Consider the following 42,869-nt stretch of genomic DNA (forward strand, 5'->3'; position numbering starts at 1 on the left):
CGGGCCCTCAGCATGCCGCAGAACAGCGGCAATCACGCGGATCGCGCTTATCGAGAAGTGACTATGAAACCGTACTCAAATGAAAGACCGAGGCTGACGATCGTGGTCGCTGCGACGCCGACCTCGTCCGCCGGCCGCTACCGTTGCGGCACGAGTCAGGGAGGTCTATCAGTGCTCACGGTCGTCAGAACCGCGGACACACCGGCAGCCGAGCGGCGCGAACGGTGGCGGTCCATCGTCTGCGACACCCTCGGCCCGCTGGACATGCGGATCGACCCGGATGTGCCGTTGCACGGTGAGATCACGACCGGCCAGCTGGGCGACGTGGGCGTGGCGAATGTCCGTACCAGCACGCCCCATGGTGTCCACCGAACGCCCGGCCTGATTCGCAAGGGTGACGCGGACCTGTACCGTGTGGTACTGCCGATCAGCGGCCACCCGCGCCTGACCCAGGACGGCCGGGAGACGGTCCTCGCCCCCGACACGTTCGGCGTCTACGACTTCAGCCGCCCGTACGATCTGGTCTACACCGACGCGGTGGAGCTGGCAGTGATCGGGTTTCCGCGCGGGCTGCTCCCGGTCCGGCCGGGCATGGTTGCCGGGCTCACCGCGACGGCGGTGCCCGCAACCGGGGTCGGCGGACTGCTCGCCCCGATGTTGGGTCGCATCGCCCGGGAAGTCGGCCAGTACGATCCGACCACTGCGGCACGGCTGGCACCGATCCTGCTCGACCTGCTGGGCACCGCGCTCGCCGAGTACACCGGGTATCCCGACCCGGTCGAGTCGTCACAGCAGGCACTGCTGTTCCAGGTGAAGGCCTTCATCGAGCAGCACCTGGGGAACAGCGACCTCACGCCCGCGGTGATCGCCGCAGCACACCACGTCTCGCTGCGCCAACTGCACCGGCTGTTCGCTCCGGAGCAGACCTCGGTCGGTGCCTGGATCCGCCAGCGGCGCCTCGACCGTTGCCGCAAGGACCTCGCCGATCCGGCACAGAGCGGCGTGGCGGTCAGCGCCGTCGCGGCCCGGTGGGGTCTATCCGACGCAGCGCACTTCAGCCGGCTGTTCCGGGCCGCCTTCGGCGTGCCACCCAGCGACTACCGGCGCATGTCGCTCAACCCTGTCGCCGCCAGTCAAACTCTCGGCGCGGTGCTCGCTGCCGCACCGGCAACCGGCAGGTGCGCTCCTCGCTCCGCCGCGCCGAACCGCGGTTCGGTGGACACGTCGACATGAGGAAGGTGCCCGTCGACCACTACCGGACCGTCGGCCTGCGGGTGGTTCACGTCCATGCGGGTATCGGGGCCAGCAGGTAGTCGGCCCGGAGCCGGCGGCAGGACGCCGCACACAGGCGGTCGAAGGCGTTCGTGCCGCCGGCTCATTCGTACCCGTGGGTGACGCTCCGCCGCCCCGGGCCAAGCCGGCCGGCTCCGAACGTGGTGACGCTTTCGCTTCACCGGCGACGTCGTTCAGGCCGCCGCCGCAGCCGCGTCCTGCTCGTTGACCGGTGCGTAGGTCAGGACCACGACGCCGGACTGGAAGGTGGCGGTATCCAGCAGCCGGAACGACGCCATCCCGTCACCGCCGGCGAACAGGCGCGTGCCGTCCCCGATCACGACCGGGTAAGTCACCAGGCGGATCTCGTCAATCAACCCGTGTGGCAGCAGCCGGGTGACGAGCGCGTTGCTGCCGAAGACGAGCAGATCCCCGTTCAGGTCGGTCTTCACCTTCCCGATCCGGGCGGCCGGGTCGTCGGCGATGACGGTCGTGTTGTTCCAGGTGGGCTCGTCCAGGGTGGTGGACACCACGTACTTGGGCATCGTGTTCATCTTGTCGGCGTAGCCCGCTTCGTCGGTCATGTTCGGCCAGGACGCGGCGAACCCTTCGTACGTGACGCGGCCGAGCAGCAACGCCTCGGCGTCGTGCAACTGGCGCAGGCCCTGCTCCATCGAGTCGGCACTTGCGAACTGGACCGCCCAGCGATCCGGTCGCTCAATGACACCGTCCAGTGTCGTGAACATCGAGACGACGAGCTTACCCATAACGGTCCTCCGAGACAGTTGGCGCGTGTAGCGGGGTGACGGCACAAAGTTTGCTCGCCGACGCCGGTCGAGTCATGGACGTGCGCGCCAACGACTTGACCGACCGCGCCACATCGCGACCGTCCTCGGGGCCGGCAGTCGACCTGGCACCACTCCCCTACCGGACGAACGACCTCGGCCCCGTCCGCGGAGGCCGGCGGTCCTTGTCCAGACGTCGCCATGCGACAAGGAAGACCTCAGCGACAACATCGCCGACGTCAGACGCGGCGAGCCGCCGAGCGACGTACCGCCACACGTCACCGTGATGACGCTCGTACAGCTCGGTGAACCGCTCCTTCGCAGCGTTCATCGCACCTCCGCGGCTCGGCCAGATTTCCGACTGCGGCGGCTGGCGCCACGTAGGCCGTATCCAGGTCAAACGCAAGCGGGAGGCGACCAAGCTCGGTGAGGCCGGGATGGTCGATCGGTCGTCACGGCCGCAATCCGGCAGCCGTCTGAATGCTCGTGGACCGCGCCGTCCCGCAGACGGGTGCGGCTCAGCGCCCGGGCTGGAAGCGGGACAGCAGTTGGCCGGGGTCGCGCAGGACGTCACCGACCGCGAACCCGCCGATGGACGTTCCGTCGAGCAGTTGCGCCCGCGCGTCATCGGCCCGCAGCTCGGCGGCGCGGATCGTCTGCGTCACCAGTTCGCCGAGCGTGAGGTTGTCGACGGTCCGTTTCGCCCGCCTGTCGATCCAGATCTCCAGCAGCTCCTTCGCCCCGGACACCCGGACGGTGACCTCGCCGTCCGGGGAGGTGGCCTCGTACTCGGCGTGCGGCGCCCGTTCGGCGAACTCGGCGGCCCGGGTCATCGCCGCCACCATGTCGCCGCAGATGCGGCGCAACGATTCGATGTCCATCACCGGATCCGCTCGACGGCGAGTCGCAACTGGTCGAGCGCCTCGCTCAGGTCCATGGGCGGCGGGATGTCCGCGTCGCCGGAGATCCCGGCCAGGCGCTGGGTCAGCCGCTCGCCCATGCTGGTACGGGCTGCGGCGATCGCCTCCTGGCAGGCTGCGCCGAGCTCCGTGGCGTCGAGCGCGGCCATCGCCTGCGGGCTGATGTAGACGTGTTCGACCCGGTAGTCGCCGGTGACGCGGGCGGCGACCAGCCCCAGGCTGTCGCAGCCCTCGGCCGACTCGTCGGTCAGCGCCGCGATCTCGGCGGCGAAGCCGTCAACCGTCTCGGTGACGCGCCGCATCGACTCCCCGGTGTAGCCCTGCCGCTGAGCCTCCCGCGCCGAGCCGCCGATCGTCCCCATCCAATCCGTCACTGCTGCTTCTCCCACTCCTGCGGCTTCGAGATCACGATCCGAACCGGTTCGGGCAGGGTGAGGCTGCCCGCGTCGATCTGCCCGTCCTTCTCGCCGAGCTTGTTGGCCAGCGCGTCGTACGCGTCGCTCACGGTCTTGGAAGTCGACCAGAGCACCGCGACGAACGAAACGAACAGGCCGATCAGGCCGGCGACGAAGGCGGCCCAGGCCGCGAATATCGCCATCTTCACCGCGGGCGAGGCCGGGCCGGAGGCGTTCGCCGCCATGGCCGCGACCGCCGCGCTGGCGGCGGCGACAAGGTAGGAGGCGATGACGCCCGTCACGCCGGCGCCCATCTGGAAGCAGGCGGAGTCCATCAACGCGCAGGTCTCGGAGAGTCTCTTCAGGATCGGCTGCAACTCGCCCGTCACGAACCCGTTGAACTCGTTGGCCGCGCTGTCCTGCCAGCGGCTCTTCGCCTCGGCAATCCTGCTCTCCAGGTCACCGTGCATGCGGTCGTAGGCGTTCTTGAGCTCGCCCCACGAGCCCGAACTGCGGAACCACGCTTCGGGATCGACCACGTTGGGCAGGACCAACGCGTGTCCGACGGTGAACGTCGCCGCCGACGCGGCGATCGCATCCGGAAGGAAGGACGCGGCCAACACTCCGTTGACGCCGAACAGCACGGCCTGCCAGGCCTTGCTGTCGTCAGCGTCGTCGTCCAGCAGTTGTGTGCCCTCTTGCACGGGCCCCTCCCCTGTCAAGTACTCGTGGTCCGAATCTCAAGCCCCGCCGAACTCTTAACCGTCGCGGTAGCTGAATCCGCTGCCCTGCTGCTCTTCCATCTCCTCGTAGTGGGCAGCGACCCGGGTCAGCGCGACGCCGATGGTGTCGAAGATCTTTCCCATGGCGACGGTGACGTCCTCGACGCCGGAGCGCACCTGCTCGTAGTCCGTCGGCGCGCCCACCGCGTACGCCGGGAACACCTCGGAGGGAAGGGCCAGCCCGAGCAGCACCTGCCTGGTGTCCCGGTCCAGTTGGTCGGAGTGCTTGGTGAACGCCTCACCCAGCCCCCGCAGGGATGTGATGTGTATCGATGGCATGCCGCGCTTCCTTGATCATCGCCTGCCGGGGCAGCTTGGTAGTGATCTTCTCTGGGCCGGACGGGTGCCAGGATAGGGACGCGTGGTCGTCGCGAGCGCTGGTCCGGCCTGTCCGAATGTGGCCATGGCCGCAGCCGGACAGCTCGGCAGACCCCTCCGCCGAGGCCGACCGCGCTGCATACGCCCTGACATCCGTCCACCGACGGCGAGGCGAGTTGGCCCAGGGCCCGCCGTACCGCTACGCGAGCGCGGGTCAGGTCCCACCGCGCAATCTCGGACAGCGGATGGTCCTGCCGCAGGTGGCGGACCACCCTGAGTCCGACCAGACAGCCGCAGCGCTTCGGCAGGCCACCGGCCAACGGGGAGTCCCGCACTCAGGGCGATGCCGGCCTCGACGAACACCTTCGCGACCGTTTCAGCCGCCCGGTCCTCCGGCACGGTGTCGTGGATGAAACGCACCGAGACGTCGTCGATCCCGCGGAAGTTGGAGATGCCGACTCTGAGTTGCCGTTCCAGCATCGCGCCCAGGCGGTGCTCGGAGTAGGAGCTGGCGGGCTCGCCGGAATCACCAACCGTCCTCGTCCCGGTCGCGCCGCAGATTCTGGTCCTGGCACCGAAGGTGGCCGCTCGGTGATCACGGTCAGCCCGGGCGCGTCCTTGGACCTTGTTCATTCGTGACGATGCATCTTGCGTATTGATTGATGCACTCCGATACTGACGAAAGCGTGTCAGGAGGACAACATCGACTGACCAGCCGATGCGTCACCTAACGGCGTCTCACAGGGCCAACACCCATCTGGTCCTATCACCTCCGAGGAGGAGACAGTGAGCCTCAAACCCTCGCCATCCCGCCGCCACATCCTCCGATCCAAGCTGCTCGCCGTAAGCGTCGGTCTGCTCGCCACCGCCGCCTTCGCGCCGGCGACGGCCGCAGCGGCCTCCCCCCAGGACTACAGCGCCAGTCAGCTCGCCACCGTGAACGACGCGGTGCAACGATCGGGCGTCGAAGGCATCGCCTGGCATGTGGACGAGGCGTCCGGCCGCGTCGTCGTGACCGCCGACAGCACCGTCTCCCGTGCCGAGATCGCGAAGATCAAGCAGAGCGCCGGAGACAAGGCTGGTGCGATCCGGATCGAGCGCGCCCCAGGCGTCTTCACCCCCCTGCTGTCCGCCGGTAACGCCATCTACGGCGGCGGGTACCGCTGCTCGCTCGGCTTCAACGTCGTCAGCGGCAGCACCTACTACCTCCTGACCGCCGGTCACTGCGGGGACGTGGCCGACACCTGGTACACCAACTCCAGCCAAACCACGCTCATCGGCCCGACCGTCGGCTCCAGCTTCCCGGGCAACGACTACGCGCTGGTGCGCTACGACAACACCTCGCTGACCCACCCCGGCGGGTTCACCGTCGCGGACGCCTTCGTCGGTGAGTCCGTCACGCGCACCGGGTCGACCACCGGCACCCACAGGGGTACGGTCACCGCGTTGAACGTCTCGGTCCGCTACGTCGGCAAGGGCGGCGGCACCGTTAGCGGCATGATCCAGACGACCGTCTGCGCCGAGCCGGGCGACTCCGGCGGCCCGCTCTACGACGGCACCAAGGCACTCGGCATCACCTCTGGCGGCAGCGGTGACTGCCGCTCCGGCGGCACCACCTTCTACCAGCCTGTACGCGAAGCAGCCAACGCGTACGGCGTGACCGTCTACTGATCCACCAGACGAACGGAAGGGCCCCGGCCACGGCCGGGGCCCTTCTCCGATAGGTCGCGTTCGGCACGTCCCCGCCGGCGGATCCGACTCTGGTGGCGAGCACGCCGGCGCGTTTTCGCATGAGGTCCTGCATTCCCCAGAAACAGCCGCCAGCCAGGATCGCCTTCTCAGCCGCGGTCACCGCTTCGCTCCGCCGTCCGGGTGCTCAAACACTTTGCGGTACTCGCCATAGCCTTCATGCTCGAGGTCGTCGCGCCGAATGAACCGAAGTGCGGCTGAGTTCATGCAGTAACGCAACCCGCCAGTCTCCGCGGGACCATCGTCAAACACATGGCCGAGGTGGCTCTCCCCGTGTGCCGACCGGACCTCGGTGCGGACCACGCCGAGGCTCGAGTCCTGGACCTCGACCACGTTCCTCGGCTCGATCGGCATGGTAAAAGTCGGCCAGCCGGTACCGCTGTCGTACTTGTCAACAGAAGCGAACAGGGGTTCACCGGACACGACATCGACGTAGATACCCTGCTCCTTGTTGTCCCAATAGGCGTTGTCGAAGGCTGGCTCCGTCCCGCCTTCCTGAGTGACTCGGTACTGCTCCGCCGACAGTCGAGAAATTGCCTCGGGGTTCTTGCGATACTCGTGTGACACCGTTGTTCCTCTCGGATGGGTCGCCGGCAAGAAACGGCCGGGTTCAACTGGCCTCCACACGCGTCGCGAGGGCGTACCCCGTCCTGGGGCTGACTAACGCGGTCGCTCTCGGCGGTCTTCTCCAACTGCGGAGAGTCGGCCTTGACGGAGTGGACCTCCCAGGGCTCGTTGCCAGGGCCACGTACCCAGACCTTGTCCTGGAGGGCGTAGCAGCACCCGGTGTTGCTCTCCTCCAGGGGGGGTGATCAGGTGCTGAACACCTCGACGCCAGGTGGTGATGAAAGGATGGGCTCATCGCCGTACACGGTTCGCTCGCCCCGGCCGACGCCCGTGAGCGTCCCCACCTGCCCCGGCGTCCGGGGCGACGCCCCCACCCGCACGCCGGTATGCACGACGGGGAACATAGGGCATGCTCGAGTGCCTTGATGACATCGAGTGGCGGCGGCTCGGCCACGCCTACGGGGCGGCCGACGACGTGCCCGGCCAGATCCGCGCCCTGCGATCGCCCGATCCGGCTGAACGAGACAACGCCCTCGGCACCCTGTACACCAACATCTTCCACCAGGGCAGCCGGTACCAGGCGAGCGCCTACGCAGTGCCGTTCCTGCTGGAACTGCTCGCCGACCCCGCCACTCCGGACCCGGCGGCAATACTCGCCCTGCTGACCTCCCTGGCGGTCGGCTACGACGAGAACTTCCTGCCGGACGGCTTCCCGGTGACCGACTACCGCCGGGCCGCCGAAGGCGGGCGAGAGCTGCTCGCCGCCAAGCCACCCCCCTGGACCGGCGAGGACGAGGCGAAGAAGGAGTACGTCGAGTACGCGTACGTCCAGTCCCTGACCGCCAAGGAGCAGAACCGGCTGTGGTCCTACATCGAACTGGCGGTGTACGACGCGGTACGGGCCGGGGTGCCGCTGTTCCGTAGCCTGCTGGGCCACCCTGATCCGGGGGTGCGAACCGGGGCGGCGCACGCCCTCGCCTGGTTCCCGGAGGAGGCCACCGGTAGCCTGCCCACGCTTGCCCACGCGATCGCGGCCAGACTGGAGCCCGACCTGGCGGAGGTCGTACCGGAGCCCGCGACGGTGGCCACCATGCTGGTGGCCTCCGGGTTGCTTGGCGCCGCGCCAGACGTCCGGTTGCTGGCCGACCCGCACCCGCTGGTCCGCTGGGCCGCCGCGATCGGGCGGGCCCGGGTTCTGGGTGCGGAGGCCGACGAGGCGACCGTTGACGAGCTGTTGGCCTGGACGGCCGTCCCGCCCGATGACACGGTGAACCCGCCGGCGGACGCGGGGTGGGTGCCGTTCCTCAATGGAGATCTGGGTGGGTACGCCGGACTCGCCCTGCGGCAGCTCGGCCCCCAGCACACGGACCGCGCCCTCGACGCGCTGCTCCGCCGGCTGCCCACCGTCAGCGGCGACCAGTCGTTGACAGTGCTGGGAGTGGCGTTGCGCCTCGCGTTCCCGGATGGGCCGCTGCCGGCGGCGACGCCCGCTGCGGCGTTGGCGCCGCGACAACGACGGCTCGTCGAGGTGCTGAGCCGGTCACCGAATCCCTGGCTGATCGACGGGCAGGACTTCGGCAACGTCGCCATGCTCGTTGACGAGTACGGGCTGCCGGACAGCCGCGAGGCGCTGCTCGCGTACTGCACGGGATCGTCCGGGGTGCCCCGGTGATGCGATTCCAGCGTCCCGACGGGCACACCGTAGTTTCACTTGACGTGGGCCGGGTTCTGGGCGGAGCCCCGTGGCCTTCACGCGGTGGGGCCGACAGCGAGCGGCGAGCCAACCCCACTGGCTCGCGCCCGCTGCGCCGTGCGGGCCGCCCTACCGTCCGGCGGCCGTCAGCTCGTCGACGCCAGGGAAGTCCCCCGACGATCTGCCGTACCGGCTCGTGATGCCGCCGCGTCACGCGCACGTAGACGTTCATGGTCGTGGTCACGCTGGCGTGCCCGGCCATCGTCCGTACCGCCACAAGGCCTGGATGGTCCACCCGGCGTCGCACAGCATTCCGCTGAGACCGCCCTATTCTGGTCGCTCTTACGCCCCTGTTGTGGTGTCGAACCGGATGCCGCTGGAGCCTTCGCCGCGGCCCGGGCCCTTGCGGCGTGCCCGCCACAGGTGACTCCGGCCATCCGCAGACCGACCCAACGTCCACAGTCGGGTCAGTCTCACCCCTGTCCGTGGCACCTCCTCGTCATAGATTTCCAACGGCGTACCAGGTTCGAGGAGTCTTCCGCGCGGTGGGATGGCGGCGCCACCGTCTGGTTCGCGCATGGCGCCCCGCGCCAGCCATCGCCCGGTGACGCTACCGGTCCCGTCGCGGTCGAACCTGGGCAGCAGCGGAACCCAGTTGCGGGGTACCGGCGTCTGCAGCAGGTAACGCCGAGGGCCGTCGCCGTCGGGGCCTTGTCGCCCCGCCCGCCGGGTCACCTCGTTCTCGTGCAGATCCAGCGGGCGGCCGGTGCGGCTCTGGACGGTCTTCTCCACCGCCCAGGCCATGTTCGCCATCTCGTCGCGTAGCAGCAGGACATCCTCCAGCGGACGGGATTCCTGGGTTGTCGGCAGCGCGTCGAGCAGCAGCATGGCATTGCCGGCGTCCGCCGCGCCGTCGTCGCTCGCGAGCTCGAACATTCGCCAATCGGTGCCGGCCCCGTCGCCAAACGGGCTGATCGTTCTCGATACCCCGAACGCGTCGGTCACGGTTACCGACGTCAGTTCACACAGTGCCCCCACGGTCAATGCGTCCAGGGGCACAGTGAACCAGTCGTTGCCGTACACGGTGGCGAACTCGACGAGGACGAGAGTCAGCAGGTCGCTCGGCGCGGCCGCAATCGAGCCGAAGTCCACCCGGCCGTCCTCCAGCTCCCACCACCGGGGCATCGGCATTCCGGGATAGCTGACCGGATTCGGTATGGCTACGCGGGTGAACTCCTCCGGTTCCCGCCCCATCGCAGGTGCGCCCAGGGATGTCGCGGGTGTGGGGATTCGTCGGGAGAAGGAATACCAGTCGAGGTGCCCACCGTCGTGTTCCGGTGCGGCCAGCAGCAGATCGCCGGAGCCCGCAGCGAATGCGTACTCCATGCGCTGCCGGTCCCAGGCGGAGGTGTCCGCCACGGGTTCGCTGAACAGCTCGGCGCACCAGGCGTACCACTGCCGAACGGCGGTGAGGACGGCGACGCGGTCGTTACCGTTGATCGGTGGCTGGTTCGGCAGGGTCGGGTTCGCGCCCAGCGCACCCTGGTAGGCGGCATAGATCCGTCCACCGTCGGGTGCTCGACCGGCGGTGACGGCGAGAAAGCGGCGGCTGCGTGTGTCCAGCGCTGCCGGATCGGCCGGTGGCTGCAGCGGGAAAGCGCGAAGGAACCGGGCGCGGTAGTCGTCGCTCTTGCGCGCGTCGCGTAGGTTCGCGGTGATCAGACGCAGCAGGTGCAGACCCGCCTCAGCGGCCAGCCGCAGGTCGTCGAACGGGGCGGAGGCGGACCCCGTCGGAGGGATGACCCGCTCCCGTTCCACGACGGCTTCCAGGGGCACACCTGTTGGTGTGTCGTCGGGCTGGCCGTTGGCGGGCCGCCAGCGGGCCAGGGGGGTCGAGATGCCCTCCACCCGCACCGCGACCGGAGAGCCGGCGTCGCTACCGCGCAGTTCCCTCATCTGCCATTGCCTACCGAGCAGCCACAGCGCGTCGTACACCTGCGCTTGCAGCCCGAGTTGCAGCCCCTGTTGCAGGTCAGAGGTTCGGGCGTGCGGCTCGAGCCGGGTCCAGGAGGTGATCGAGGCACGGCTCTCGATCAGGATGCGGCTGGGTTGGTTCGGGAGGCTTGGTCCCCATTCGCTGGTGACGATGACGTCGCGGGAACCAGTGGTGAGCAGACCGTGCAGGTCGGGCAGTTCCGCCCGGATCTCGGTGTCGGTCCAGGACAGGATCGTCGGGGCGGTGGCATGTGGCGGCCGAGGATCAGGCGTGGCGTAGACGGCGACCAGGTCGAGGCTGCCGGCGTCGGCAGTTCCGAACGCCCGACCCTGTACGGTGATCGTGGCGCCAGGTGCCGGGATGGACGGAACCACGCCGGTCACCTGGGGCAGTTCGCCGAGCAGGAAGGCCGCCGGTTCGGTACGCCCCCATGCGGTGGTTATCACCAGAGGGCGGTCACCGGCGCCGTCGAGCGCGGTGAGGGCGGGGACCTGCACGGTCACCGCCGTCGGGGTCCACGCCTCGATGAACGCCGGCACGTCCCGGGGGCCCGGCGCCCGAAACAGGACCGCCGAGCCGGCGCCGAGCCGGCCGAAGCGTTCGCCGGTGACGGTGATGGTGGTGTTCTCGAGTCCGCGTGCCGGGTCGACGGTGGTGATCGCCGGTGGAGCCGCCTCCTCGATGACAAACGGCGCTGGAGCGCTGTCGCCCGCGTCAGTGTGTACGACAACCTCGAGCGGTCCGCCGGATCCGAACGACACCAGCGACGGAACGCGGACGACGATGCCGGTGGCGGACCAGCTGTCGACCGTTCCGATCACCGGCGCGGCTGTCTCGTCGGGGACGCGGAACCGTACGGCTGAGGCTTCCGTACGGTCGCCGAAGGCGGTCCCGGCCAAGGTGAGCGGGGTCCCGGCCGGTGCCGACGCCGGGGTGACGGTCTCCAGCCGCGGCGCGTCAGGCATGTTGTGGTCCCTTTCAGGCATCGTGCGGGTGAGCGGATGGGCGGTTGCCGGGGCGCGACGCGTGGTCAGGCCAGCGGCACTCCCCTGCCGGCCAGGAAATCGGTGGCAACGGTGACCCCCTTGCCGTTGTAGGCCAGGTATGTCGCCGGCAGGAACTGGCCCGCCTCCTGCAGCGAATCCAGGTCGACCATCCGCAGCTTCGCCAGGTCGAGGGTGTCCTCGACCGTCGCGCGCAGGGTCTGCAAGGTCCACTCCTCGCCCGGCCGTGGCGGCACAGCGACGACGATCGCCTGCGGTGGCGTGGCGTTGGGCTGGTCGTAGTGCAGCGCCAGACCCGTGGTCTTCGCCCGCGCGGGCAGCACCTCGCTGTACTGCTCGATCATCAGACCGGTCAGCGTCGCGGCCGGGCGCAGCTTGCCGGCGGGTAGCAGCGCCACGAGCGAGACCTGCCCCTTCGGTGGTGTGGTCCCGAACGGCAGGCCCAGCCAGCGGTCTCCCGGCGTGGTGGGAAGCTGGGCAACCGCGAAGGCGAGCGGGTCGACGCCGCCGAGCGCGTCGGCGTAGAGCATCAGGTCACCCAGACGTTGGGCACCGTCACGAACCCTGGCGAGTTGCTGGAACCAGCGGGTGGCGGCGAACGGATCGCCCGCCAGCAGCGTCTCGGTGGTGGGGAACCCGACGTCGACCTGGGCCGGGTCTCCGGCTGGCGGCGCGGTGTAGCGGGGCAGGGCCCGAAAGTCGCTGCCGAAGACCGCACGCAGCCGGGCGAGCGCGTCAGCAACGCGGCCGGCTGTGTCGTCGGGTGTCGGCGTGGGCAGCCCGTCGAGCTGGTTGAGCCGGCGGCGCACCTCCGTGGCGACGACCGCGGCCTGCGTCAGCAGATCCGTCCGGGCCGAGGGCGTGTCACCGGACGCGGACACCGGCACTGCGCCCGGCACGCCCAGTGCGCTGGCCGCCAGCAGCGCCGCCCGCATCGGCTCGCCGGCGGGCACGGCCATGGCGCTGGCCAGGGCGGTCTCCGCGGTGTGCAACGCGGCTACAGCCCCGTCGGCTCGGGCCCGCAGCTCGGCGAGGTCGACGACGGCGGTGCCGGGCCCTTCGGGCAGGGACAGGTCGTCCGGGGTGATGGGACGCGCGCCGGCGATGGTCTCCCGCACCGCCTGCGCCAGCTCCATCAGTTCGAGCAGGCCGACCTTGTGTGGGAGTTCGGGTTCCCGGCTTGCCGTCACCTGGATGCGGGCGTCCGCCGGTACGGTGGTGGGTCTCGTGCGAGCCGCGTGGTAGACGATGCGCTGCTCCAGTTCGGACAGCTGGTGTTGCTCGGCGGCCACGGCCGCGTAGACCAGGTCCAGCGGGGACAGCGCCGGCGTGAGCTGGTCGAGTCGGCGTTCCTGTTCGTCGAGCACGTCGCCGCTGGCCGGATCGAGGTAACGCACGCGGTAGTGGACCCGCTTCGGGTCGCCGAGCAGCCGGCCGGCCCATGCGTCCAGCCGGGGTTCCGCGGCCGCCCGACGGGCGTACCCGGCGTCCGGGGCCCAGCCGGGCGCGGCGGGGAGGTCACCGGGCAACAGCACCGCGAGCCGGTGGGTGGCGGCGGTGCCCGAGTGCGGAGTGTAGATGGCCTCCAGTTCCGGCAGTGCACCATCGGGGTGGGCGGCGGCGCGCAGGGCGGCGGCGGAGCGGTCGGCGTTGCCCCGGCCCAACTGGAATACGCCCTCGGTGAGGAGGATGTCGCCCAGGGCGTCCACGGCGTCGTCAATTTGCGCGAACACCGGCTGCAGGGCATCGCTGGCCGGCCAGCCGGGGGCGGGTACGCGGCCGGCGGCCACCCACCGGCGGTGCAGGTCGAGGCCGTCCGCGACGTTGCGGGTTGCCACGGCCTCCGCGGCCGTCCCGGGCGGAGCGGTGCCGGTGACCGGAAGCGGGGCCAGGGCCCGGAAGTCGTCGATGAACCGGGCCAGGCCGCTCTCCTGCAGCAGCCGTTCGAAGCGGTAGCCGAGCAGGGCGCCGAGTTGCTGGCCGGCGCGGACCCCGTCGAGGAGCGACAGGGCCGTCCGCACCCGTTCGGATGACAGGTCGATCCCGAAGGGGTGACGTAGGCCGCTGCCGTCGGGGTGGGAGCGGTAGCCGCTGGCGAGGATCGCCGCTGCGGTGGCGTGCGCCGGTGAGGGTGTGTGGACGTAGCCGGCGCTGGTGCCGCCGTCGCCGCGGCGGATGTCCTCGACAATGCCGTACGCACCCAGGTGAACTCCCCCGGCGCCCTGGTCGCCCCGGAGGGCGTGCAGCCGGCGCTGCGCGAACGACGTGATCCACGCGTCCAGGCGGTACGCGCACAGGTCGAGGGTTTCCGCAGCGACCTGCTCCAGGACGTGCACGGGCGCGCCGGCGAGCCCTTCGATCGCCGCCTGGACGGTGGCCAGCGGCGGTTGCGGGTTGGCGTCGAGCAGGTCACCTTTCGCGACGCCGGTCGCGGAGGTGGCGGTGAGCCGCTCCCAGACCATCCGGGGACGGGGCGCGGCGAGGTTGTCGTCGATCTCGTCGATGCCGTACATGCTGGGTTCGCCGCCGTGCCATGGCTCGACCGGTTCGAGCTGCGCGGCGGCGAACAGGTAGGCCACCAGCAGGGAGTGACGCAGCAGCAGGTACAGCAGGGGCCGCTCGTCCAGCGGGAACGCGTCCTCGCGCAGGTCCCGCCAGCCGGCCTCGCGGAGCAGGGTGAGCCAGTCGGTGGTCGGCGGCTGGGACCGGTCGCCACCGGATTGCACCAGCGGGAACGGCACCGGGAAGTAGTTCGCGGCGAACACCGTCTGCTCGAGGTTCGGGTGGGCCTCGGGCAGACCGTGCGCGTCGAGGGCGGCGCGGGCCAGCGACGCCTGTTCGGTGCGCCACTGGGTGGACAGGCGGTTGCCGATGAATCGCCACGCGGCGTCGACGAAGGACATGGTCAGTACGCTGCGGCCGCGGAAACTCACCGAGGTGGGCTGCGCCGACAGCACCGTGAGCAGCGGGTTCTCGCTGGACGTTCCGCCGGGGGGCTGGTCGCCGATGCGGGGCACCGACGCCACGGAGGCCCTCCAGACCGGACGCAACGAGTCGCGCAGGAACATCGCGAGGGTGGCGACGGGGGCGGGCTCGTCGCCCGGTGCCCACTGGTCCAGCGGCAGGACCGGCAGCAGACCGTACGGCTGCTCGCCGACGCGCAGCACCGGCTGGGGGCCGGCGCCACGTACCCAGTCGGTGAAGTGCTCGCGCACGGGTTCGACGGCGTCGGGCGGGACGACCGGCGCGAACATGTGCGCCAGGAAGTACCCGAAGGTCGCCGGCCACAGGGCGGTGTTCATGTCGCGTCGGGCGCGGCGCAGGGCGGCGCCGTCGTCAGCGGACGGCGTCGCGGCGAACACCCCGACGTCGTCCACGGCGAGTCCGAGTGTCCACGCGGTGACGGCGGCGTTGCCGGCCTCCGCCACTGGTGTCGGGGTGTCCGGTGGGCGGGTGACGTCACCGGGGCCGGTGCCGGCGTCCGGGGTGAGGTTCGTCGGGGTGCCCTCGTTGAGGAAGCCGAGCCCTCGGGTGTACCGGTGCGCGGCGAGGGTGTCGGCGAGTTCACGGGCGCCCTGCTCGGGGGTGAGTGACGTTTCGGCGCCCACGACGACGAGTCGGGCGATCCGCTCCGGTGGCGGGTCGGGCAGCCGCAGCTTCATCGCCATGCCCCGGGCGTGTGCCTCGTCGAAGTCCACCATCCAGCTCATCCCCGGGTCACGGCTGGGGTCGCCGGCGGTAGCGGTCAGGTCCGGACCGATGGGCAGTTCGAACGGGATCGGCTGGCCGTGCTGCTGCGCGATGACGTTCCCCGCGTCGTCGTAGGCGGTCGCGTACAGCCGCCGGGGCAGGAGTCGGGTACGGGCCGGCCGCCCCCACGGGCTGTCCCGCACCACGACCGTCCCGGCCAGGGTGGCTCGGACGATCCATTCGGCGCGCGGCGCGCCGAACCGGGTCGTCAGGTCCAGCCAGACGTCGTCGCGGTCGCCGCCAGCGTCGCGGTAGCGGCGTCCGAGTTGGGCCTCCTCCGCGGTGAGCCGTTCGTCGTGGCTGTTCACGTGCACCACGTCGGGCAGGACCCGTACCCACAGTTCCCGCCCGTCGGCCATGAACCGGGTCTGTACGCCCAGCGGCAGCAGCGACACCGGCGCGGCGGACAGCCGCAGGGTGTCCTCCAGCGTCACGCTCATCGCGGCGCTCGTGCCGTTGCCGGTGCGTACCCGCACCTGTTTCGGCCCCGGGGCTCCGGTGGCGTTGGGGAACGCGAACCGGATCTGCCCGTCGGCCCAGGTGATGATCCGTGCCGACACCGTCGAACCGCTGTCGGTGCTGACGAGCACGGCCGCCGCGGTGTCGGTGCCGGAGCCGAATCCGGTTCCGGTGGCGACGAGGTGGTCGCCGGGCAGTGCCTGGGCGGGGTCGGTGGGGCGGGCCGGCGCGCTGATCCGGGTGAGCGCCGGCGGTGGCGGAGGTGTGGGTTTCGTTGCCGGCGTCGGCTTCTGCGGCGGCCTGGTCACGGTGTCCTCGGCTTCTGCTGGCGGGCGTCGGCGGGCCGGGTCTCCCAGGAGTTGGCTGCCCCGGTGAGACGCGGCCCGACAGGCTCGATGATCATGGGTTGGGCAGGGCGGTACGTGCGTGGATCGCGACCCGCATCGGCCGCTGGTAGGTGATGGCGGCCATCTGTGCGGCGTCGGCGCCCCAGGTGGCGGTGGGCAGGGCACGACCGGAAAGGACGGGCAGAGTCGTCGGTGTGGTCGACAGCGGCCCGGCCACCGCAGCGTGGGTGACGGTGGAGCCGGCGGGGCTCACGTGGGACCAGTCCAGGTCGGACCAGTTGTTCGGTGTCGTCGGCGACGGGCCGGGTGGTTCGTCGAGCCCGAACCGCGGGGCGGTGGGCTGTTCCTGGAGGACGAAGAACCAGCCGAGGTTGCCGTCGCCGCCGCGTGCGGCATCGACGGTGAGGTCGAAGCCCAGGTAGGTGACGTCGGGGTCGATGGTGCCGCGGAACTGGGGGTAGCGCTGTATCGGGCCCGGGGTGGGTATGGGCCTGCCGTCAGGGCCGGGGACCGGCGCGCCGGTGGCGTCGAGTTTCGGCACCGCCTTGGCGGCGTACACGACGGTGTGTGGGTAGCGCAGCAGCAGCCGACCTCTGATCATCAGCACGAGCATGCCGGGACCGCCGACCGCTGTGGCGTTGTCGCCGAGGTCCGCGGTCCAGCTCTCGATCGGTGATAGTTGCGACGGCGGGTCGCCGGCCTGGTCGGGGTTTCCCCGAACGTCCCAGAACCGGTCGGCGAAGGTTCCGCCCGGGTCGGTGGGCAATCCTCGCCACAGCAGTTCCCGGCTGAGTTCGTGGTTGAGCCCGATCATGTACGCCTCGATGAAGCGGGAGTTGCCGACCAGGACCGCCACGCTGTCGTCGGCGATGCCGTCGATCCCGGGCAGCATCATCTGGCGGTCCACGGCGGCGAGCGGTCCGCTCATCGGCTGTGGGAACCGGGGCGCCGCCGCGCGGGGCCGCAGCGGATCGCCGGTGGCGGGTGCCGCCGGTACGAGGCCGACCACCTCGCGGGCGACGCTCGTGTCCGGCTCCAGTTGTCCGCCCGCGTCCACCAGCGCCGACGCGACCGCGGGGAGGCTGAGCTCGGGACCCGCCGCTGCCAGCGCCTCCACGGTGGTGGGCAGGTGCTGCAGCAGGAACTCCGCGGCGGCCTGGAACCGGTTGTTGATGCCGAGGAGCCGATCCCCACGCCGTCCCGGCTCGTCGATCTGCCACCGGTCGTCCGCCGGCAGCAGCAGCCCGGCCACCCGGTTCGCCGCCTCTGTCGTCAGGAGAGCAGGCCGCCCCTCGACGTCCCCTGCGCCTTCGGCCGGGTCGGCGTCGGGTGGTGGGGGCGGCGGGTAGGGGTCATCGCCGACGTAGAAGCCGCCATCGGCGTCGTCTCCCGCGATCTTCCGCCAGCCACCGGCATGCGGCACGTTCTCGCGCAGGTGCAGCATCCGCGGCCGGTTCTGGCCACCGGCCCGGTCGCCCACCTCGTCGAAGTCGGCGCCGCCCCGCGGTGGGCGGATCGGCACCCGCAGTCGGCCCCGGGACAATCCCGCGGCCAGTTCGGCGGTGGCGTCCCGGGCCGAGCCGGGTAGCCGGCGACCCAGCGGACCCGCCGGACGAACCGCGCGACGAAACGGCGCGGACAGCGCCGCCGGCGGGAAGACGCTGGCCTTCACGCTGGCTCGCAGGGTGTGCCGGGCACCGGGGTCGGGCGGGGACCCGTCGGGCGTGAGGCGGACCCGGCTGTGCACCGGCGCGGTGACCCGCACGGCCGTGTCGGGAGGCAGCCCGTCCAGGTGCTTGTCACGGACCGCCGCAGCCGTCGCCCGGGCCAACTGCGCCTGGCGCAGCAGGCTGTTGGCCCGTTCCAGTTCGCCGGCCTGTTCCCACGCCGAGGCCATCAGCTGTTCCTGATTGTCCTGCACCACCCGGGCCCCTAGGGCCGCTGCCGCCCGCCAACCCGGGTCCAGGTTCAGCTCCCGCAGCCAAGGTCGGCCCGTCTCCGGCAGCACGTCCGGCGTGCCGGCCTGGTACGCGCCGTAGATGGGTGGGCGCAGCACGGTGAGGTCCACCCCGGGCGGCGCCTCGATCAGGTCCTCCAGCCGCTGCGCAACCGGTTCCTGCACGCCAGGCGGCCATTCCCTGGCCGGCAGGTCGGGTGAGGTGAGCGCGCCCTCGAACGGCAACACGGTCGGTACGGCCAACGCCAGGTCGGCGAGGTCGGGGCCGGCGGCGGAGATGTCGACCGGCAATGCGCCGACGTCCGCGCCGAGCGGGCGGGGACGCAACCGCCGTACCAAGGTCTCGAAGTCCCCGACCTCGGCCGTGGTGAACTCCCAATGGTCGTACACCGGCAGTTCGACGTTCCCCGTCGCGTCCTGCCAGCCGCCCGGTGGCGGCCACGCCAACTCGGCGTCGGGGACGACCGGCTGGCCGAGGCCCGCCTGCACACCGGCGCGGTACACCGGCACGAGGCACGCCACGTACGCCGTGTGCGGCTGTAGCCGGCGAGGACACACCAGCCGGGACAGGGTCAACTCGGGTGACCGTCCGTCCAGCGCCTGCTGTGGCGCGGTGGCACCCCCGGCGATCTGGGCGTGGGCCCATGCCCACGACTCGGTCAGGTCCGGTAGCTCGTCGCGGGCGTCGCCTGCGGTCAGGCGCAGCGACGGCAGCGGCCGGCGCGGGTCCACCACGATCTGCGCGACCTCCCGCCGCAGCACCACCAGCGTCAGCCAGGGGCGCAGCCGGTCGCCGCCGGGCTGCGGGCTGAGCAACCACGGCAGCTCCGGAGCGTCGAACTCCACCAACGGGAAGTAGTTGGGCTCGAAGTCGGTGGTTCCCGGCCGTGGTTCCCGGCGGATGATCTGGCTGGTGTCCAGTCCGACCACGTCACCCGGGCCGTACAGGCGCACCGTCCGGCTGATGCCTTCGGTGCCGGATTGTCCTCGCGCGACGGTGAGGGCCACGGGCAGTCGCACCGCCGCGTCATGGGCCGGCGGGGCGTCCTGGGTGGGAATGGCCGCGGCCAGCCCTTTCCGGGACCAGGCGAGAAACCGGTAACTGCCCGCAGGGTCCGTCATGCCAGCTCCAGTTCCTCGGCCCGTACGATCTGCAGCTCGCCCCGGTCGGCCCGGCCGCGCAGCTGCTCCGCGGCAGCGGTGTAGCTGCCGTCCAGCCCGTCCAGCGGGACCGGGGTGAGCGTGTCCCGGTCGACCACCACGTAGGTGGGGTCGGCCACGACCGGTCCCGGCACGGGCGGCGCGAACTTCGCCCGCCCCTGCTCCCGGGATGGCGCCATGCCGGCGGGCCCGTGCTGGGCCATGGCGGCCACCTGCCCGCCACTCGGGGTGTAGTGCTCGTCAAGCCGTTCGGCGGTGGGCTCGTCGACGTCGAGGATGACCGACTGTTCGTAGTCCAGCGGCATGTCCTGGACGTATCCGACGGCGATCGCGGTGTCCGGGGCGAGGCGGACGCCGGAGATCATTCGCTCGTAGCCGGGGCTTGCCAGCTTCTCCGCGTCACTCATCTGCCGGAACTGCGCGGGTGCGAAGTATTCGGTGGCCACGCCGACGATGTCCAGTCCGTCGGCGGCCACGATCGCGAAGCGGTCGTAGTCCTTCGGCGGGACCGAGCCGAACAGGCCCAGGGTCCGCTGCAGCGGCACCAGTTGCTGGGAGACCGTCAGCGTGCCCAACGGATGCGCGGTCAGTTCGCCGTCCCCCGCACCGTCGCGCAGCACCACCAGCCGGCTGCCTTGCGACGGCAACTGTGCGCTCCAGTTGGCGTCGGCGGTGAGGCTGTCGCGCAGGATCGGCCACACCTCCTGCCGCTGCACGGCCGGTACGTCCTGTACGCGGCCGAACTGTGCCCGGAACGGCAGCGAGAAACTCACGAAGAAGATCTTGAACGTGGCCTCGCCCCAGATCACCCACGGCGACGGTCCGGTCAGGTACACGTGGATGTTCAGACCCATCAGGGTGGTCGCGCCGCGCTTGAGCGCGAGCTGCGCGTAGATCTCCGCGAGCAGCCGGAACGGCGCGAACTGGATCAGGGTGTCGAACCCGAGGTTGCCTTCGAGGCTGAACCCACCGACCTCCACAGCCAACTCGAGCCGGGCGCCCACCTGGACCGTGTTGGACGTCAACGCGAAGTACGTCTCCATCCGAAGCCGCGGGTTCTTCCCCGTCGAGAGGGCCAGGGTCAGGCGGCGCAGCGCCGGGAAGCCGGGCGGCGGCGTGTACGCCGGATGGAACCCGCCCAGCGCCATGGCGAAGTCCGGGTTGGCGCCCCAGTTCGCCCGCGCGGCCATGTCACCGGTCAGCGCGAACGGCCCGACCGTCGAGTCGTACAGGGTGGCGTCGACGGACAGCTCACCGCGGTCGAAGTCGACAACACCGACCACGTCGAGGTTGATGGCCACGATCGGGTGATCGGGATCGGGCAGCGCGGCCCGGATCCGGCCGAGAACGATCAGCCGCACCGGCGACGGCAGCTCCAGGATCAGCGCGAGCTCGATGGTGACCAGCGTGACCGGAGCGCCCCACCCGATCAGCGCCATCGGGCCGAACACGTGCTGGCCGGCCGCTGGCGGGAACACCGACTGGAGCGCGCTGACGATCTGGGGGGCGCGCGGTGTCGGGTCGTCCGGGGAGAACAGGATCGCGTCCAGGGTGCGGTTGCGAACCCCGGCGCGCAGGACGTCGACGGCCACGGTGCGGTTGATGCCCAGCAGGCCACCCACCGCGTTGAGGCTGAACCCGAAACCCAACTGGATCGGAGTGAACCCGGACGCCTGGACGATCACCAGCAGCGAGACGCCCCGCGATCCGTCCGGCAGGCGTGTGGTGAGCAGTCCGACCGCGTTGAGGGTGAGCTTCTCGAACTGCAGGTGCAGTCCGCCGGCGTACTGCTCTTTGACCGGGTCGAAGAAGAGGAAGCCGCCGCCGGAGACGGCGGGCGCCTCGATGGCCACCACGATCTCGGTGGGCGGGATGAACACCAGCGCGCCGTCGGCGCCCATGCCGAGGCCGAAGCGGCCGGCCCCCAAGGTCACCGGCCCGAGCCTGGCGACCAGTGTGTCCCGCACCCGGACACCGCCGGCCGGCAGGATCAGTGAGCCGTCGGAACCGATGCCGAACTCGTCGAACTCGACCGTCGGCCAGGTGATCGCGGGCGCACCGAACCGCACGCTCACGACTCCGGAGAACAGGAAGCGTACGACGCCGTCCGCGATCTCGACGCGCAGGGCCCGAAGTCCGAGCCTCGCCACGTCAGCCAACTCGACGGAGACGAGGTCCCGCGGATCGTCGGAGGCGCCGGGCGGCTGGGCCGCGGACAACGCACCGCTCACCTGCCGGCCGGCGGCGAACCCCACATCGACGGCGACCCACTTCTCCTCCCCGGCCTGCTCCAACGGCGTCAGCCGCAGGTCGACGCCGAACCGCGCGGTCCGCACCGTGTTGCGGTCGATGTCGAGCTCGAAGGTACGGAAGCGGTACCGGAAACCGAACAAGGTTCCGGTGACGGGATGCTGCGCGTCGGCGCTGGCGCTCAGCCGGCCCGTGAACCCCTCGGCGTCGATGGCGGCCTCGCTCAGCTCGAGCCGCAGCTCCGCCCCCGGGTCACTGTGCAGGTACTCGTCGGGCAGCGTGACGGAGAGCAGGTCGATCGCCAGTCCGTGGAAATCCGGGCGTTCACTCAGCCAGCCCGGCGGGTCGATCCCCCCGAAGACGGGCCGCACGTCGTGGGCCTCGACCACGATGTCGGTGTCCGCGACGTACGCCGGTGCCAGCGAGGCGCCCTCGAACCGCTCCAGAGTGAAACCGTCGCCGGACACCCGCACATCGGCGGTGATGGTGATCGACGCGGGGTCACCGGTGGCCACGTCACGCAGGATGTCGCCGCGCAGCCGCAGCCCCAGGGTCACCTCCTCGAGCAGGATCGACGGCTCGGCGCCGATGGTCACGGTTGCCCGGACCCCGGTCCAGCCTGCTCCGGCCGAGCCCAGGACCAGGGCGATCGCGTCGGTGCCCGGCGGGGTGAGCGCCAGCTCGCCCTCGAATGCCAGCTCGAACGCCACCACCAGCGCGGTGTCGTCGAACGCGGCGTCGGCGCTGAGGTAGTAGATCCCTTCGAAGGCGTCGGGCGGCAGCATCGAGACCAGCGGGAAGTCCGTGGCGGCGAGCGCCTCGCCGAGCGGGTACAGGGCCCGACCGTCCACCTCTATGGCCATGCTCATTCCGTCCAGTTCGCGGTGGTCCAGATGGCCTGTTCGGCGCCGTGCCACTCGATGCGCCGGCTACCGGCAGGTCCCTGGATGGCACAGTTCCGCTCGCCACCCTGATCGATGATCCGGATGGCGGTGACGACACCGCCGGTGCGTACGTAGCCGAGAAAGACCGGCGAATGTCCGTATTCGTTCATGACGTGAGCGGTGGCGCTGGTCTGGGTGGCCTTGATGCCCTCGAAGTCCGCATCGTCGTACCAGAACTGCAGCACCGCCCCCGGCTCCAGCCCGGTCAGCATGCCGCCAGCGATCCGGTCGAAGTAGGCGTTGTCGCTCTCGCCCGCGTTGCGGGTCGGATCGAGGTGGTAGCTGGCGGCCAGGCCGCTCGCCACCAACGCGCCCGCACCACCGCGTCCGATGTGGGCGGTGGGGAAGTTGCGTTTGGTGCCACCGGCGTGGAACAGATCGATTCGGCTCTGCCACAGGTGGTGGGCCAGCTGACCGCCGTCGAAGATCGTGGTCCGGTGGGTGCTGCCGCCGATGTTCTGCGCCGGCACCGGGTTGGGAAAGAACGCCTGCAGCACCGGGATCATCCGCGTCGCGCCGACACCCGGTTCGCTGTTCGGCAACGGCTGATTGTTCTGCAGAATGCTCGCTCGTGCATGCACCGAAGCGGGCAGAGCGGCCCAGGCGTCGTTGATCAGCCGGATCGTTTCCGCGTTGGTGGCGCTTCGCCCGAAGTTCAGCCGGCCACCACAGATTCGGTTGTCCACGAGCGCCCGAACGGAACGCCGCATCGACATGAACGTGCAGCGATATCCTCCGGGTCGGTCGCGCGGCTCGACCAGCATCGCCTCCCGCATCCGGAGCCGAAGCTGGATATGCGGGGCGGGCGTGGCGGCGAAGTCCACGGCGATCGGTGCGTCCGCCGCCGGCAACCGCCACACGTCCGAGGCGGCCCCGTCGATCCACCGCATGCCGCCCACGATCGAGACGCGGACGTCAGTTACCGGTGCGTCAGCGGGGTAACTCCAGAAGAACACTCCGTGCGCCGGCAGCCGCTGGGTCGCCAGCTCGGTGTCGGCGGCGTCAGCCACGCGTACCCGTTGGGCGGGGAAGCGGACCGAGCAGTCGGCGACCGGTTTCCAGACCCGGGTAAAGCGAACGGCACGATAGACCGGTGTGGTGCCGCCGGTCGCCAGGACCGCATCCGGCACGACCGCGCCCGCGGCGCCGTCGGTGAGCTGCGGCCGCAGCACCCGCAGCACGTGGCGGGCGGGGATGGCACCATTTGCGGCATGGGCGGGGTCGTCGAGGTCGATACCCGGGGTGAGGGCGTTGAACGCACTCGACAAGCCGTCCTTCGGGGCGGGCCGGCTGGCCATCGTGATCCGCAGCGCGACATTCAACTGCGCGTCGACGGGATGCACGGTCGGCATCGCGTTGGCGATCCGGTCGTCGGCTGCGGCCGACGCGCCGGGACGCAGGATCGGCTCGTAGCGTCCCTCGAGGAATCGCGCGACGGCGTGCTGCGCCCAGTTGGCGTGGGTCGGTGGGATGGACGGCGTGCCTCCGACTCGGCCCCGGTGCAGCGCCGTCCGTAGCGTATTGAAGAGGAATTCCTCGGAGATGCGGACCGGCCCGTACCACACGACGGCCGGCAGGATCTCCAGACCGCCACGCACGGCGGGGTCGTTCATCGCGGTGGCGGCTTCGAGATCCACGGCGACCCGGATCGTGCCGACGGTGCGCCACTTGGCGTACTCGGCGGAGGTGAACTGCACGGCGCTGGGCTCCGGCGTGATCCCCGGCGCCGCCGGATCGGGGATGAAGCGCAGGCGCCCCGGAAACAACGGCCGAACTTGCGGCAGTGGTAACCCGGCCGTCAGCCGGAACGCCAACTGCATCGCCTGCGGAAATGGGCCGCCGGCGATCGGGGCCGCGGCGAAGGCGACATCGGAGGCAGTGAGTGACGGGGCGCTGATCCGTCCCTGATCGGCCGCGGAGAACGGGAATAGAAGGAAGCCGCTCCTGATCGGCATGCGAACCCCTTCCGTGCCACGCTGGCGTTAGGTGATCCCGTTCTGAGATCGTTCAGGTGGCTGAGATCCGCTGTCAAGACGACCGATCGTTCCGCAGAGATCCGACGCAACGGTTGTGCTTGCGGAGCCTGAGATGCGGCTCCGTCGCTCCATCGTCGACGTTCGGGCCCGAGCGGTCAGTCCCTCCCTCCGTCGAGCAGCCATCTTGGAGGGACCGCGACTTCCGGCAATCCTGGTCATCCCTCCTGACCAGTACGTGTCTTTCGAGGCGCCGAGAGCCAGGCCCCGCAGCGGTGGCCGCGACAGGTGGCGGGGCCGTGACGGCACACCGCACCAGCCGCCCGAATCCGATGTACACAGACGTGTACCGGCGGCCAGGCAAGGGAGACCGACACGGATCACCGCCCCGGACGACGCCTCTTCCTGACCGCCCACACTCCGCCGGCCACGGCCAGAGCGAAGGGACAGGATGCAGCAGATGGCACTCGCGGACCAACCAGCGCCTGGCCATCCCCGCACGGCAGTGAGTCGCCGTGCGGGCGGACGCCGCCTGCCGGGCCGGTTTCCGGCTGAGCCTACTGCCGGTCGCACCGGATGTGGTCAGGCTCGACGCCGAGGTCGACCAGGCGGTGGGCCAGTTCCGTGACCATGGCCGCCGGTCCGGCGAGGTAGGCGTCGTGTCCGCCCCAGCCGCCGTAGCGGGTCACGACGTCCACCACCGTGCCGGATTCGTATGAGCCGGCGTCACCGTCGGAGACCGCCAGCACCAGGCGGAGCCACGGGAAGCGGTCCGCGGACGAGCGGAGCGATTCGAGATCGTAGAGGTCGTCCCGGGTGCGGGCGCCGAAGAACAGCCAGGTTGTCGGCGGGCTGGCCGTACGGGCCAGCCCGCCCAGCAGCGCCTGGATCGTGGCCAGACCGGTGCCGCCAGCGACCAGCAGCACGCCGTTACCCGAGGCGGTTGCGAGGGTCGTGATGCCGCGCGCCGGGCCGAGCCGAAGCACATCACCCACGGCGGTCTTGTGCACCAGGACGTCGCTGAGCCGGCCGGCGCCTGTCGCCCGCACATGGAACTCCAGCACTCCGTCACCGCCGGGAGGGTTGGCCATGGAGTAGGACCGCCAGGTGCGCGGCAGCCGCCCGGATCCGACCGTGGCGTACTGCCCGGCCCGGTAGTCGTACGCCTCGGCGGTGCGTACCCGCAGGACTGCCAGGTCGGGGCCGCGCAGCTCGTGGTGGACCACGGTGCCCTCGATGTACGGCGGCGCGGAAAGCTCCCCCGTGGCGGCGCTGCTCATCACGCCGGCCAGAAACCGGTACGCCCGTGACCAGGCGTCGTCGTGGTCGGGACGCCAGGCGGCGCCGGCGCGAGCCCGCAGCGTCTCCATCAGCGCCGCACCGAACGGCTGGTAGTGGCTGGCGCGTACGCCGAGCTTGCGGTGCGCCCGGCCAAGCTCCTCGAAGACCGACACGATGATCTCCGGCTGGTCCAGCCCTTCGATGAGCTGCCGCACCGACCAGGCGAGCTGGTCGCGTTGGGCCGCGAGCGAGTCGGGGAACAGCGACCTCAGGTGCGGTCCGTCCCGGAACAGCGCCGCGTACAGGTACGTCAGCGTGTCGGTGAGCGGCTCCAGCAACGCGAGGCTCTCCCGTAGCAGCCGCTGGTCGTCCACTCGTTGCGGCCAGGCCGCCAGCAGCGCCCCGGCGGACGCCTCCCGCTCGTCCGGTGCCGGGCCGTCCCCACGCATCCTTCGGCGCAGCATCATGGAATGGTGCAGGCCGAGCAGGTCGTGGTAGTCGTACGCGTGGTCCTTCTCCCTCATGATCACGCCGGAATGCTAGGCGCGGCCCGCTGGTAAAGCGCCTCTCATCAGGACAAATGTGCGTTCTACCACCGCTTGTAGTAGTCGGGGCGGACGGCCCTTCCACGAACCGTCCGGTCCGTGCTAGGCCCTGTCTTCGTCAACCTGGCGGCGGTCCGTGGGGCCGAGGGCTTGGCGTTACCCTCGTGAACCCCCGGCCTCCTAGAGGGTGGAGGAGACCGGGGGCGCTCGGGTCGGCAGCGGTCAGGCGGTGATGCGGTTCTTCGTCGGCTCGGGAGCGGCGAACACCTCGGTGGCCGGGGTGCGGAAGGCGTGCACCAGGCCGGCGATCGACAGCAGCAGGAGCAGCCCCGCCCCGATGAACGTCACCAGAGCGGCCTGCCCGGCCTTACGGCCGAACTCACTGAAGCCGTACGAGGTGAGCAGCATGCCGCGCAGCGTCTCGCCCTTGAACACGGTCTCCCGCTGGCCGCTGACCTCCGCCAACTGCTTCTGCAGGTCGGCCAGGGCCGGGTCGTTGGTCTGCGTGGCCTGCTCGACCCTGGCCCGCAGCTCGCTCTCCGGCGCGCCGAGGTCGGCGTACGTCTTCCCACCGGCCATGGACTTCAGGTGCAGCCCGATGAACTCGTTGGCGTAGCACTCGGCCTGCTTGCCGGTGGTCATCTTCTGGCCGGCGTACTCGACCAGGCAGTCCGCCTTCTTCTCCTCGTCGGTCAGCTTGTCGGCCGGCTTGAAGGTGATGTGCTGCGCGCCGAGCTGGTCGCGTACGTAGTCGTTGGCGAAGTTCGCGTTCGTGGTGAGGACGAGGCCGGCGATGAGCAGCAGGACGGTCAGGCCCAGCCCGCCCATGCTGAACAGCAGGTCCAGGGTGCGTCGCTTCATGTCGGAACTCCCGTGAGGATGGCAACGTCCGTTGGTGTCGCGTTTCATCCTGGATCACATGGCGGTCCCTTGTCAGGGCCGAACCACCTGTCCGGTCCATGACCTTCGACTCCCCCGCCCCGGGCCGTCCGGCCACCTCAGGACCATTCCTCGGCCGGTCGCCGGCGGGCCGCCGTGCGTCCACGGGGAATCCTCCGGCGTCGGGAACGCCCCGGCCGGCAGGAACACGTCGGACAGGGGGGTGTAGCAGAGCCGCTCGCCCACCTCGGGTACGCTGCCCGGCGGTGCGGTCGGACCCCGACCCATCCCGCCGGAGAGCTCCGGCACCACCTCCGTCCTGCCGTCCGCGGCCGGGGTCAGGAAGATCATTCTCGCCTTCTGGGCCGGCCGGGTCGGCGACCACAGCGTCGAGCATGGCCGCCCTGTCGACACCGACGAGGTCATCCGCACCGAACGGGCCTGGGACGCGTGGAACTCGATGACGCCAGCAGCGAAGCGCTTGCTCCTCACGCGGCGTCATGCCACATAGTCGGTGGCGTGGAGGAGCACCTGACCGTGGGGCGTGTGGCGGAGTTGGCCGGTGTCAGCGTCCGCACACTGCATCACTATGACGAGATCGGCCTGCTGAAGCCGTCCACGCGGACCGCGGCTGGGCACCGGGCCTACTCAGCGGGCGATGTGGAGCGGCTCCGGGAGGTGCTCGCCTACCGGCGGCTCGGCTTCGGGTTGCGGGAGATCGCGGATCTGGTTGACGATCCGGCGACCGACGCAGTCGCGCACCTGTGCCGGCTGCGCGGTCTGCTGATGGACCAGCGCGACCGCGCTGCTGCCATGGTGACGGCCATAGACAGGGAACTGGAGGCACGAGCAATGGGAATCAGGACGACGCCGGAGGAGCAACTGAAAGTGTTCGGCGCACAGTTGTACGACGCCATCGGATCCGCGTACCCAGCGACGCGGCGCACCGAGCCACGGATCGCCGCGCGCATCTGGGATGCGCTGGGGGACGCACGAACGGTGCTGAACGTCGGGGCTGGCACCGGCTCATACGAACCACCCGACCGCGACGTCACGGCGGTGGAACCGTCGGCGGTCATGCGGGCGCAGCGTCCCGTGGGCGCGGCGCCGTGCGTGGCCGCCGCTGCGGAGAGTTTGCCGTTCGAGGACCAGTCTTTTGACGCGGCGATGGCGGTCAGCACCGTTCATCACTGGCCGGACCCGGTCGCCGGGTTGCGTGAGATGCGGCGTGTGGCCCGCCGCGTGGTGGTGTTCACGTACGACGCTGATGACACCGGCTGGCGTCAGCGGTTCTGGCTCACCCGCGACTACCTGCCTGAGTTCGCAGACCTCCTCGTCGGCTGGCCGTCCCTGGCCGATCTGACCCGCGCCATCGGAGGACGCGCGGAGCCGGTGCTCGTCCCGTGGGACTGCGCTGACGGCTTCTTCGAGGCATACTGGCGCCGGCCTGAGGCGTACCTGGACGAACATGTACGCCGCGCGGTTTCGGTATGGACCAGAGTTGGACCGCAGGCTGAGCAACGGGCGGTCAGCATGCTCCGCGAAGACCTTTCCTCAGGCCGGTGGGCCGAGCGCAACCGCGACCTCGTCGCCCTCGACACGGCAGAACTCGGTCTCCGCCTGCTCGTAGCCTGAACCACTGTGCAGTCAGCTTTCTGGCGGCATTGTCGTGCTTGGAGCTGTCGGTCCAGCTCATGAGGCAAAGCGATGCGCAGATCCGGTGCATGCTCATGGCGAACCCCTCCACTCCCAACGGGTGCGCCAGGTGCACCCGGGCGTCGGCCGCGGTCAGCACATCCGCCGCCCAGTACCAGCCGTAGGTGGCTTTCAGAACCTTCTATTGCCCGTGTCACGTCGACAGACATTTCTGTTCCTTAGATGGTTTGCTCATGTCGCAGACACCCCCTGAGGCCATCGCGCACTGAGACACAGCGCGCACGGTCGACACGAGCGGATGTGGCTGTTCGCCGCAGAGAGGCCACGACTACGGTGATGCTGTGGCGGTGTGGGAGCTCTGGCGGCAGGACGACAACGGCAACCGGGTCCGGATGGGCACCTTCGCTGACCGGGTTGAGGCGCTGGCCAAGGTCCTGGCGCTGGAGTCTGGTGTGGTGCACAAGCAGACCTACTGGGTCGACGGGCCACCCGGGCCGGCCTGCCGCACAAACCGCGACCTGTACCAGCGCCTTGTCCGGGAAGGCGAAGGTATGAACGCGACCGCGCGTAGTTTGGACGTGTTCCTGCGTTCGTGGTGGCGGGTTGCCCGGCCACTGTCGGATCGGGTCTCGCTGGACCTGGATACGGTTGCCGCGATGGTCGTGGCGGCGGGCATGGTCGAGCCGGCGCCGCTGCAGGCCTCGTGGCGCTGCGCCTCGTTTCGCTACACGGACGAGCCGACGTCGTATGCCGACTGGGAAGCCATCGTGCTGTCTCAGATCGCGGACCTGGCCGACTTCGCCGATCAGGGACCGCTGGACGAGTACGCCCGGTTCGGCATTGACGCCCCCCGTACGGCAGGATGTGCGCGAGCCACGGACATCCGCTGGTACAACTTTGATCCGCAGGCGTACCTGGAATGCGGGATGGCCGGAGCACTGGGCGGCTGGCACGAAGACGACGGCCTACGGAAACCAGTTCCTGGCCCCGTCGTGCCGTTGGTGAACGATCCGGAGCCGGGCGAGCACACCATCGGCTTCCTCGGCTGGGCCGATCTCGCAGAACTGGCCCGGTGCGGGCAGGAGTACGAATAGCACACCGCGGCCGAACTCAGCCCGACAGACCGCTTGCAACGCTTGCGGCAACGCCACCGGAGCGACATCAAGCCGTACCTCGTGCAGCACCCACCCTCATCCCAACAAGCAGACGCACACGCTCACCTCGGCCAATGCACGTCATCGGCACGCCGCCCCACTATGCCCGGGCACGGCCGACGCGACGACCGCGGCGTGAGCCGATGTCAGCGAGGAATCTCCCATGATTCACGGCTGCGTGTTCCACTCGTTCGGCGCCGGACGGCATCGGGCGAGCGACACGCTTGCGTGAGTCACAGGCAGCACCAGCAATACTCGATGCCCTTGAGGTCAATCGCATCGACAGTCGCGCCGGCGCTGCTGACAACGACCGGCCCGCCACCGAGATCCTCCATCAGCCTGACAGCCGCAGCGTCATCCTTTGCCCGGAAGTAGTCATACAGCACGCCCACGGCAAGCACTCCACCACAGGGATGTGACATCGCTCGAACACCCGGGCCGATGAGCGGACGATGTCGCGTGCGCTGCCGGTGTTCCGGCTGCCGCGGAATACTCGGCTGCGGGTGACGCAGACTCACCCTGAGGCTCCGATCGGCGGGACGATCAGGGCGCGGCCCACTCCGGCCACCGGCCGGGGCACCACCCGCGCCCGACCCGGTTCAGGTCGTACTGACGCCGTCGACCGTCCGGGGGACGCGGAGCGGGTTGGCCTCGCGCAACTCCGGTGGAAGCAACGGATCCGGGACGTTCTGGTAGCAGACCGGGCGCAGCCAGCGCTCGATCGAGGTGCTTCCCACCGAGGTCGAGCCGCTCGTGGAGGCGGGGTACGGTCCGCCGTGGTGCATGGCGGGGGCGACCGTCACCCCAGTGGGCCAGCCGTCGACCACGACCCGTCCCGCGATCTCGCTCAACCCGGCGACCAGGTCCGCCGCCGCGTCGTCCCGCTCGTCGGCGGCCAGGTGCACCGTCGCCGTGAGGTTGCCCGGCAAGGCGTTGAGCACCGTGTCCCGTTCGGCCGTCGAGCCGTAGCGGACCAGCACGGTGACCGGTCCGAAGCACTCCTCGAGCAACTCCCGGTACGCCCCTCCGTCGAGCCGCGACGCCGCGACGGTCAGTACGCCCGGCCGTACGGCCAGCGGCACCGCGTCATCGCCAGCCTCGCCCGCCCCGAGCGGTTCCGCCACCCCTGGTAGCGCCGCGCGGGCGCGTACCCCGGCGAGGAACGCCTCCCGCATGCGCGGGTCGAGCAGTGGCCCGGACGGGACCGCCGCCGCGACGACCGTCTGGACGACGGCGTCACCCGCTGGTCCCTCGGGCAGAAGGACGAGGCCCGGCTTGACGCAGAACTGGCCCATGCCCTGCGTGTACGAGGCCGCCAGCCCCGCTCCGATCTCCTCCGCCCTGGTCTCGGCTGCGCGTTCGGTCACCACCACCGGGTTCAGGCTGCCCAACTCACCGTGGAACGGGATCGGCCGTGGCCGGGAGGATGCGATGTCGAACAAGGCGCGGCCGCCACGCACCGAGCCGGTGAACCCCACGGCCGCGGTGAGTGGATGGCGTACGAGTTCCAGGCCGGCGTCGAAACCGTGGACCAGGCGGAGAACGTCCTCGGGCAGTCCGACCTCGGCCGCCGCCGACCGAAGAATCCGGGCGCAGAGGGCGGAGGTGGCGGGATGGTCCGGGTGTGCCTTGACCACCACCGGGCACCCCGCGGCCAGAGCGCTCGCGGTGTCGCCGCCTGGCACGCTGAACGCCAGGGGGAAGTTGCTCGCCGCGAAGACCCCGACCACGCCCAGCGGCACCTTGTAGCGACGCAGATCGGGGCGAGGTACGGGCTGCGCCGACGGGTCGGCGTGGTCGATGATCACGCCCAGGTAGGTGCCGGCCGAGACCACGTCCGCGAACATGCGCAGCTGGTAGCACGTGCGGGCGAGTTCGCCGCTGAGCCGTACCGGGCCGAGCGCCGACTCCGCGTCGGCGGTCGCGATGATCTCCTCGCCGTTCGTCTCCAGGAGCGCGGCGGCTGCGCGAAGCAGGTCCGTACGCGCGGCGCGGTCCCGCAGTGCCGCACCGGCGGCTGCGGCCGTGCGCACCGCCTGGTCCACATCGTGCGCCGTCGACTCGGCCGCCACGCGCTCGCGCGGCCTGCCGGTACGCGGGTCGACGCTCAACACGTCATTCACCGTCTCGTCCTCCTTCTTCCTTCTCGACGGGCGTCGTGTCCTCAGCCAGGGCAGCGAGCTCTCCCAGGGGCACCGGCACAGCGAGGCTGCGGGTGGCCAGCGGGCGCAGGTCGTCCGTCGTGGTCTCACGCCCGGTCAGCCAGGCCGCGATCCCTGCGGTGGCATGGCCGCACACCCGTCCCTGGCACCAGCCCATCCCAGGCCGGGCCAGCATCTTCAGCGTGCGCGCGTCCTCCGCGCCGAGGTGGTCGTGCGCCCGGCGCAGGTCGCGGTATGAGACCTCCTCGCAGCGGCAGACCAGCGTCGTCTCCGACAGCCACTCGGGCCATGCGCCTGGCACCGGATAGGTGCGGTGCATGGCGGCGGCGAACCTGCGGCCCCGCCGGACGGCCCGTCGCAACCGCCTCATCAGCGCCCGGTCGGTCGGGCAGTCGCGCGCGTCGGCGAGGGCGAGCGCGGCCAGCCGCCCCTCGTGGACGGCCAGCGCCGCGCCGCCCACACCGGTCGCCTCACCAGCGACGTACAGTCCTTCGACGCTGCTGCGCTGACGGTCGTCGACGGCCACGACGAGCGATCCGTCGGTGTCCTTCGCCGTTTCGGCATCGAGCATGAGCGGCAGTTCGAGCGAGGGGGTGAAGCCCCAACCGAGTGCGACGAGGTCGGCGGCGATCTCCTCGTCCGGCCCGGTCGGGCGGCCGTCGCGGTCCACCCGGGCGACTCGGACCGCCTCCGCCCGGTCCTTCCCGAGTACCTCACGGATCACGGCCCTCGTCCGGTACGGGATGCGGTGTCGGGCCATCAGCATCGCGTACTGGAGTGCCTCGACGCCCTTGGCCGGCGCGGACATCGCGCCGAGCGGATCGCGTAGCCAGCCCAGCGTTGCGTTGGCCTCGATGACGGCTGCGACGGTCACTCCGGCACGCGCGAGGCCGGTGGCCACGGGGAGCAGGAACGGGCCGGTGCCGGCGATGACCGCACGCCGCCCCGCCGCCGTTCGATGCCCCTTGAGCAGGGCCTGCGCTCCCCCCACGGTCATCACGCCGGGCAGGTCCCAGCCGGGCACGGGTAGTTGCCGGTCGTATCCTCCTGGGCACAGGATCAGCGTTCGCGCGACGAGCGTGAGGCCCGCGCCGTCCACCGGGGTGACGGTGGACGTGGCGGCCGTCATCCGGAGCGTGAAGGTCCCGCCAGCGTCGCGGGTGACGAGCCAGACCTGGTGGCCGGGGAGGTAGCGGACCTGGCCAGCTGCGCGGAGGGCGTTCAGGCGGTCCCGCAGCCGGGTGAAGACCGGCCAGCCGTGGTGGCCGACGCGATCGTCGGGACGGGCGTGGGCCTCGTCGTAGTGCCGCCAGTACTGCCCACCGGGTTGCGCGGCGGTGTCGATGAGGGTGACCTCGAGCCCGGCCTCGGCGGCTTCTACGGCGGCGGCGAGGCCGGCTGGTCCCGCGCCGACCACGGCGACGTCAGGCACGTGCGGCATCGCTGTCCCCCCGGTCGCCGGCGTCTGGTGTGTCCGGCCCGGCGTCATCGCCGAGGCGCATGCCGTCGGCGGCGGCGACGAGACAGGCGCGCTGGTCGGGAACGCCGTCGACCGTGATGAGACAGTCGAAGCAGATGCCGATGCCGCAGAACAGTCCTCGCGGCGTGCCGCCCCTGCCGGTGGTGCGCCAGCTCGTGATTCCGGCGGAGATCAGCGCGGCGGCGACGCTCTGGCCGGGCTCGGCCGGCACGGCGGCACCGCGGAATGTCATCCGGTGCGTCATCGAAACGCCTCCTCGTCCTGCGCGAAGCGGTCCGGTGCGAACGGGGTGAGATCCAGGTCGGTCCGCTCCCCCACGAGCACCTGGGCGATCAACTTGCCGGTGCCGACGGAGAGACCGATGCCTGCGCCCTCGTGGCCGCAGGCGTGCCAGAGGCCGGGTGCGCGGGTGTCCGGACCGATGACGGGTAGATGGTCCGGGCAGTAGGGACGGAAACCGAGGTAGGTGCGCATCACCCGGATCTGCCGGAGCATCGGGAACAACGCGATGGCCTTGGCCGCGAGCGTGCCGACAGCGGTGACGGACATGGTCCGGTCGAGTCCGACGCGCTCACGCGACGCGCCGATGAGGATCGTGCCGGCGACGGTGCCCTCGACCACGGGCGAGGTTTGCAGTGCCGCGTCGGAGCTGCCCACGTCACCGACGTACTCGGCGGCGTACACCTTGTGGCGGATCGTCCGGGGCGGCATCGGCTGGGTGACCAGGACGAAGCCCCGTCGGGGCAGCACGGGGACACGCACTCCGGCGAGGCCGGCGAGGTCGCCGGCCCACGTGCCGGCGGCGTTGAGCACCGCGCTGGCCGGGATGTCTCCTCCCGAGGTGCGTACGCCCGTCACCCGCGGGCCGTCGCGGAGGAACCCCGTCACCTCGGTGTGCGTACGCACACGCGTGCCGCGCTCGCGGGCCAGCCGGAGCAGGTGGGCCGCCACCAGCATCGGCTGGACCTGGGCATCCTGTGGGTAGTAGGCGCCACCGACGAGCCGCGGCGACAGATGCGGCTCGTAGTCGCGCAACTCGGCTGGCGGGACGTCGCGAACCTCGACACCGCAGCGGCGCTGGTGGACGGTGAGCTCACGCAGTGCGGCACGGCTCTGCTCCGATGCCGCTACGACCAGCCCGCCCTTGGCTTCGAACTCCCACAGATCGCCGTGCTCGGCGAGATCCTCGCGCCAGACCCGCTGCGAGTACAGTGCCAGGTCCAACTCGGGACCGGCCTGTTTGTCGGACACCAGCACGTTCCCCTCGCCGGCGCTGGAGGTGCCGCCGGCGATCGCACCGCGCTCGACGACGACCACCCGCAGGCCCGCCAGTGCCGCGAAGTACGCGCTGGCAGCGCCCACCACGCCCGCCCCGACGACCACCAGGTCCGCGCTCACGCCGTCGTTTCCCCACCGTGGACGGCAACACGCGGCTCGACCGCGCGGTGCCCGAGGGTCCGCTCGCTGCGCTCGGTCATGCCGCCCCGCTTCGCCTCATGGGGCGTCCTTGGCGCTGTCTGCCCACAGACCGCGAACGTGGCCGATGTGGCGGTGCATCAGCAGTTCGGCCCCGGACGGATCGCGGGCTTCGATGAAGTCCAGGAGCTCGTGGTGCTCCGCCGCCGATCGGCCCAGTCTGCCGCTCTCCAACAGTGGGGTCAGGCCGAGCAACCGGGTCCGCGAGCGCAGGTCGGACACGACATCCACCAGGAACCGGTTGCGGCTGTAGCCGAGCAGGGTCAGGTGGAAGACGTGGTCGGCCTCGATGTAGCCGACCAGGTCGCCGCGCTCCGCCGCGTCGACGATGGCCTGCGCGAGTGCCCTCAGCTCGGGGAAGTCCGCCTTCGGGATCACCGCCACGACATTCCGCACGGTCGGCGGCTCGATGAGCAGCCGCACGGCGGCCAGGTTGTCGAGGTCCTCCTCGGACACCTCCGTGATGCGGAAGCCCTTGTTCGGATGAGGAACGGCCAGGCCACTCTTGACCAGGTCGAGCATGGCCTCCCGCACCGGTGTGGGCGACACGCCGAGCTGCGCGCCGAGCGCCGGAGCCGAGTACACCACGCCAGGCTCCAGCTTGCCGGAGATGATCGCCGCACGCAGGGCCTCCCTGATCCGGTCGCGGAGGTTCTCTCTGCGACCGATGTCAGGAAGGTCCGGGACCGGCGCCGGGCTCACAGCAGGAATCCCGCGGGGAACGGGTCGGTGGGGTCGAGGTGGAGCTGTGCCGTCGCGGTGACCCATGCCCTGCCCGTGATCGACGGCAGCACGGCGGGGAGCGACCCGACCGTGGTCTCGCCGAGCAGCCGCCCGGTGAAGCGGGTGCCGATGAACGACTCGTTGACGAAGTCCTCGCCGATGCCCAGCTCGCCCCGCGCCCACAACTGCGCCATCCGGGCGCTCGTGCCGGTGCCGCACGGAGACCGGTCGAACCAGCCGGGGCGGATGGCCATGGCGTGCCGCGACAGCTTGGCGGTGGAGCCGGGGGCCTTCAGGTAGACGTGGTGGCAGCCGCTGATGTCGTCACGCTCGGGGTGCGCCGGCCGGTCCTGCTCGTTCACGGCATCCATGATCGCCAGACCCGCGGCGAGCAGGTCGCCGGCGCGGGCGCGGTCGAAGGGCAGCCCGAGGTCCGCCAGGTCGACGATCGCGTAGAAGTTCCCGCCGAAGGCCATGTCGTACTCGACCGCGCCGACGCCCGGCACCTCGATCTTCCGATCGATCGCGTACGCGAAAGACGGGACGTTCTGGATGGTGACCGACTCCGCCGCGCCGTCGCGCACCGTCACGGAGGCGACGACCAGGCCGGCGGGAGTGTCGAGCCTGACCGTGGTCACCGGCTCGACGAGGGGCACCATCCCGGTCTCGACGAGGACCGTCGCGACGCCGATCGTGCCGTGGCCGCACATCGGCAGCAGTCCGGATACCTCGATGAAGAGCACGCCGTAGTCGGCGTCGGGACGGGTCGGCGGCTGCAGGATCGCGCCGCTCATCGCGGCGTGGCCGCGCGGTTCGTACATCAGCAACGTGCGGACGTCGTCGCTGTTCTCCATGAACCACAGCCTGCGCTCGGCCATGGTCGCCCCGGGGATGGTGCCCATGCCGCCGACAACGACCCGGGTGGGCATCCCCTCGGTGTGCGAGTCGACGACGTGGAACGTGCGGCGGGATCTCATCGGTAGCCCTTGGCGAGCACCGCTTCGGTGTCGGCGGTGATCCTGGCTGCCAGTTCGGACGGCAGCGGCAGGCGTGGCGGACGGCAGGCGCCGCCCTTGCGGCCGGCGACGTCCATCGACAGCTTGATCGACTGGACGAACTCGGTCCTGGAGTCCCAGCGCAGCAGCGCGTGCAGGTCCCGGTAGATCGGCAGGGCCTTGGCGATGTCGGCGGGGTCGCCTGAGGTGACCAGCCGGTAGAGCTCCACGGTGCTCTCCGGGATCGCGTTCGGGTAGCCGGCGATCCAGCCGACGGCTCCGGCGACACCCAGTTCGAGCAGCACGTCGTCGGCGCCGACCAGAACGTCCAGGCCGGGGGCCAGTTCGGTAATCTCGTACGCCCTGCGCACGTCGCCGGTGAACTCCTTCACGCCGACGATCAAGCCCTCCTGGAACAGTTCGGCAAGCAGCGCAGGCGCCAGGTCGACCTTGGTGTCGATCGGGTTGTTGTAGGCGACGACAGGCAGTCCGGCACGCGCGACCTCGCGGTAGTGCTCGACCACTGCCCGGCGGTCGGCGCGGTAGGCGTTGGGCGGCAGCAGCAGGACGGAGGTGGCTCCGGCCTCGGCGGCCTGCTCGGCCCAGCGGCGGGCCTCGAGCGCGCCGTAGGCGGCGACACCGGGCATGACGCCGAATCCGGCGGGGGCGGCCTGTACGGCCGTCTCGACGACGCGCTCCCGCTCCTGCGGGGTCAGCGTCTGGTACTCGCCGAGCGAGCCGTTGGGCGTCACGCCGTCACAGCCTCCAGCGGCGAGGAACCCGACGTGCTCGGCGAACGCGTCGTAGTCGATGGAGAGGTCGTCGTGGAAGGGCAGCGCCGTCGCGACGTGTACGCCGCGCCAGGGCCTTGCGGGGGTGGTCACTGCTGGCTCCTCATCGATCGTATGGGGAAAGCACCCAGTGCAATGTCACATCATCGAGTTGACGGCCATCCACTTCTCCAGGCCGTCGGCCTCCAGCGGCAGCGCGCTGGACAACACCTCCTGACCGTCGGGCGTGACCAGCAGGTCGTCCTCGATACGCACACCGATCCCGCGCAGCTCCGGAGGCACGGTCAGGTCGTGCGGATGGAAGTACAGTCCGGGCTCGACCGTCAGCACCATGCCGGGCGCCATGACCGCACCCTGATAGGCGTCCTCCGCAGCTCGGCCGCAGTCGTGCACGTCCAGCCCCAGGTGATGGCCGACTCCGCACACCAGATAGCGCCGGTGGTGTTGCCCGGTGTCGGACAGCGCCTCGTCCACGGAGACCGGCAACAGTCCCCAGTCCGCCAGGCCCCGCGCGATCACCTCCATCGCCGCGTGATGGAACTCGGTGAACCGGCGGCCCGGACCCACCGCCGCCAACCCGGCCCTGTGGGCCTGTTCCACCAGGTCGTGTACCTGCCGCTGCGCCGGCGAGAACCGCCCGGAGGCGGGAAACGTCCGGGTGACATCGGCGGTGTAGTAGCTGTTGACCTCGACCCCCATGTCGAGCAGGAGCACCTCGTCCGGCAGCACCGGGCCGTCGCAGCGCACCCAGTGCAGGGTGGGCGCGTGCCGGCCGCTACCGACGATCGTGGTGTAGCCGGGGCCGTTACCGTACGCCCGGGCGTACCGGTCGAAGGTGCCCTGCAGCCACCGCTCCCCGGGCCCGGCAATCGCGGTGGGGATCTCGCGGACGACCGCGGCGAAGCCCTCGACGGTGCGGTCCACCGCCTCCCGGAGCTGCCCGATCTCCCACTCGTCCTTGTACATGCGCAACTCGGCGAGGGTCCGCGTGACCTCCTCGTCCCGGGTCACGTCCTCGGTGAGTTCCGCGCGCGGCCGAACCTCGACGTCCAGCGCCCGCGCCCAGTCGGCCAACCCTGGCGCCGCGCCCACCCACAACTCGCCGTAGCGGGCGTCGGCGAAGAACCCGGAGTCACCGGGCTGGGCCGGCGGCGGCAGGTAGAGAGTGGCGTCGCCGCCGCGCAGCACCACGACGGCGTTCTCGACCGAGCAGCCGGTCGTCCAGAAGAAGTCACTGTCCGGACGGAAGTCGTAGCTCGTGTCGTTGCTGCGTACGGGCGCCTCCCCCGCCGCCAGCACGACGGTGCGGCCCGGGAGCGCCTCGGCCAGGCGGGCCCGGTGGGCGGCGGCCGCCTCGGCGGCGCCGGGCACGACCGACGGGGTGCGGTCGGGCACGTCCCAGCCCGTCGTCATGTACTCCGTGAACGCCGCGACGTCGGAAAGCTTCGGCGGCCTGCCATCACGCAACGGAAATTCCCTCCTGCCGGGGAGCGGACGGGTTCCTGTCAGCTCCATCGATACCTCTGACTCCTGCGCCCGCCTCGCGGAGCATCTCGGTCAGCCGGGCGAAGACCCGGTCGTCCTCGCGTACGCCGTCGTGTTCGTACTCGTTGGTGATCCAGGTCCGGACGTTGCCCACCCGGGACGCCGTGTCCATCTGCAGACCCGCGTCCACGTACATGTCGTCGTAGTAGACAGCGGCCACCACCGGAATCTCGTTGGCGGCAAGCCGGTCGAGGTCATAGAGCGGCGGCCACTCATCCCGGACCGCCAACGCTTCCACGGCGCCGCGGAACGGACGCAGCTCGGCGATCTCCTGGAACATCCATGGGTAGATCATCTCGCCGGTGAACAGCAGCGGCCTGGCCTCCTCGGCGAACTGCGGATGCCTCTCCCGCTCCGCCTGGGCCGCCCAGCCGGTGGCAGCGGCGCCATGTCCGTAGATGCTCTCGTGCAGGGCCGCGAAGAGCGGGTTGTCACTGTATGCCGTCCTGGCCAGCACCTGGTGCAGGAACGTCGCGGACAACTCGTCCCCGGAGAACGCCTCATCGAGCAGCCAGTGCATGCGCTCGTGTCCTGGCTTCATGCCGAGGTCGATGCCGAGCGACTGCAACCGTCGGACCGTGAGCAGATCGCCGTCGGGCAGCAACACGTCGCCTTCGGCCAGCCGATCGGCGATCCGACCCACTTGCGCGGCCTGGTGCGGGTAGCGCCGGTAGAACTCCCAGTTCTTCGCCTCCACCCGCGGGTAGGTCCGCCGGTAGACCTCCGCCGCCGACGGGTCGAGACCAGGCAGGCCACCGGTGACGTAGCAGGCACTCAAGCCCTCCGGAGCCTTCGACAGGTACGTCAGCGTGACGAAGCCGCCGTACGACTGCCCGAGGGTGGACCAGCGCTCGCCGCCGAAGACGGACTTCCGCAGGTGCTCGTGGTCGGCCACGATCGAGTCGGCCCGGAAGCACGCGAGGAAGCTGGCGGCCTCCTCCGCCGTCGCGAACGCGCCCATCCGGCGGCCATCGACGCGGGTGCTGCGGCCGGTGCCACGCTGGTCGACCAGGACCACGCGGTGATCGCGCAGCGCCAGGCCAAGCCAGCCGGACCGGGTGAGCGGACGGGGGCCCTTCCCGCCGGGCCCGCCCTGCAGGTAGACCAGGCACGGCAGGTCCTCCCCGGCCCGTGTGGGATCGACGATCTCACGGGCGAAGACCTGGATGCCGCCGCGCGTCGGGTCGGACCAGTCCAGCGGCACCTCGCTGACGTGGTCCCGGATGCGCATGCCAGGGATCGTGTAGGTCGCGGTGACGGTCATCGACACCCTCCTTTCGCCGCCGCGGCCGGCTGAACCTCTGTCGCCCCTACGGCACCGAACACGATCACCACCTACTGCGGGCACGCACGCCATCAGTAAGGTGTGCAATTGCACTGATCGTAGATGGAGATCCAGTATCTGCCAAGCCGGACGCCGTACGACCCCCACCAACCGGAACCGCCGGAGACACTCGGTACGCGGACGATCACCACCGGGTCTTCGCCCAGAGGCACGGCATCGATGACTGCGCAGTTCAAGGCCGACGCGGCGGCGTTCAAGCTGGCGTACGCGATCCTGGACGGCACCTTGATCCCTGAGGATGTGGAGGTTCGCGTGCCGTGTGCCGCACCAGGACGGTCAGGGTGATCGTTGGCGGCCACCCATGAACCTTCTTGCCGCGAGGTGCGGATAACAGGTGATGCTTCCCTGCTCCGCGAGAGGCCTTGCGTGAAAGAGCTCAGACCAACGTTGGACGCCGATGTCGGCGCGGTGACGGACGCAGCGATCATCGAGCGCTCCGTGCAGGACCCGGAGACCTTCTCGACGATCTTCGACCGACACGCGCCGCACATCCACCGTTACCTGGCACGGCGCCTCGGTGTGCCGGCTGCGGACGACCTGGTCGCGGAGACGTTCCTCGCGGCGTTCCGCCACCGCGACCGCTTCGACACCACCTATCCGAACGCGCGGCCGTGGCTGTACGGGATCGCCACCAAGATCGTTGGCCAGCACCGGCGAAACGAGGAGCGCGAGTACCGGCTGCGGCAGGCGTACGTCCCCGCGACGAGCGAGGCATCGCACGCCAACCGGGTCGTCACCGCGGTGACGGCGCGATCACTCCGCCGGCCCCTCCTCGAGGCGCTGGCCAGGCTCTCCGACGGAGATCGCGACGTGTTGCTGCTGATCGCCTGGGAGGAACTCAGGTACGACGAGGTCGCCGCCGCACTGTCGATTCCGGTCGGCACCGTGCGATCGCGACTCAACCGGGCCCGCAAGCTGCTCCGTGAACGGTTGGGCGGCGCACCGGCCAGCACGATCGAGGAGGTACTGAGCAATGGATGAGATGCGACTGCTTCAGCAGCTCGGCGGTGAGACCGGGCTGCCGGCAGCCGAGCGGTTGGAGACGGCCCGCAGCCGGCTGGAGACCGCCATGGCGGCGCCGGCCGCTGAGCCCTTGCCCACGGTGTCCACCACGCGCCCGACACCTTCCCGCTCGAGGCGACCGGCCTGGCGGCTAGTGCTCAGCGGGGTGGCGGCGGCGGGTCTGGCGGGGGCAATCGCTTCCGCACTGGTGCTCGTACCGGACCAGCTCGGTGGCAGCACGCCACCCGCACGGGCCGATGCCACCCAGATCCTGCAGAACGCGGCGGCCGCCGCGCTGCGGGTGCGCGACGTCGATCCCCGGCCGGGCCAGTTCGTCTACACACGCCTGCAGCAGGGGCGTGATCTGCGGGAGAGCTGGACGTCGGTGGACGGAACGCGGGACGGTCTGGTTATCGAGACCTCTGCCGCCGGCAGCCGCACGGAGACAGTCGTTCCCGGCTGCCGGAATGGGCGGGCGGTGGTGCTGAAGGGCGGCCGGGTGGTACCGGGCGAGACGGAGCGGTGCACCCCAGCACCCGCCTACCGCGCCGACCTGCCCACCGACGCCGCCGCGATGCGGGCTTTCCTGGCCGAGAGCGCCAAGGGGGAACCGGGCGACGCCAATGCGGTCGGCAAGGAGGTCCTCTACTACCTCACCGACAGCTACCTACGCCCCCGGACCCTGGCCGCGCTCTACGAGGCCGCGGCGACGATGCCGGACCTGCAAGCCGTGAAGCCCGTCAAGGACGCCGCGGGCCGACCGGGCATCGGGATCACCTGGCCATCGACGCGCGGCTCGGGCGAGATCGTGCTCGTCTTCCACCCCGAGACCTACACCTTCCTCGGAGTGGGCGGGCCGGCAGGCGGATCGGCGGTGTTGGCCCTCGCCATCGTCGACCGAGTCGGCCAAAGGACCTGACGTCCGTCCCAGCGGCCAGCCGCCTCCCATACATGAACTGTCCAGCCACTGGGTGCGGACAACGAATGACGCTCTTCCGTGAAAGGCCCACCATGCGACTCCTGCGACGACGGAGGAAGAACGTCGGCGACAGTGCATTGACAGACGCCGAAATCATCGCTTGGTCCGAGGAGGATCCCGAAATCTTCTCGACGATCATCGACCGGCACGCGCGGCGCATCCATCGCCACCTGGCGCGACGCTTCGGTGTGCCGGCCGCAGACGAACTTGTCGCTGAGACATTCGTCGCGGCGTTTCGTCTTCGGAACCGGTTCGACATCACCCAGTCCGACGCTCGGCCCGGCTGCGTCCAGGGAAGTGGTGTACGACTTGCCCGTGATGGGCGTGTTGCGTAGATGAGAGACGGCCATCGCGTCGATCCTTCAAGACGACCAAGTCAGAGAAGGAAGAGAGGACGCGATGGCCGCATCAGAGAGTGTGAACCCTGTTGACCTGCTGCGCGAGCAGATCGAGGGCGCGTCGCCGGACATGTTGCAGGCGATGATCAGAACGTTCGCGCAGGCGTTGATGTCCGCCGAGGCCGACGCGATCTGC

General features: G+C 70.5%; 34 protein-coding genes and 2 pseudogenes. 10 read left to right on the top strand and 26 right to left on the bottom strand.

Features of this window, described 5'->3' with window-relative positions:
- On the top strand, window positions 1-1,233 hold a 1,233-nt coding region (locus tag ACZ6O2_RS30960), incomplete at its 5' end, for an AraC-like ligand-binding domain-containing protein (RefSeq protein WP_466025380.1).
- 233 nt (window positions 1,234-1,466) lie between these two features.
- On the opposite strand, the gene ACZ6O2_RS30965 is transcribed toward ACZ6O2_RS30960, so the two are convergent.
- The 5 genes from ACZ6O2_RS30965 to ACZ6O2_RS30985 form a co-directional block, all read right to left on the bottom strand.
- Window positions 1,467-2,084, bottom strand: a complete 618-nt coding sequence (locus ACZ6O2_RS30965) for a dihydrofolate reductase family protein (protein ID WP_466025381.1) — start codon at window positions 2,082-2,084, stop codon at window positions 1,467-1,469.
- Window positions 2,085-2,575: 491 nt separating this feature from the next.
- Window positions 2,576-2,938 (bottom strand): YbaB/EbfC family nucleoid-associated protein, encoded by a 363-nt coding sequence (locus ACZ6O2_RS30970; protein WP_466025382.1) that lies wholly within the window; start codon window positions 2,936-2,938, stop codon window positions 2,576-2,578.
- Complete coding sequence (locus ACZ6O2_RS30975) at window positions 2,938-3,351, bottom strand: YbaB/EbfC family nucleoid-associated protein (RefSeq protein ID WP_466025383.1); 414 nt, start codon at window positions 3,349-3,351, stop codon at window positions 2,938-2,940. The genes ACZ6O2_RS30970 and ACZ6O2_RS30975 overlap by 1 nt, the downstream gene beginning before the upstream one ends.
- Window positions 3,348-4,016 (bottom strand): hypothetical protein, encoded by a 669-nt coding sequence (locus ACZ6O2_RS30980; protein WP_466025384.1) that lies wholly within the window; start codon window positions 4,014-4,016, stop codon window positions 3,348-3,350. Before ACZ6O2_RS30980 ends, ACZ6O2_RS30975 begins: the two co-directional genes overlap by 4 nt.
- A gap of 114 nt (window positions 4,017-4,130) precedes the next feature.
- The gene (locus ACZ6O2_RS30985; protein WP_350705310.1) at window positions 4,131-4,433 is read right to left on the bottom strand and encodes a hypothetical protein; all 303 of its coding nucleotides are present in this window, start codon (window positions 4,431-4,433) and stop codon (window positions 4,131-4,133) included.
- Between the two features lie 825 nt (window positions 4,434-5,258).
- Here ACZ6O2_RS30985 and ACZ6O2_RS30990 point away from each other — a divergent pair.
- Window positions 5,259-6,143, top strand: a complete 885-nt coding sequence (locus ACZ6O2_RS30990; RefSeq protein ID WP_466025385.1) for a S1 family peptidase — start codon at window positions 5,259-5,261, stop codon at window positions 6,141-6,143.
- On the opposite strand, the gene ACZ6O2_RS30995 is transcribed toward ACZ6O2_RS30990, so the two are convergent.
- Both ACZ6O2_RS30995 and msrB read right to left on the bottom strand, forming a co-directional pair.
- Complete coding sequence (locus ACZ6O2_RS30995) at window positions 6,046-6,324, bottom strand: peptide-methionine (S)-S-oxide reductase (protein WP_466025386.1); 279 nt, start codon at window positions 6,322-6,324, stop codon at window positions 6,046-6,048. The two genes, ACZ6O2_RS30990 and ACZ6O2_RS30995, sit on opposite strands and share 98 nt — an antisense overlap.
- Window positions 6,321-6,788, bottom strand: a complete 468-nt coding sequence (gene msrB / locus ACZ6O2_RS31000; RefSeq protein WP_350705304.1) for a peptide-methionine (R)-S-oxide reductase MsrB — start codon at window positions 6,786-6,788, stop codon at window positions 6,321-6,323. The genes ACZ6O2_RS30995 and msrB overlap by 4 nt, the downstream gene beginning before the upstream one ends.
- A gap of 409 nt (window positions 6,789-7,197) precedes the next feature.
- Here msrB and ACZ6O2_RS31005 point away from each other — a divergent pair, with 409 nt between their 5' ends.
- Window positions 7,198-8,460, top strand: coding sequence for a hypothetical protein (locus ACZ6O2_RS31005; RefSeq protein ID WP_350705302.1), 1,263 nt, complete (start codon window positions 7,198-7,200; stop codon window positions 8,458-8,460).
- 363 nt (window positions 8,461-8,823) lie between these two features.
- Here ACZ6O2_RS31005 and ACZ6O2_RS31010 read toward each other — a convergent pair whose 3' ends face one another.
- The 9 genes and pseudogenes from ACZ6O2_RS31010 to ACZ6O2_RS31050 form a co-directional block, all read right to left on the bottom strand.
- Window positions 8,824-10,980, bottom strand: a complete 2,157-nt coding sequence (locus ACZ6O2_RS31010) for a hypothetical protein (RefSeq protein ID WP_466025407.1) — start codon at window positions 10,978-10,980, stop codon at window positions 8,824-8,826.
- Window positions 10,981-11,184: 204 nt separating this feature from the next.
- A pseudogene (locus ACZ6O2_RS31015) lies at window positions 11,185-11,463 on the bottom strand (IPT/TIG domain-containing protein); the annotation flags it as partial.
- Window positions 11,464-11,507: 44 nt separating this feature from the next.
- Complete coding sequence (locus ACZ6O2_RS31020) at window positions 11,508-15,998, bottom strand: hypothetical protein (RefSeq protein ID WP_466025387.1); 4,491 nt, start codon at window positions 15,996-15,998, stop codon at window positions 11,508-11,510.
- A gap of 91 nt (window positions 15,999-16,089) precedes the next feature.
- Window positions 16,090-19,116, bottom strand: coding sequence for a hypothetical protein (locus ACZ6O2_RS31025; protein ID WP_466025388.1), 3,027 nt, complete (start codon window positions 19,114-19,116; stop codon window positions 16,090-16,092).
- Window positions 19,113-22,268: a DUF6603 domain-containing protein gene (locus tag ACZ6O2_RS31030; protein ID WP_466025389.1), complete on the bottom strand. Its 3,156-nt coding sequence runs from the start codon at window positions 22,266-22,268 to the stop codon at window positions 19,113-19,115. The genes ACZ6O2_RS31025 and ACZ6O2_RS31030 overlap by 4 nt, the downstream gene beginning before the upstream one ends.
- Window positions 22,269-22,270: 2 nt before the next feature.
- On the bottom strand, window positions 22,271-24,304 hold the full coding sequence (locus ACZ6O2_RS31035) for a hypothetical protein (RefSeq protein ID WP_466025390.1): 2,034 nt from the start codon (window positions 24,302-24,304) through the stop codon (window positions 22,271-22,273).
- Between the two features lie 575 nt (window positions 24,305-24,879).
- Window positions 24,880-26,127 carry a globin domain-containing protein gene (locus tag ACZ6O2_RS31040; protein WP_466025405.1) on the bottom strand — a complete coding sequence of 416 codons (1,248 nt, stop codon included), beginning with the start codon at window positions 26,125-26,127 and terminating at the stop codon, window positions 24,880-24,882.
- A gap of 243 nt (window positions 26,128-26,370) precedes the next feature.
- The gene (locus ACZ6O2_RS31045; protein ID WP_350705294.1) at window positions 26,371-27,009 is read right to left on the bottom strand and encodes a hypothetical protein; all 639 of its coding nucleotides are present in this window, start codon (window positions 27,007-27,009) and stop codon (window positions 26,371-26,373) included.
- Window positions 27,010-27,081: 72 nt separating this feature from the next.
- Window positions 27,082-27,519 carry a hypothetical protein gene (locus ACZ6O2_RS31050; protein ID WP_466025391.1) on the bottom strand — a complete coding sequence of 146 codons (438 nt, stop codon included), beginning with the start codon at window positions 27,517-27,519 and terminating at the stop codon, window positions 27,082-27,084.
- A 27-nt stretch (window positions 27,520-27,546) separates the two neighbouring features.
- Here ACZ6O2_RS31050 and ACZ6O2_RS31055 point away from each other — a divergent pair, with 27 nt between their 5' ends.
- Both ACZ6O2_RS31055 and ACZ6O2_RS31060 read left to right on the top strand, forming a co-directional pair.
- A complete protein-coding gene (locus ACZ6O2_RS31055; protein WP_350705292.1) occupies window positions 27,547-28,662 on the top strand; it encodes a MerR family transcriptional regulator in 1,116 nt (371 codons plus the stop codon).
- A 362-nt stretch (window positions 28,663-29,024) separates the two neighbouring features.
- The gene (locus tag ACZ6O2_RS31060; protein WP_466025392.1) at window positions 29,025-29,777 is read left to right on the top strand and encodes a hypothetical protein; all 753 of its coding nucleotides are present in this window, start codon (window positions 29,025-29,027) and stop codon (window positions 29,775-29,777) included.
- 293 nt (window positions 29,778-30,070) lie between these two features.
- On the opposite strand, the gene ACZ6O2_RS31065 is transcribed toward ACZ6O2_RS31060, so the two are convergent.
- The 10 genes from ACZ6O2_RS31065 to ACZ6O2_RS31110 all read right to left on the bottom strand — a co-directional run bounded on the left by ACZ6O2_RS31065 (window position 30,071) and on the right by ACZ6O2_RS31110 (window position 40,273).
- On the bottom strand, window positions 30,071-30,229 hold the full coding sequence (locus ACZ6O2_RS31065) for a hypothetical protein (RefSeq protein ID WP_466025393.1): 159 nt from the start codon (window positions 30,227-30,229) through the stop codon (window positions 30,071-30,073).
- A 207-nt stretch (window positions 30,230-30,436) separates the two neighbouring features.
- On the bottom strand, window positions 30,437-31,960 hold the full coding sequence (locus ACZ6O2_RS31070) for an aldehyde dehydrogenase (NADP(+)) (protein WP_466025394.1): 1,524 nt from the start codon (window positions 31,958-31,960) through the stop codon (window positions 30,437-30,439).
- A complete protein-coding gene (locus ACZ6O2_RS31075) occupies window positions 31,953-33,431 on the bottom strand; it encodes an FAD/NAD(P)-dependent oxidoreductase (RefSeq protein WP_466025395.1) in 1,479 nt (492 codons plus the stop codon). Before ACZ6O2_RS31075 ends, ACZ6O2_RS31070 begins: the two co-directional genes overlap by 8 nt.
- Complete coding sequence (locus ACZ6O2_RS31080) at window positions 33,424-33,723, bottom strand: (2Fe-2S)-binding protein (protein ID WP_466025396.1); 300 nt, start codon at window positions 33,721-33,723, stop codon at window positions 33,424-33,426. Before ACZ6O2_RS31080 ends, ACZ6O2_RS31075 begins: the two co-directional genes overlap by 8 nt.
- A complete protein-coding gene (locus tag ACZ6O2_RS31085) occupies window positions 33,720-34,877 on the bottom strand; it encodes an NAD(P)/FAD-dependent oxidoreductase (RefSeq protein WP_466025397.1) in 1,158 nt (385 codons plus the stop codon). The genes ACZ6O2_RS31080 and ACZ6O2_RS31085 overlap by 4 nt, the downstream gene beginning before the upstream one ends.
- A gap of 96 nt (window positions 34,878-34,973) precedes the next feature.
- Window positions 34,974-35,657: a GntR family transcriptional regulator gene (locus tag ACZ6O2_RS31090; RefSeq protein WP_466025398.1), complete on the bottom strand. Its 684-nt coding sequence runs from the start codon at window positions 35,655-35,657 to the stop codon at window positions 34,974-34,976.
- Window positions 35,654-36,655: a proline racemase family protein gene (locus ACZ6O2_RS31095; RefSeq protein ID WP_466025399.1), complete on the bottom strand. Its 1,002-nt coding sequence runs from the start codon at window positions 36,653-36,655 to the stop codon at window positions 35,654-35,656. The genes ACZ6O2_RS31090 and ACZ6O2_RS31095 overlap by 4 nt, the downstream gene beginning before the upstream one ends.
- Window positions 36,652-37,557: a dihydrodipicolinate synthase family protein gene (locus ACZ6O2_RS31100; protein WP_466025400.1), complete on the bottom strand. Its 906-nt coding sequence runs from the start codon at window positions 37,555-37,557 to the stop codon at window positions 36,652-36,654. Before ACZ6O2_RS31100 ends, ACZ6O2_RS31095 begins: the two co-directional genes overlap by 4 nt.
- Before the next feature lie 45 nt (window positions 37,558-37,602).
- Complete coding sequence (locus ACZ6O2_RS31105; protein WP_466025401.1) at window positions 37,603-38,931, bottom strand: aminopeptidase P family protein; 1,329 nt, start codon at window positions 38,929-38,931, stop codon at window positions 37,603-37,605.
- The gene (locus ACZ6O2_RS31110; protein ID WP_466025402.1) at window positions 38,924-40,273 is read right to left on the bottom strand and encodes an alpha/beta fold hydrolase; all 1,350 of its coding nucleotides are present in this window, start codon (window positions 40,271-40,273) and stop codon (window positions 38,924-38,926) included. The genes ACZ6O2_RS31105 and ACZ6O2_RS31110 overlap by 8 nt, the downstream gene beginning before the upstream one ends.
- A 123-nt stretch (window positions 40,274-40,396) precedes the next feature.
- On the opposite strand from ACZ6O2_RS31110, the gene ACZ6O2_RS31115 reads away from it, so the two are divergent.
- The 5 genes and pseudogenes from ACZ6O2_RS31115 to ACZ6O2_RS31135 all read left to right on the top strand — a co-directional run.
- Window positions 40,397-40,639: a hypothetical protein gene (locus ACZ6O2_RS31115; protein ID WP_350705269.1), complete on the top strand. Its 243-nt coding sequence runs from the start codon at window positions 40,397-40,399 to the stop codon at window positions 40,637-40,639.
- Between the two features lie 102 nt (window positions 40,640-40,741).
- Window positions 40,742-41,335, top strand: a complete 594-nt coding sequence (locus tag ACZ6O2_RS31120; protein ID WP_466025403.1) for an RNA polymerase sigma factor — start codon at window positions 40,742-40,744, stop codon at window positions 41,333-41,335.
- A gap of 1 nt (window position 41,336) precedes the next feature.
- A complete protein-coding gene (locus tag ACZ6O2_RS31125; protein ID WP_466025406.1) occupies window positions 41,337-42,275 on the top strand; it encodes a CU044_5270 family protein in 939 nt (312 codons plus the stop codon).
- Window positions 42,276-42,340: 65 nt separating this feature from the next.
- Entirely contained in the window at window positions 42,341-42,670 is a 330-nt protein-coding gene (locus ACZ6O2_RS31130; RefSeq protein WP_466025404.1) for a sigma factor, read from the top strand.
- Between the two features lie 64 nt (window positions 42,671-42,734).
- Window positions 42,735-42,869 (top strand): annotated as a pseudogene (locus ACZ6O2_RS31135) (IS256 family transposase); the annotation flags it as partial.

The organism is Micromonospora sp. NPDC048040 (assembly GCF_055587185.1).

Excerpts from the sequence above, each read along its gene's own strand:
- ACZ6O2_RS30970 (WP_466025382.1), bottom strand. The coding sequence starts at position 2,938 with ATGGACATCGAATCGTTGCGCCGCATCTGCGGCGACATGGTGGCGGCG.
- ACZ6O2_RS30985 (WP_350705310.1), bottom strand. The coding sequence starts at position 4,433 with ATGCCATCGATACACATCACATCCCTGCGGGGGCTGGGTGAGGCGTTC.
- ACZ6O2_RS31005 (WP_350705302.1), top strand. The coding sequence starts at position 7,198 with ATGCTCGAGTGCCTTGATGACATCGAGTGGCGGCGGCTCGGCCACGCC.
- ACZ6O2_RS31025 (WP_466025388.1), bottom strand. The coding sequence starts at position 19,116 with ATGACGGACCCTGCGGGCAGTTACCGGTTTCTCGCCTGGTCCCGGAAA.
- ACZ6O2_RS31030 (WP_466025389.1), bottom strand. The coding sequence starts at position 22,268 with ATGGCCATAGAGGTGGACGGTCGGGCCCTGTACCCGCTCGGCGAGGCG.
- ACZ6O2_RS31035 (WP_466025390.1), bottom strand. The coding sequence starts at position 24,304 with ATGCCGATCAGGAGCGGCTTCCTTCTATTCCCGTTCTCCGCGGCCGAT.
- ACZ6O2_RS31040 (WP_466025405.1), bottom strand. The coding sequence starts at position 26,127 with ATGAGGGAGAAGGACCACGCGTACGACTACCACGACCTGCTCGGCCTG.
- ACZ6O2_RS31045 (WP_350705294.1), bottom strand. The coding sequence starts at position 27,009 with ATGAAGCGACGCACCCTGGACCTGCTGTTCAGCATGGGCGGGCTGGGC.
- ACZ6O2_RS31080 (WP_466025396.1), bottom strand. The coding sequence starts at position 33,723 with ATGACGCACCGGATGACATTCCGCGGTGCCGCCGTGCCGGCCGAGCCC.
- ACZ6O2_RS31095 (WP_466025399.1), bottom strand. The coding sequence starts at position 36,655 with ATGAGATCCCGCCGCACGTTCCACGTCGTCGACTCGCACACCGAGGGG.
- ACZ6O2_RS31110 (WP_466025402.1), bottom strand. The coding sequence starts at position 40,273 with ATGACCGTCACCGCGACCTACACGATCCCTGGCATGCGCATCCGGGAC.
- ACZ6O2_RS31115 (WP_350705269.1), top strand. The coding sequence starts at position 40,397 with ATGGAGATCCAGTATCTGCCAAGCCGGACGCCGTACGACCCCCACCAA.
- ACZ6O2_RS31125 (WP_466025406.1), top strand. The coding sequence starts at position 41,337 with ATGCGACTGCTTCAGCAGCTCGGCGGTGAGACCGGGCTGCCGGCAGCC.
- ACZ6O2_RS31130 (WP_466025404.1), top strand. The coding sequence starts at position 42,341 with ATGACGCTCTTCCGTGAAAGGCCCACCATGCGACTCCTGCGACGACGG.